At 70.0% G+C, this 56,241-nt stretch carries 55 protein-coding genes and 1 pseudogene (1 of these 56 only partly in view); 33 read left to right on the top strand and 23 right to left on the bottom strand.

The window, feature by feature from the left end; translation table 11 throughout:
- From BG418_RS17590 to helR, 3 genes are all read left to right on the top strand, one after another.
- Positions 1-243, top strand: the end of a protein-coding gene (locus tag BG418_RS17590) for a hypothetical protein (protein ID WP_188274855.1). The gene continues 834 nt to the left of window position 1, outside the view; only the last 243 of its 1,077 coding nucleotides appear in the window; its start codon lies beyond the left edge, outside the window; its stop codon occupies positions 241-243.
- A gap of 104 nt (positions 244-347) precedes the next feature.
- The gene (locus BG418_RS17585) at positions 348-1,493 is read left to right on the top strand and encodes a hypothetical protein (RefSeq protein ID WP_223185005.1); all 1,146 of its coding nucleotides are present in this window, start codon (positions 348-350) and stop codon (positions 1,491-1,493) included.
- A gap of 391 nt (positions 1,494-1,884) precedes the next feature.
- Complete coding sequence (helR, locus tag BG418_RS17580) at positions 1,885-4,041, top strand: RNA polymerase recycling motor ATPase HelR (protein ID WP_188274853.1); 2,157 nt, start codon at positions 1,885-1,887, stop codon at positions 4,039-4,041.
- A 42-nt stretch (positions 4,042-4,083) separates the two neighbouring features.
- Here helR and thpR read toward each other — a convergent pair whose 3' ends face one another.
- Entirely contained in the window at positions 4,084-4,668 is a 585-nt protein-coding gene (gene thpR / locus BG418_RS17575) for an RNA 2',3'-cyclic phosphodiesterase (RefSeq protein WP_188274852.1), read from the bottom strand.
- 155 nt (positions 4,669-4,823) lie between these two features.
- Between thpR and BG418_RS17570 the strand changes: the two genes are divergently transcribed.
- Positions 4,824-5,318: an aminoacyl-tRNA deacylase gene (locus tag BG418_RS17570; protein ID WP_223185003.1), complete on the top strand. Its 495-nt coding sequence runs from the start codon at positions 4,824-4,826 to the stop codon at positions 5,316-5,318.
- 108 nt (positions 5,319-5,426) lie between these two features.
- Here BG418_RS17570 and BG418_RS17565 read toward each other — a convergent pair whose 3' ends face one another.
- Positions 5,427-6,149, bottom strand: a complete 723-nt coding sequence (locus BG418_RS17565; protein ID WP_188274851.1) for a dienelactone hydrolase family protein — start codon at positions 6,147-6,149, stop codon at positions 5,427-5,429.
- A gap of 284 nt (positions 6,150-6,433) precedes the next feature.
- Here BG418_RS17565 and BG418_RS17560 point away from each other — a divergent pair, with 284 nt between their 5' ends.
- Together BG418_RS17560 and BG418_RS17555 are read left to right on the top strand one after the other, a co-directional pair.
- On the top strand, positions 6,434-7,138 hold the full coding sequence (locus BG418_RS17560; protein ID WP_188274850.1) for a Clp protease N-terminal domain-containing protein: 705 nt from the start codon (positions 6,434-6,436) through the stop codon (positions 7,136-7,138).
- Between the two features lie 232 nt (positions 7,139-7,370).
- Positions 7,371-7,871, top strand: coding sequence for a VOC family protein (locus BG418_RS17555; RefSeq protein ID WP_188274849.1), 501 nt, complete (start codon positions 7,371-7,373; stop codon positions 7,869-7,871).
- Positions 7,872-8,084: 213 nt separating this feature from the next.
- Here BG418_RS17555 and BG418_RS17550 read toward each other — a convergent pair whose 3' ends face one another.
- Complete coding sequence (locus BG418_RS17550) at positions 8,085-8,522, bottom strand: VOC family protein (RefSeq protein ID WP_188274848.1); 438 nt, start codon at positions 8,520-8,522, stop codon at positions 8,085-8,087.
- Positions 8,523-8,940: 418 nt separating this feature from the next.
- Here BG418_RS17550 and BG418_RS17545 point away from each other — a divergent pair, with 418 nt between their 5' ends.
- Positions 8,941-9,330 carry an SH3 domain-containing protein gene (locus BG418_RS17545; RefSeq protein ID WP_223185001.1) on the top strand — a complete coding sequence of 130 codons (390 nt, stop codon included), beginning with the start codon at positions 8,941-8,943 and terminating at the stop codon, positions 9,328-9,330.
- Between the two features lie 417 nt (positions 9,331-9,747).
- Here the strand turns inward: BG418_RS17545 and BG418_RS17540 are convergent, their stop codons facing one another.
- Complete coding sequence (locus tag BG418_RS17540; protein ID WP_188274847.1) at positions 9,748-10,137, bottom strand: metalloregulator ArsR/SmtB family transcription factor; 390 nt, start codon at positions 10,135-10,137, stop codon at positions 9,748-9,750.
- A gap of 95 nt (positions 10,138-10,232) precedes the next feature.
- Here BG418_RS17540 and BG418_RS17535 point away from each other — a divergent pair, with 95 nt between their 5' ends.
- The 3 genes from BG418_RS17535 to BG418_RS17525 all read left to right on the top strand — a co-directional run bounded on the left by BG418_RS17535 (position 10,233) and on the right by BG418_RS17525 (position 13,212).
- Positions 10,233-12,215 (top strand): heavy metal translocating P-type ATPase, encoded by a 1,983-nt coding sequence (locus tag BG418_RS17535; protein WP_188274846.1) that lies wholly within the window; start codon positions 10,233-10,235, stop codon positions 12,213-12,215.
- A complete protein-coding gene (locus BG418_RS17530; RefSeq protein ID WP_188274845.1) occupies positions 12,212-12,619 on the top strand; it encodes a (2Fe-2S) ferredoxin domain-containing protein in 408 nt (135 codons plus the stop codon). The genes BG418_RS17535 and BG418_RS17530 overlap by 4 nt, the downstream gene beginning before the upstream one ends.
- Positions 12,620-12,777: 158 nt before the next feature.
- Positions 12,778-13,212: a VOC family protein gene (locus tag BG418_RS17525; RefSeq protein ID WP_188274844.1), complete on the top strand. Its 435-nt coding sequence runs from the start codon at positions 12,778-12,780 to the stop codon at positions 13,210-13,212.
- Between the two features lie 115 nt (positions 13,213-13,327).
- Here the strand turns inward: BG418_RS17525 and BG418_RS17520 are convergent, their stop codons facing one another.
- Together BG418_RS17520 and BG418_RS17515 are read right to left on the bottom strand one after the other, a co-directional pair.
- On the bottom strand, positions 13,328-14,191 hold the full coding sequence (locus BG418_RS17520; protein WP_188274843.1) for an alpha/beta fold hydrolase: 864 nt from the start codon (positions 14,189-14,191) through the stop codon (positions 13,328-13,330).
- Between the two features lie 265 nt (positions 14,192-14,456).
- Positions 14,457-14,879, bottom strand: a complete 423-nt coding sequence (locus BG418_RS17515; RefSeq protein ID WP_188274842.1) for a MarR family winged helix-turn-helix transcriptional regulator — start codon at positions 14,877-14,879, stop codon at positions 14,457-14,459.
- A gap of 169 nt (positions 14,880-15,048) precedes the next feature.
- Here BG418_RS17515 and eno point away from each other — a divergent pair, with 169 nt between their 5' ends.
- Positions 15,049-16,326: a phosphopyruvate hydratase gene (gene eno / locus BG418_RS17510; protein WP_188274841.1), complete on the top strand. Its 1,278-nt coding sequence runs from the start codon at positions 15,049-15,051 to the stop codon at positions 16,324-16,326.
- Positions 16,327-16,844: 518 nt separating this feature from the next.
- Here eno and BG418_RS17505 read toward each other — a convergent pair.
- Together BG418_RS17505 and BG418_RS17500 are read right to left on the bottom strand one after the other, a co-directional pair.
- Positions 16,845-17,162 carry a hypothetical protein gene (locus BG418_RS17505; RefSeq protein ID WP_188274840.1) on the bottom strand — a complete coding sequence of 106 codons (318 nt, stop codon included), beginning with the start codon at positions 17,160-17,162 and terminating at the stop codon, positions 16,845-16,847.
- 613 nt (positions 17,163-17,775) lie between these two features.
- On the bottom strand, positions 17,776-18,243 hold the full coding sequence (locus BG418_RS17500) for a MarR family winged helix-turn-helix transcriptional regulator (protein WP_188274839.1): 468 nt from the start codon (positions 18,241-18,243) through the stop codon (positions 17,776-17,778).
- Positions 18,244-18,299: 56 nt separating this feature from the next.
- On the opposite strand from BG418_RS17500, the gene BG418_RS17495 reads away from it, so the two are divergent.
- Both BG418_RS17495 and BG418_RS17490 read left to right on the top strand, forming a co-directional pair.
- The gene (locus BG418_RS17495; protein WP_188274838.1) at positions 18,300-19,331 is read left to right on the top strand and encodes an NAD-dependent epimerase/dehydratase family protein; all 1,032 of its coding nucleotides are present in this window, start codon (positions 18,300-18,302) and stop codon (positions 19,329-19,331) included.
- On the top strand, positions 19,328-19,615 hold the full coding sequence (locus BG418_RS17490; protein WP_223185000.1) for a hypothetical protein: 288 nt from the start codon (positions 19,328-19,330) through the stop codon (positions 19,613-19,615). Before BG418_RS17495 ends, BG418_RS17490 begins: the two co-directional genes overlap by 4 nt.
- An 85-nt stretch (positions 19,616-19,700) precedes the next feature.
- Here the strand turns inward: BG418_RS17490 and BG418_RS17485 are convergent, their stop codons facing one another.
- Complete coding sequence (locus tag BG418_RS17485; RefSeq protein WP_223184998.1) at positions 19,701-25,946, bottom strand: type I polyketide synthase; 6,246 nt, start codon at positions 25,944-25,946, stop codon at positions 19,701-19,703.
- 77 nt (positions 25,947-26,023) lie between these two features.
- On the bottom strand, positions 26,024-26,308 hold the full coding sequence (locus tag BG418_RS39940) for a hypothetical protein (protein WP_223184997.1): 285 nt from the start codon (positions 26,306-26,308) through the stop codon (positions 26,024-26,026).
- 111 nt (positions 26,309-26,419) lie between these two features.
- Here BG418_RS39940 and BG418_RS41215 point away from each other — a divergent pair, with 111 nt between their 5' ends.
- The 11 genes from BG418_RS41215 to BG418_RS17430 all read left to right on the top strand — a co-directional run bounded on the left by BG418_RS41215 (position 26,420) and on the right by BG418_RS17430 (position 34,302).
- The gene (locus BG418_RS41215) at positions 26,420-26,569 is read left to right on the top strand and encodes a hypothetical protein (RefSeq protein WP_188274835.1); all 150 of its coding nucleotides are present in this window, start codon (positions 26,420-26,422) and stop codon (positions 26,567-26,569) included.
- Between the two features lie 107 nt (positions 26,570-26,676).
- The gene (locus BG418_RS41210; RefSeq protein WP_188274834.1) at positions 26,677-26,895 is read left to right on the top strand and encodes a hypothetical protein; all 219 of its coding nucleotides are present in this window, start codon (positions 26,677-26,679) and stop codon (positions 26,893-26,895) included.
- A gap of 269 nt (positions 26,896-27,164) precedes the next feature.
- Positions 27,165-28,394 (top strand): helix-turn-helix domain-containing protein, encoded by a 1,230-nt coding sequence (locus BG418_RS17470; RefSeq protein WP_188274833.1) that lies wholly within the window; start codon positions 27,165-27,167, stop codon positions 28,392-28,394.
- Positions 28,395-28,450: 56 nt separating this feature from the next.
- Positions 28,451-28,891: a hypothetical protein gene (locus tag BG418_RS39930; protein ID WP_223184996.1), complete on the top strand. Its 441-nt coding sequence runs from the start codon at positions 28,451-28,453 to the stop codon at positions 28,889-28,891.
- Positions 28,891-29,094 carry a hypothetical protein gene (locus tag BG418_RS17460; RefSeq protein ID WP_188274832.1) on the top strand — a complete coding sequence of 68 codons (204 nt, stop codon included), beginning with the start codon at positions 28,891-28,893 and terminating at the stop codon, positions 29,092-29,094. Before BG418_RS39930 ends, BG418_RS17460 begins: the two co-directional genes overlap by 1 nt.
- Before the next feature lie 131 nt (positions 29,095-29,225).
- The gene (locus BG418_RS17455; RefSeq protein WP_188274831.1) at positions 29,226-30,086 is read left to right on the top strand and encodes a glycosyltransferase; all 861 of its coding nucleotides are present in this window, start codon (positions 29,226-29,228) and stop codon (positions 30,084-30,086) included.
- Positions 30,083-30,994, top strand: coding sequence for a phosphotransferase (locus BG418_RS17450; RefSeq protein ID WP_188274830.1), 912 nt, complete (start codon positions 30,083-30,085; stop codon positions 30,992-30,994). Before BG418_RS17455 ends, BG418_RS17450 begins: the two co-directional genes overlap by 4 nt.
- On the top strand, positions 30,991-31,725 hold the full coding sequence (locus BG418_RS17445; protein ID WP_188274829.1) for a glycosyltransferase: 735 nt from the start codon (positions 30,991-30,993) through the stop codon (positions 31,723-31,725). The genes BG418_RS17450 and BG418_RS17445 overlap by 4 nt, the downstream gene beginning before the upstream one ends.
- Before the next feature lie 14 nt (positions 31,726-31,739).
- A complete protein-coding gene (locus BG418_RS17440; protein WP_317453683.1) occupies positions 31,740-32,615 on the top strand; it encodes a PIG-L family deacetylase in 876 nt (291 codons plus the stop codon).
- Positions 32,612-33,223: a hypothetical protein gene (locus BG418_RS17435; protein ID WP_188274827.1), complete on the top strand. Its 612-nt coding sequence runs from the start codon at positions 32,612-32,614 to the stop codon at positions 33,221-33,223. The genes BG418_RS17440 and BG418_RS17435 overlap by 4 nt, the downstream gene beginning before the upstream one ends.
- Entirely contained in the window at positions 33,223-34,302 is a 1,080-nt protein-coding gene (locus tag BG418_RS17430) for a glycosyltransferase (protein WP_188274826.1), read from the top strand. The genes BG418_RS17435 and BG418_RS17430 overlap by 1 nt, the downstream gene beginning before the upstream one ends.
- Here the strand turns inward: BG418_RS17430 and BG418_RS17425 are convergent.
- Entirely contained in the window at positions 34,299-35,321 is a 1,023-nt protein-coding gene (locus BG418_RS17425) for a phosphotransferase (protein WP_317453682.1), read from the bottom strand. The two genes, BG418_RS17430 and BG418_RS17425, sit on opposite strands and share 4 nt — an antisense overlap.
- Before the next feature lie 255 nt (positions 35,322-35,576).
- Between BG418_RS17425 and BG418_RS17420 the strand changes: the two genes are divergently transcribed.
- From BG418_RS17420 to BG418_RS17405, 4 genes and pseudogenes are all read left to right on the top strand, one after another.
- On the top strand, positions 35,577-36,059 hold the full coding sequence (locus tag BG418_RS17420; protein ID WP_188274825.1) for a hypothetical protein: 483 nt from the start codon (positions 35,577-35,579) through the stop codon (positions 36,057-36,059).
- Between the two features lie 96 nt (positions 36,060-36,155).
- Positions 36,156-37,145: a hypothetical protein gene (locus tag BG418_RS17415; protein ID WP_188274824.1), complete on the top strand. Its 990-nt coding sequence runs from the start codon at positions 36,156-36,158 to the stop codon at positions 37,143-37,145.
- A 311-nt stretch (positions 37,146-37,456) separates the two neighbouring features.
- Positions 37,457-37,555 (top strand): annotated as a pseudogene (locus tag BG418_RS39925) (DNA mismatch repair protein MutT); the annotation flags it as partial.
- A gap of 126 nt (positions 37,556-37,681) precedes the next feature.
- Positions 37,682-38,098 carry an HNH endonuclease signature motif containing protein gene (locus BG418_RS17405; RefSeq protein ID WP_188274822.1) on the top strand — a complete coding sequence of 139 codons (417 nt, stop codon included), beginning with the start codon at positions 37,682-37,684 and terminating at the stop codon, positions 38,096-38,098.
- Between the two features lie 35 nt (positions 38,099-38,133).
- Here BG418_RS17405 and BG418_RS17400 read toward each other — a convergent pair whose 3' ends face one another.
- The 3 genes from BG418_RS17400 to BG418_RS17390 form a co-directional block, all read right to left on the bottom strand.
- Complete coding sequence (locus tag BG418_RS17400; RefSeq protein WP_188274887.1) at positions 38,134-39,360, bottom strand: damage-control phosphatase ARMT1 family protein; 1,227 nt, start codon at positions 39,358-39,360, stop codon at positions 38,134-38,136.
- A gap of 206 nt (positions 39,361-39,566) precedes the next feature.
- On the bottom strand, positions 39,567-40,169 hold the full coding sequence (locus BG418_RS17395; RefSeq protein ID WP_188274821.1) for a nucleoside deaminase: 603 nt from the start codon (positions 40,167-40,169) through the stop codon (positions 39,567-39,569).
- Between the two features lie 146 nt (positions 40,170-40,315).
- A complete protein-coding gene (locus BG418_RS17390) occupies positions 40,316-42,640 on the bottom strand; it encodes a beta-galactosidase (RefSeq protein ID WP_188274820.1) in 2,325 nt (774 codons plus the stop codon).
- 331 nt (positions 42,641-42,971) lie between these two features.
- Here BG418_RS17390 and BG418_RS17385 point away from each other — a divergent pair, with 331 nt between their 5' ends.
- On the top strand, positions 42,972-44,678 hold the full coding sequence (locus BG418_RS17385) for a ricin-type beta-trefoil lectin domain protein (protein WP_188274819.1): 1,707 nt from the start codon (positions 42,972-42,974) through the stop codon (positions 44,676-44,678).
- A gap of 74 nt (positions 44,679-44,752) precedes the next feature.
- Here the strand turns inward: BG418_RS17385 and BG418_RS17380 are convergent, their stop codons facing one another.
- The 4 genes from BG418_RS17380 to BG418_RS17365 form a co-directional block, all read right to left on the bottom strand.
- The gene (locus BG418_RS17380) at positions 44,753-45,313 is read right to left on the bottom strand and encodes an ABATE domain-containing protein (RefSeq protein WP_188274818.1); all 561 of its coding nucleotides are present in this window, start codon (positions 45,311-45,313) and stop codon (positions 44,753-44,755) included.
- Between the two features lie 89 nt (positions 45,314-45,402).
- Positions 45,403-45,597 carry a hypothetical protein gene (locus BG418_RS17375; protein WP_188274817.1) on the bottom strand — a complete coding sequence of 65 codons (195 nt, stop codon included), beginning with the start codon at positions 45,595-45,597 and terminating at the stop codon, positions 45,403-45,405.
- A gap of 80 nt (positions 45,598-45,677) precedes the next feature.
- Positions 45,678-46,745, bottom strand: a complete 1,068-nt coding sequence (locus BG418_RS17370; RefSeq protein ID WP_188274816.1) for an alpha/beta fold hydrolase — start codon at positions 46,743-46,745, stop codon at positions 45,678-45,680.
- 223 nt (positions 46,746-46,968) lie between these two features.
- Positions 46,969-47,160 carry a hypothetical protein gene (locus BG418_RS17365; RefSeq protein ID WP_223184994.1) on the bottom strand — a complete coding sequence of 64 codons (192 nt, stop codon included), beginning with the start codon at positions 47,158-47,160 and terminating at the stop codon, positions 46,969-46,971.
- An 83-nt stretch (positions 47,161-47,243) separates the two neighbouring features.
- Between BG418_RS17365 and BG418_RS17360 the strand changes: the two genes are divergently transcribed.
- Positions 47,244-47,396, top strand: a complete 153-nt coding sequence (locus BG418_RS17360) for a hypothetical protein (RefSeq protein ID WP_223184993.1) — start codon at positions 47,244-47,246, stop codon at positions 47,394-47,396.
- A gap of 522 nt (positions 47,397-47,918) precedes the next feature.
- A complete protein-coding gene (locus tag BG418_RS17355; protein ID WP_188274815.1) occupies positions 47,919-48,770 on the top strand; it encodes a class I SAM-dependent methyltransferase in 852 nt (283 codons plus the stop codon).
- A gap of 82 nt (positions 48,771-48,852) precedes the next feature.
- Here BG418_RS17355 and BG418_RS17350 read toward each other — a convergent pair whose 3' ends face one another.
- Positions 48,853-49,632, bottom strand: coding sequence for an SDR family NAD(P)-dependent oxidoreductase (locus BG418_RS17350; protein ID WP_188274814.1), 780 nt, complete (start codon positions 49,630-49,632; stop codon positions 48,853-48,855).
- Positions 49,633-49,897: 265 nt separating this feature from the next.
- On the opposite strand from BG418_RS17350, the gene BG418_RS17345 reads away from it, so the two are divergent.
- Positions 49,898-50,338 carry a pyridoxamine 5'-phosphate oxidase family protein gene (locus tag BG418_RS17345; RefSeq protein ID WP_188274813.1) on the top strand — a complete coding sequence of 147 codons (441 nt, stop codon included), beginning with the start codon at positions 49,898-49,900 and terminating at the stop codon, positions 50,336-50,338.
- 97 nt (positions 50,339-50,435) lie between these two features.
- Here the strand turns inward: BG418_RS17345 and BG418_RS17340 are convergent, their stop codons facing one another.
- Entirely contained in the window at positions 50,436-51,299 is an 864-nt protein-coding gene (locus BG418_RS17340) for a LysR family transcriptional regulator (protein ID WP_188274812.1), read from the bottom strand.
- Between the two features lie 156 nt (positions 51,300-51,455).
- Between BG418_RS17340 and BG418_RS17335 the strand changes: the two genes are divergently transcribed.
- On the top strand, positions 51,456-52,055 hold the full coding sequence (locus BG418_RS17335; protein WP_188274811.1) for a short chain dehydrogenase: 600 nt from the start codon (positions 51,456-51,458) through the stop codon (positions 52,053-52,055).
- A gap of 173 nt (positions 52,056-52,228) precedes the next feature.
- Here BG418_RS17335 and BG418_RS17330 read toward each other — a convergent pair whose 3' ends face one another.
- The 3 genes from BG418_RS17330 to BG418_RS17320 form a co-directional block, all read right to left on the bottom strand.
- The gene (locus tag BG418_RS17330) at positions 52,229-54,772 is read right to left on the bottom strand and encodes a sensor histidine kinase KdpD (RefSeq protein ID WP_188274810.1); all 2,544 of its coding nucleotides are present in this window, start codon (positions 54,770-54,772) and stop codon (positions 52,229-52,231) included.
- Positions 54,773-54,842: 70 nt separating this feature from the next.
- On the bottom strand, positions 54,843-55,529 hold the full coding sequence (locus BG418_RS17325) for a response regulator (protein ID WP_188274809.1): 687 nt from the start codon (positions 55,527-55,529) through the stop codon (positions 54,843-54,845).
- Positions 55,530-55,660: 131 nt separating this feature from the next.
- The coding region (locus BG418_RS17320; protein ID WP_188274808.1) for a potassium-transporting ATPase subunit C at positions 55,661-56,241 on the bottom strand (581 nt) is incomplete at its 5' end.

The following is a 56,241-nucleotide window of genomic DNA, read 5'->3' as shown; positions in this document are numbered from 1 at the left end:
GGGAATCTGATCAGCGGAGGCGCTGCCATCAGCGGCGGCAGCGTGACCACCACCGACTTCACCGGCCCGGGCGCAGGCGGCGACCACCTCAACGGAAGCTTCCCCAGCGACGCCGGCGGCAACCCCGTCGGTGACGGGACCACCACCGCGGCGTCCTGGACGGCCTCCACCCACACCGGTGGGATGGCGTCGACGAACAACCACTCCGACGCCTGGGCGCTGTGCGCCAACGACGGCGTCTGAGCCACCGGCACCACCGATCCGCGGGCGGGCACGACAACCGAGCGCAGCCCGCCCGCAGATCACCGTCCCCTTGTGAACAACGCGGTCACGCCACGTTCGCCGCGTTGACAGCAGAAAGGCACAACTCGATGAAGAAGACGTTTTCACGGCAGTCCGTCCTGGGAGCGGTGCTGGTCCCGGGCGCCCTGTTCGCCGTGGCGGTGCCGGACATCGCGTACGCCGACACCGCGAGCGTCACCGTGACGACCCCCGGCCCCACCATGGGCCCCGCGACTCCCTTCACCGGCGTCTCGTCCCACGCGGACTGCGCCGACGGCCTCGTTTCCGGCGGCGGGATCTCCCAGTCCACCGGGGACGACAGGGCGGGGAACGGCAACCATGTGATGGGCATCGCGCCCAGCGCGGACGGGGTCACCGAATTCACCGGCTCACCCGGGGTCGTCGGCACCGACGCAACGCACTGGCTCGCGTTCGGCGGAAGCGGGAGCAACTCCAGCCTCGCCTTCTCCACCACTCCGTACGCGGTGTGCCTCCACAGCAGCCGGATCAGGCACACCCAAGTCGTCATGAACAAGGCCGCCGGACCCAGCGTCGGACAGACGGCGAAGACCGTGACAGCGACCTGCCCGACCGGCACGCTCCTGATCGGTGGCGGCGCCCGCACCACCCCCGCCAGTGTCGGCAGCCTCAAGCCGATCGCCAGCTTCCCCACCTTCGACGACGCCGCGCACGACTTCGGCCAGAAGGCCGCAGCCGACGGAGAGACCAACCCCGACTCCTGGACGGCCGTCGGGGGAATCGGCGGCGGCCGCGACACCGACAACACGACGTATGCCTACGCGATCTGCAGTGGAGACGACGTCAACGTCAACAACATCGCCACGACGGTCCACTTCCGCGAGCTGAGCGGCCCCGACACGGCAGGCACGAGCCAGACGGCGACGGTCGGCTGCGACGACCCGGCCCAGGCGCGCCATGGCAGGCGGGAGAGCGGCGTACTGGTCAGTGGGGGCGCCGCCGCCAGCGGCGGGAACGTGACGACGACCGACTTCACCAAGGCAGGGTCGGGCGGAACCCACCTCACCGGAAGCTACCCCAGCGACTCCGACGGCAAGCCGGTCAGCGACCAGGCCACCACGGCCGACAACTGGACGGCCGACATCCACGTCGGGGGCTCACCCTCCCCGAACACCTACTCCGACGTCTGGGCCCTGTGCCTGAACCTCAACCATGGGCACGCGATGCGATGACCGCGGCCGTGCAATAGCGCCAAGTGACGGTTGGTCAGCCTTGACGGACGGCATCTCCATGCCGTCCGTCAACGACGAGCTTGGACTGATCAGCAAGGGTCGCGGCAGCCCCCGTCGCGACGAAAAAACGAAAGGCAAGGAGGGATACCCACTCCTTGCCACTCTCAATTTATAGCGCACGGGGGGCCTTGCGGCAAGGCCCCGGTGGTGGGGCAGAATCGCGGGCCGAAGCCAGGACCTGCGGAAACAGGGGGATTTACGCGTGCGTGCGCTGTTGTCGGGTGAGGGATCGAGCGGTGACGTCGAGTTGATGGGGGGACGGTCCGGGGTGCGTGAGTGCGCGTCGGCGGCCGTAACGGCAGCGGCAGCAACTTCAGATCGGAGCGAGGACATGAACCCTGTGACCACCAGCGCGTTCGACCTTCCCGAGCGTCTCGCCGCCAAGGCCGACCCGGCGCTGATCGGCGGCGACGAACGGCATTTCGCTGCCATCGCCGAGAGCCTTGAACAGGCGATCGCCGATGTGTCCGACCGCCTTGAGGCCGAGCGCAGGGCGCCCGGCGGCATCGGCCGGGAGGCGATGGACCGTGACGCGGAGATCCACCGCCTGACCGGTCGCCTGCGCGCCCTGCGCCGCTTCGGCCTGGACCTCTGCCTGGGACACATGGTCCCCGCCGACGGGTCCGAGCCCACGTACATCGGACGTCTGGGCCTCACCGACCGTACGGGCCGTCGGCTGCTCCTCGACTGGCGCTCACCGGCGGCCGAGCCGTTCTTCGCGGCCACCCACGCCAACCCGATGGGTCTGGCGAGCCGCCGCAGGTACCGCTGGACCCGCGGCCGCATCGGCGACTACTGGGACGAGGTGTTCACCGCCGACGGGCTTGAGGGGCGCGCCGCGCTCGACGACCAGTCCGCGTTCATCGCCAGTCTGGGCGGCAACCGCTCGTCCCGGATGCGCGATGTGCTCGCCACCATCCAGGCCGACCAGGACGCCGTCATCCGTGCGGGGTCCCGTGGCGCCCTCGTCGTCGACGGCGGCCCGGGTACGGGCAAGACCGTCGTCGCCCTGCACCGCACCGCCCACCTCCTGTACTCCGAACCCCGCCTCGGCCACCGTCGCGGCGGCGTCCTGTTCGTCGGCCCGCACCAGCCCTACCTCGCGTACGTCGCCGATGTCCTGCCCAGCCTCGGCGAGGAGGGTGTGCAGACCTGCACCCTGCGCGACCTGGTGGCCGAGGGAGCCGGAGCAGCGGTCGAGCCCGACCTGGAGGTGGCGCTGCTGAAGGCGTCGGCGGACATGGTGAAGGCGATCGAACCAGCCGTCGCCATGTACGAGGAGCCGCCGACGAAGGGGATGACGGTCTCGACCCACTGGTCCGACATCTGGCTGAGCGCCGACGACTGGGCGGCGGCGTTCGACGCGGTGGAGCCGGGTACACCGCACAACGAGGCGCGCGAGCAGATCTGGGAGGAGCTGATCGCGATCCTGCTGGACAAACACGACGACGACGAGGTCTCCCCCGAGTTGTTCCGGCGGTCGGTGCTGCAGGACCGGGCCCTGGTCACGACCCTCAACCGGGCGTGGCCGATGCTCGAAGCGACGGACCTGGTCGGGGACTTGTGGTCGGTGCCCGCCTATCTGCGCAAGTGCGCGCCCTGGCTCGGCCCCGACGAGGTGCGCAAGCTGCAGCGCGCCGAGGCCCAGGCCTGGACGGTGTCCGACCTGCCGCTGCTCGATGCGACCCGGCAGCGGCTCGGCGACGCGGAGGCGTCCGTACGCAAGCGGCGCCACGACGCCGCGGTCGCCGCCGAACGTACGCGCAGGGCCGAGGCCATCGACAGCCTGCTGCAGAACGTCGTGATCGACGAGAGCGAGGGCGCGATGGGGATGCTGCGCGGACAGGACCTTCGCGAGAGTCTGATCGACGAGAGCGCGCTGCCCGGCACCGAACCCGACCTGCTCGCCGGGCCGTTCGCCCACATCGTCGTGGACGAGGCCCAGGAACTGACCGACGCCGAGTGGCAGATGCTGCTGCAGCGCTGCCCATCCCGCAGCTTCACCATTGTCGGCGACCGCGCCCAGGCCAGGCACGGGTTCACGGAGTCGTGGCAGGAGCGGCTGGAGCGGGTCGGGCTCGACCGGATCACGGTGGCCTCTCTCGGCGTCAACTACCGCACGCCGGAAGAGGTCATGGCGCAGGCCGAGCCCGCCATCCGTGCCGTGCTCCCGGACGCCAACGTGCCGACGTCCATCCGCAGCAGCGGCATCCCCGTCGTCCACGGATCCGTCGCCGATCTGGGCTCGGTCCTCGACACCTGGCTCGCCGCTCATGACGAGGGGATCGCCTGCGTCATCGGCGATCCCGCGTTCCGGGCGACATCCCGTGTGCAGTCGCTGACGCCGCAGCTGTCGAAGGGGCTTGAGTTCGACCTGGTCGTCCTCGTCGATCCGGAGACGTTCGGCGAAGGCATCGAAGGAGCCGTCGACCGCTATGTCGCGATGACCCGCGCGACCCGGCAACTCGTGATCCTTACGAGCCCCTGACGTCGGCCGGGTATGCGGTGGGACACCCAGCGCATACCCGCGTCAGGTTGCGCCGCCGAACTTCCAGGCGTCGAGGTCGCGGTAGTGGATCGGGCCGGGACCTCGGCCGATGTTGCTGCCGACCAGGTGCAGTCGCTCGGCGGGCCACGAGCGGCCGGTGAACCCGGCGAGCGCGGCGGCCGACTCCGACACGCCGACGAGGTCGTTGCGGCGGGACCGGGCGAGGGTGAGATGCGGGCGCAGCGGGCGGTCGGCGAAGTCGACACCACACTCCTTGACCACGGCACGAACCTCGGCGGCGAGCAGATGCAGCCCGTCGAGGTCCCCGTCGATCCCGCTCCAGAGCACGCGCTCGTCGAAGTGCCCGCCGCCGCGCAGCGCCAGTCGTACGGGCCGGTGCGCGGCGGCGAGAGCCGCGAGCGGCGGCCGCAGCAGGGGAACGGTGGCGCCCGGGAGCTCGCCCAGGAAGGCAAGAGTGATGTGCCAGTCCTCGATACGGTTCCACCGCATACGCGGGTACGCGTCGTAGGCCGGGCGCAGTGCCCGTGCCAGCTCCTCCTTCGCGTCGTCGGGCGGGGCGAGGGCGATGAATATCCGGATGGTCCCGGCCGGCACCTGGTTGTTCACGAGGGACTTCGTACCGTTCTTCGGGTACTTCTGTCACCTTCTGTCGCGTGGGGCCCGGTCCTGGGGACCCAACACGCGCTGCCCCTCCCCCGGGCACCGGCAGACATAGCTGCTACAACTAGGCCCACTTTTAGGTCAGTTGCTATGGGAGAAGCATGGAGAGCACACCGACTTCGCCCTCACCCGCTGCCTTGCTCCTCGCCGCTGCCGGGGTGGCCTTCACCGTGCACCAGCACATGGAGATCCACACGGGCGCGGACATCCGGAACCGCACCGGGTTCACCGAGGAGAACATCCAGAACTCGCTGAAGACGGTGGCTTTCTCCGTCGGCCCCGACCGCCTTGTGCTGGCGGCCGTTCCGGGCCCGGCACGGATCCGTTACGGCCGGCTCGCGGCTGCCCTGGGAGTGTCGCGCTCGGCGCTGAAATCCGCCGACGAGGCGGCGCTGCGAAAGCTGGACATGGAGCGCGGCGGGGTCGGCCCCATCTGCGACGCCCCGGACGTCACCGTGGTGTTCGACGCCGCGGTGCCTCGGATGGGCACCGTGCTGTGTGGGAGTGGCCGGCCGGACTGCACCGTGGAGGCGAGGGCATCGGACATCGTACGGATCCCGCCGAACGCCGTGGTCGCCGACATCACCTCTCCGTGAGAGGCCGCTTGAATGGCCACCGCCATCGAGGAGGGCCGGGGCCCGTCCTCGATGGCGGCATCATGGCCGACGTCTCCTACCGTCTGCTGTCGACCTGACGGCCCGGCCTCACTTCAGGTGCCGACCGAAGAACCGGTCCCCGTCCTCCCTCTCGAACCACGGGGTACCGAGGTGTCCGCCCAGATTGGCGTGCAGGGTCTTCTCCTTGCTGCCGAAGGCGTCGAACAGGTCCAGGGCCCGTTGCCGGGGGTTCCCTTCGTCGTCCCACTGCAGCAGGAGCAGCAGCGGAATGGTGACCTGCCGGGCCTCCTCGCGCTGGGCGAGGGGCACGTAACCCCCGGCGAAGAAACCGGCGGCCGCGATGCGCGGCTCGACCGCCGCGAGGTGGATGCCGAGGGCGGTCCACCCCGAGTACCCGACCGGGCCGCCGATTTCGGGCAGCGCAAGAAGGGCGTCCAGGGTGGTCCGCCACTCCGGGACCGCGTTCTCGACCAGCGGGGCGACGAGGGACTCGAAGATCTCGTCGACCGGCTCGCCTGCCTGCATCGCCCGGCGGAGGTCGGCGCGGGCCTGTTCGGCGGCGGCGGAACGGGGCCGGTCACCGCACCCGGCGGCGTCGATGGTGGCCACCGCGTAGCCGTACGCCGCGGACAGCCGGGCCCGGGCCACCAGCCGGGGTTCCGCCTTGGGCAGGCCGTTGTTGTGGGCCATCAGGATCAGCGGGGCCGGTACGGCGGATTCCGGCGTCCACAGGGTGCCGGGGATCTCGCCGAGGGTGAATTCGCGTTCGAGGACGCCGTCGTCGAGGCGTTGCTCGGAAGTGAAGTGCATGGTCATGCCTTTCGGGAGTGCTCATGAACGGCGCTCCCGGACGACCTATCGCCCGACCGTGACCCCGGAGGGGAGCACCCATGTCGATACTGCGTTCACGGGTACCACCTCCTCGTTCTCTCGCACGGCCTCCGGAAAAGTAGCAGCGGTCACCGTGGTCCGCCAACGGGTTTTCGCGGGAGGCTCCGTGGCCGGATGCCGCGCCGGGCCATCGCACGCAGACCATCCGGAACAAGCGTCAACTACGGGTTGACGACGAGCAATCGTCAACTTACGGTTGACGTATGAGTCCACTCGACATCAGCCTCGCCGACCTGATCGCCCGGCTCGACGAGGAGCTCCCCGAGGCCGACGAACTGGCCCGCATCAGCGAGGCGCGACTTCGCGCCCAGACCCTGTCCGACCTCGGTGACCAGCTCATCGACCACTACGTCAGCAAGGCCAAGCAGACCGGCGCGTCGTGGACCGAGATCGGCGACGCCATCGGAGTGTCCAAGCAGGCCGCCCAGCAACGCCACACGCCCGCCCCGTTCGAGCGGTTCACCAACCTGAACCGGCACAGCATCGTGCTGGCGCAGGAGGCCGCCCGAACGCACAAGCACGACTTCATCGGCACCGAACACATGCTGCTCGGCCTGCTCGGCGAACCGCGGGGCCTGGCGTATGAGGTGCTGGTGGCGAAAACCGGGTCGGAGCAGCGCGTCCGCGACGCGATCGAGGAAGTGCTGCCGCCGGCCGGTGAGAAGGCGCTGCGAGGTCACATCGCGTTCCGGCCGGAGAGCAAGGAGGCCATCGAGCAAACACGCCGCGCGGCGGCCGACCTCGGCCACGACTGGGTCGGCACGGAACACACGCTGCTCGGCCTGATCCGCACCGAGAAAAGCCCAGCCGCGCAGATCCTGCGCAACCTCGGCTTCACGCCAAAAGAGCTGCACAAGACGGTCAAGACCGAGATCACCAAACGGCTCGCCGCGCGCGACAAGCAGTAACGAAACGATCAGTCGCCACGGAGGACCGGACCGGCACGGCTTTCCCACCCGCGGCGGGGCGGTGCGCTCGCGCCGCCCCGCCGCCGTCCGGGCACGATCCAACCGACACGGCATGATCACCCTACGCGTCGGCTCATTTACGGGAAGGAACTATTTACTTGAAGTCTCACATTGTTTTATCGTTGCAAGCCAGGCCACCACCCGTGCGTGGCCGCCCCTCAGGGAGATCCCCATGCCTGTACGCCGCCTCAACCACGCGGTGCTCTACGTACGGAACGTCGCGCGCGCCGTCGAGTTCTACACCGACGTCTTCGGCTTCCGGCTCGACGTCGACATCCCGGGCCGCGCCGCATTCCTCAGCGCCGAGGGCACACTCAACGACCACGACCTCGGCCTGTTCTCCGTCGGACCGGAGGCGCCCGGACCCGAGCAAGGTCGCGTCGGTCTCTACCACCTGGCCTGGGAAGTGGGGACTCTCGGCGAACTGGTCGAGATCGCCGACAAGATCAACGAGCGCGGCGCCATGGTCGGATCCACGAACCACGGCGTGTCGAAGTCCGTCTACGCCAAGGACCCCGACGGCAACGAGTTCGAGATCATGTGGCGCGTACCGCGTGAGGACTGGCCGTCCGCGACCGACGAAAACCGCTCCGGCGCGCTCGACCTCGAAGAGTCCCTCAAGCGCTGGGGGCCCGACCTCAAGACGGGCGCAGCCGCCGGTTCCGCCACCTGACCGGCAGCCGCGGTCCCGCAAACGGCCGTGAGCGACCTCCACACCTGGGTTGGCCACGCTCGGCGTGTGATGCGCGACGCGGACAGGCACTGACAGCACTTCACGAGATCACCCGTGACGCGAGCGCCCCCGCCAGTCATACGGCGGGGGCTCCCGCGGGGTGCACCGCGACGTGAGGCACCAGGCGCGGTCGACGATGGCAATGCGCGCGAGTCACCCGGGGTGCTGGTCGTCCTGCACGTCGTGCAAGGAGGGAGCGTAGGAGATGCCGACGATCACGCCGTCCGCCGTGAGAAGCCTGGCCACCGTCTGGCCCCATGGCTCGGTGCGGGCCTGGTGCACCAGGTCGAAGCCCGCGCGCTGAAGCTCGGCACCGGCGGCCGTGACCGCTTCCGCGTTCGCCACCTCGAACTCGATCGACGCCTGCGGGACCACCCGGTCGGCGGGCCACTGGGCCGTGCCGAAGCACGCCTCGGCTGCCTGCGAGAGCGGCCACAGGCCGAAGTGCTTGCTGCCGGGGACGCTCCCGCTGGAGTAGTAGCCGTCACCTTCCCCCTCCAGCGGGAGGCCAAGAGCTTCGATGAACAGCTTGCGGCTCAACGGCGGGTCGGCGACGACCACCGCCACGCTCGTGATGAAGAGAACGTCCATGCCGGTGGTTCACTCCCTGCTGCGCTGCGACGGGACCGCGAGGGCCGGTGACTCGGCCTCGTCGGCACCGCATTTCCACGGCCGGATCCTGCTCAACGTATCCGCCCGTCCCCCACGGGCCGAGACACCCGCGCCAACACCGCCTTGAGTCACCCGATCGGCCTGGCTCACCTTCGTACCGCCGATCACGACCGTGCCCACCACGGCGCGTCGCCGACCATCACGCCGAGTCCAGACACTTCATCGCACCACTCCCCCGCCGCACCAGGACCCGGCCGATGCCTGACACGGTCAGAAGGTCAACCTTCGCTTCAACTGCCGTGCAAATTACGCCAGTTTACGATCAGAGGCGCAACGGACCGGCATGCTCGGCCGTCATACAGGGCGTACACCTCACGGGGAATGAAAGGGGAACAACATGTACGTACCTGGCATGCAGCGGATCGTCGTCGCGGGCACGGTGGCGGTGCTCGCGGGAGCAGGGAGTCTGCTGAGCATGGGGACGGCTTCGGCGGCGACGCCGACGGCGGCCACCGTCACGGCCCAGCAGGTCCACCGGGCCGCCCCGGCGGCCGAGCCCAACGGCAAGGTCGTCGCCAACGGCGGCCTGTGGACGCACCAGGGATCGACCACCGCTTCCAAGCGGCTCGGCCTGCTGCCTCAGGGCACGGTCGTCGCGCTGCAGTGCAAGAAGGCCGGCGAGAACGTGGACGGCAACAAGCTCTGGTACAAGCTCGGAGCGGGCAAGCCGGGCTGGGTGGCCGCACGCTATGTGGTCAACCTCGCCCCCGTGCCGTACTGCAAGTGACCTGACGCGATGTCCGGCAACCGCCCGACCAACGGCCGCCGGACACCGAGCCTCCGAGGTACGACGCCGGAAGGCGATCTGCCACTGGTGCGGCCCGGCGCCCGGCAAGCGCCGGGCCGCCCACCTACAACCTCCCGATAAGCCCATGCAGCATATTTGCGACATATCCACATGACACACCGGGCATGCGGCCGTGCTCCCCTTGCGCGCGGCCTGTTCGCCTGGCCGTGCCCTCACCAGCCGCTGCCACCGCCGGGGCCCTGGCGGTCGCCCCCTCCACTTGGTCTGGACGAATGAAGCTCTTTGCGTCACCGGGTTGATCCGGGGCCGAGCTGACCTGAAACGAGCTCGCCGCCCCTGCCGCGTGCTACCCACCAAGCGCTGCAGGCTGAGCGCTCATACGCGAAACGAGACCGCCTACCGCCGGACCGCGGCCGGGGCCGTTTCGGCGGTGGGTGCGTCGCGCAGGCCGAGCCGCAGGTGCTCGACGTGGAAGAGGGCCTGTTCCAGCAGTTCGGCGACGTGGTTGTCGTAGAGGGCGTAGACGATGGAGCGGCCCCGGCGTTCTCCGGTGACGAGCCCGAGATTGCGCAGCAGGCGGAGTTGGTGGGAGCAGGCGGAGGCTTCCATGCCCACGGCCTCGGCGAGGTCGCCGACCGCGCAGGGGCCTTCCTGGAGGCGGGCCAGGATGTACAGCCGCGAAGGGGTGGCCAGGGCCTGGAGGGTGGCGGCGACATCGGTGGCCCCCGCCGCGTCCAGGCGCTCGCGGGGGGTGGCGTGGTTCTTGCCGTCGGCTCCATGACCCATGGCGCCCATCCTACCGGGCACATGTGAAGACCTGTTCAGATATTCCTGTACGGTGGATGTGTCGCCGCCTTCCGCCCTGAAAGGGTTGTTTTGTCATGCCTTCCGACCTGATCCAGCGGCCCGAACGGGCAGCTGCGGCCGCCGCGCGTACGGTGCCGAGGCGGCGTACGCGGGTGTTCGCCCTGACGGAGGCGCGCTGGGCCGCCGCGGCGCTGGTGCTGTTCCTGATCGCGCTGCCGCTCCAGCTGACCGGTGCACCCGCCTGGTCGTGGGGCCCTCTCTACGCCGCCGCCTACGTCACCGGCGGGTGGGAGCCGGCCTGGGCGGGGCTCGCGGCGCTGCGGGAGAAGACCCTGGATGTGGATCTGCTGATGATCGTGGCCGCGATCGGCGCGGCCTCGATCGGGCAGGTGATGGACGGCGCACTGCTGATCGTCATCTTCGCCACCTCCGGCGCTCTGGAGGCCCTGGCCACCGCCCGTACCCAGGACGCGGTGCGCGGTCTGCTCGACCTGGCGCCGACCGTTGCCACCCGCCTGGCCGACGACGAAAGCGAGGCGACGGTTCCGACGCAGGACCTGGTGGTCGGGGACACCATCCTGGTCCGCCCGGGCGAGCGGGTCGGCGCGGACGGACGCGTCCTGGACGGGGTCAGCGAGGTGGACCAGGCGACCATCACCGGTGAGCCGCTGCCGGTCGCGAAGGAGGCCGGGGACGAGGTCTTCGCCGGCACCCTCAACGGCACCGGTGCCCTGCGGGTCAAGGTCGAGCGGGACGCCTCGGACTCGGTGATCGCCCGGATCGTGGCGATGGTCGAGCAGGCTTCCGAAACCAAGGCGCCCACCCAGCTGTTCATCGAGAAGGTCGAGCAGCGGTACAGCCTGGGCATGGTCTTCGCGACGCTGGCGGTCTTCGTGGTCCCCCTCGCGTTCGGCGCGGACCTGACAGCCTCACTGCTGCGGGCGATGACCTTCATGATCGTGGCCTCACCGGGCGCGGTGGTCCTGGCGACGATGCCGCCGCTGCTGTCGGCGATCGCCAACGCCGGACGCCACGGCGTCCTGGTGAAGTCCGCCGTGGTGATGGAGCGTCTCGGGCAAGTCGACGCGGTCGCCCTGGACAAGACCGGCACCCTGACCGAGGGCACCCCTCGCGTCACCGACATCCGCCCGTTGCTCGGCTCCGGGCTGGCCGAGGACGCCCTGCTGGCGCTGGCGGCCGCCGCCGAGCATCCCAGCGAACACCCCCTGGCCCGCGCCGTCGTCGACGCCGCCCGCACCCGCGGCCTGACCATCGCCGATATACGGGACTTCACCTCCGCTCCCGGCATCGGTGTCACCGCCACCGTCGGCGGCCGCACGGTTGCGGTCGGCGCACCCGCCCGCCTCCTCGACAGCAACGACGACATCGGCGCGGCCGAGGTCGCGGCCGACCTGGAGGACGGCGGCCGCACGGCCGTCCTGGTCCTGCGCGACGGCGTCCCCGTCGGGGTGTTGGGCATCGCCGACCGGCTGCGTCCTGACGCCGCCGCGACCGTCGCCGCCCTGACCGCCCTGACCGGCAGCACCCCGATGCTGGTGACGGGCGACAACCCCCGCGCCGCAGCTCGCCTGGCCGCCGAGGTCGGCATCATCGGTGACGAGGTCCACGCCGGCCTCCTGCCCCAGGACAAGGTCGAGGCCGTACGGCGCCTGGAGGCCCGCGGCCGCAAGGTGCTGGTTCTCGGCGACGGTGTGAACGACGCTCCCGCCCTGGCCGCCGCGCACACCGGCATCGCCATGGGCCGCGCCGGCTCCGACCTCGCTCTGGAGACCGCCGACGCCGTCATCGTCCGCGACGAACTCGCCACCGTCCCCAAGGTCATCGCCCTCTCGCGGGCGGCCCGCCGCCTGGTGGTGCAGAACCTGGTCATCGCCGGCGTGTTCATCTCCGGGCTGGTCATCTGGGACCTGGTGGGCACCCTGCCGCTGCCGCTCGGTGTGCTCGGCCACGAGGGCTCGACCGTCATCGTCGGCCTCAACGGGCTGCGTCTGCTGCGTGACGCCGCCTGGAACCGCGCCGCGCGGGACATACGGTGAGCCGCCGCGCCAAGAAGGCCGCCCCCGGTGTGGGGGCGGCCCGCCCGACCGTCACCGTCTGCCGCGGCTGCTGCTGCGGCACCCCGGCCAAGGTGCCGCGGCTGGACCACGAAGCCCAACTCACCGACCTGCGCACCCAGCTGGCCGGAGTCGCGATGGTCCGCCGAACCGACTGCCTCGACGCGTGCGAGCGCGCCAACGTCATCGTCATCCAGCCCTCCGCCGAAGGCCGCAAGGCCGGCGGACGCCCTGTCTGGCTCGGGCACGTCAACGACCCCGGCGCCGCGGCCGACATCACCGCCTGGGTCCGAAACGGCGGCCCCGGCCTCGCCGAGCCGCCCGACATCCTCGACCTCTACACCTTCAGCCCGTCCCGACGCGTCCGCCACGAACTCGAAGACTGACCGGACCCGGCGGGGGGTGCCGGGCGATGTACTCGTCCGCTCCGTCTGCCCACACGCCTCCAACGCGGACCAAATCGCCGCACAGCGCCGTCAGATGGACATCTGAACTCCCCGCCCCCGGGATCCCGGTGACCAGCACGCGCCACTATGGTGGGCCGATGTCATCGATCAAGCAGTTCCAAGTCACCTTCGACTGCGCGGCGCCCGAGCGCGTCGCTCGTTTCTGGTGCGAGGTGTTGGGGTACGTCGTACCGCCGCCGCCGGAGGGCTTTGCCACTTGGGACGACTTCACTCGCTCACTGCCGCCCGAGCACCAGGATTCATCATTCGTCTGCAGTGATCCCACAGGTGTGGGCCCGCGCCTGTACTTCCAGCGCGTTCCCGAGGGCAAGGTCGTCAAGAACCGGGTTCATCTCTGCGTGCGGGTCGGCACCGGACTCGTGGGTAACGAGCGCCTCGCCACGCTTGAGGCCGAGTGCGCACGGCTGATCGCGCTCGGCGCGGCACACGAGCGAACGTTGTACGCCGATGAGGAAAACGAGTCGTGCATCGTGATGCAGGACATCGAGGGCAACGAGTTCTGTCTCGACTGAGGCGCCGCGAACGTGTCCTCGTTCCGTCCCGGATAACAGGGACCACAAGGCCGCCCGCCTGCGCCGCAGTTCGCGCGGGCGGGCGGCCTCCGGGTCTCTCCTCAGCCGGCCTCGATCATGATGCGGCAGGCAGGAGCTCGGCGATTTCACCCAGCACTCGGGCCGCCGGTGCCGGGTCGACCAGCCACTTCAGGTGGCTGCTGGTGAGCGTACGGACGTCGTAGGGGTTCTCCGGCGTCAGCGCGTCGCCCTCGCGGATCATCCGGTCCTGCATGGCGAGCGGCACGCTGGTGTCCTCAGTCAGCCGGACGTACGTCTTGGGAATCCGCCCCCAGCTGTCGGCCTGCGCCCGGTCGTCGGGTGTGCCGGCGTCGAGGTTCTCGTCGGGCTGGAAGGTGTTGAGGAAGACCATGAACTCCTCGTCCGTCCCGTCGGCGAGGAACGCCGCCTTGAACGCCGCGAGGACGCCGGGGTCGGCGGTACGGAAGTTGGAGCGCAGCAGCCCGAGTTCGGCGGGGTTCGCGACGATCGCCGATGCCAGCCCCGCGGCATCGACCGTGGCCATCTCGGGCTCTGCGTAGTACGCGCTGATGTCAAGGTCGACGGGGCACCAGGCGGAGACGTAGACGATGCGGTCGATCAGGTCGGGCCGCTGGTTGGCCGCGACGGTGGCCGTCATACCGCCGCGGCTGTGCGAGACGAGGATGACGGGCCCGTTCCGCTTGGCCCGCTCCAGTATCCCGATCAGGTGCGCGGCGTTGTCGGCGAGCGTGACGCCCTTGATGGCCCCGGGCGTGGTGGCGAGCCCCGCGAGATCCTGCGGCGCCTGATAGGCCCGCGGAAACGTCGCGGCGAACCCGTGCCCCGGAAGGTCGACGGCGACGGAACGGTGTCCGAGGAGGCCGAGTTCGGCCTGGAGCGGTGCGAAGGAGAAGGAGTTCGCGAAAGCTCCATGAACCAGTACGAACGTCGGTTGCATCTGTCTACACTCACTTTCTGGTCCTCCGCGGCGTCGGCGGCACGCGCGTCGCTCTTCCCGACGCCGCGAACAACCTCGCGGCCGAGGAACGAGACGTCGTCCTGCGGCGCACCATCCAGCCGCGGAGACGTCTTCGTGCATGGCAAGCGTCAGCGGTCAAGCGCGGAGTCACGAGGGCGGCGTGCGAACGGCTGCCCACGGTCCGGTGACGCACCTTACTCAGTGGAAGATCATCCGCACTACCCGGCAGATCGAAGAGATGCCCCTAGTGCGCCGCGAGCCTCTCCACCAGCCCGGTCGCCCGCGCCAGCAACTCCCGCTCTTCTTCTGTCAGTTCCGCCTCGATCGCCCGCGCGAGCCAGTCCGCCCGGCGCCCCCGCTCCTCCTCCAGCAGCGCCTGCCCCGCGGAGGAGAGCTCGACCAGGCTCTTGCGGCCGTCGGTCGGATGTGCCCGGCGTGTGATCAGCCCCTGCTCCATGAGCAGCCCAACGGCTCGGGCCATGGACTGCGGGCGCACGCGCTGATCGGCCGCCAGTTCGCTGGTCGTCATCGCACCGCTGCGGTCCAGCGCGCCGAGGACGGCCACCTGACCGAACGGCATCTGGTCCTCAAGCTTCACGCGCCGCGTGAGCTTTCCCATCACGGTGCGCAGTTCGGCCGCGACGGCGGTGGATTGCGGAAGGGGCATACCGAATTTTAACGCAGCACAGCTGCACAGGAGGACTGCACAGCAAGTCTGAACAGCAGAACTGAACAGCAATACTGCACAGCACTGCTGTAGAGTTTCCGGTGCCGGGTCAGCGTCACCGTCGCCGCAGCCGAGCCCCGGCACGTATGCGACAACGGGAAGGGCTCCCATGACCGCCATCACCTCCGTCACCGGCCGCCGCGTCCTCGACAGCAGGGGCAACCCCACCGTCGAAGTGGATGTGGAGCTGGCGGACGGATCCATCGGCCGGGCCGCAGTCCCCTCCGGCGCTTCGACCGGCGCCCGCGAGGCCGTCGAACTCCGCGACGGCGACCCGGCCCGCTGGCACGGCAAGGGCGTCGACCATGCGGTACGCCACGTCAACACGGAGCTCGCGGCCGCCGTCACCGGTCGCGAGGCCGAGGACCAGGCCGGCCTCGACGCCGTCCTCGTCGCCACGGACGGCACCCCCACCAAGTCCAGACTCGGCGCCAACGCGATCCTCGGGGTCTCCCTGGCCACCGCCAAGGCCGCGGCCGCCGCCCACCGCCTGCCGCTCTACCGCTACCTCGGCGGCTCCGACGCCCGGCTGCTGCCCATACCGATGATGAACATCGTCAACGGGGGCGCACACGCCGACAATCCCCTGGACTTCCAGGAGTTCATGATCGCCCCCATCGGCGCGGAGAGCTTCGCCGAGGCCGTACGGATGGGGTCCGAGATCTTCCACACCCTGCGCCGCGATCTCCTCGCCGCCGGGCACTCCACGGGGGTCGGCGACGAGGGCGGCTTCGCACCCGCGCTGCGTACCGCCGAAGAAGCCCTCGACTTCGTCGTCGCCGCCGTCGAGCGCACGGGGTACCGGCCGGGCACGGACATCGGCCTGGTCATGGACCCGGCGTCGTCCGAGTTCTTCCGCGACGGCGTCTACGACTACACCGGCGAGGGCGTACGGCGCGCACCCGCCGAACACGCCGACTACCTGGTCAAGTTGATCGACGCCTACCCCATCGTGTCGATCGAGGACCCGATGGCCGAGGACGACCTGGCGGGATGGCGGGATCTGACCGCGCGGGTGGGTGCGCGCTGCCAGCTCACCGGTGACGACGTGTTCTGCACCAACGAGACTCTCCTGCGCGAGGGCATCGACTCCGGCGTCGCCAACTCGGTCCTGGTGAAGGTCAATCAGATCGGCACCCTGACGGAGTCCCTGGCCACCGTCAACGCCGCCCACCGGGCGGGCTACACCGTCGTCATGTCGCACCGCTCGGGAGAGACGGAGGACACGACGATCGCGGACCTGGCGGTCGCCACGGGCTGCGGCCAGATAAAGACCGGATCGCTGTCCCGCTCCGACCGCACCGCCAAGTACAACCAACTCATCCGTATCGAGGAGCAGTTGGGCGACAGCGCCCAGTACGCCGGCGCGGAGGCGCTGCGCCGTTAGGGCCTGTCGGCAGCACGCGCAGGGAGTGCCGCCACTCGTAAGGTCAGCCCAGGGCGCGGTTCTGGCCTCGCGACCAGCCCGTTTCCCTGAGCCGCCTCCTACCGAACCCGCCAGTCGTCGGCTGCCGGTGCTGGCTTCCCGGGTGGAAGCCGTGGCTTCTCAGGCCCGGCTGAGTAGGATCTTGCTCGTGCGCTTCGACGACAACGAACCTGTCTTCAGGCGAAGCAAGTGGGGGACGAACCACTACGAGTACAACCCGCGCAACCCCGTGGGCCTCGCCTTGACCGTGCTGACCATCACCGTCGTTGGGCTGATGCTCCTCCTCATGCACAACCACGCAGGGCCGTTCGCGGACCCGCCAGAGCCCAGCCCCTCACCGTGGAGCCCGCCACCCGACATGTCCAAGTGGGTCCCACCGCAATACAGTTCGCCATGGCCTGGCTCACCGGAGCCGGAGTACCCACCCACACCGTAACCACCAGCGGGAGCGCGCACTCGCCCCCGGCCGGGGAAGAACCCTAGGGCGAGTGTCGGACTGCGCCGCGTCCCCCGCGCTCAGTGCCCCCGATTTTGGTGCGCGGGCTCTGCACGTCGCCGTAGTACGTGCCGTTGACCCAGACCCCGGTGGAGACCACATACGTACCAGCCGGCCCGTCCCAGGACCCGCTGAAGCCGGGCCCGCCCTGGACGCCGGTGCCGGATTCACCGCTCTGATCAGAGGTCCAGTCGCCGCAGCCGAAGTCGTGGGCCCATCCTCCGTTGGCGACGTTGACCGCGTGCGCGCAGTACAGCACGCTCTGGCCGGTCGTGTTCAGGTACGGGACCGTGGCGTACACGGTGTAACCGTTGTCCCCGACCCAGTAGCAGGAGTCGAGCGCGATGCCGCTGGTGACGGTCGCGTAGTTGCCGTTGCGGGTTGGGACGGGCGGGGGCGTCGGCTCGGCTGAGCGCTACTGCCGGTCACCGCGTCGGCCGCGCTCAGGGCCTTCGCCATGCACTGGCACCGCACCCGCCAACACGCCCAGCAGGAAGCGCGGCCGAGTAGACCCTCATACGCCTGCAGATCGCGTACGGGCAGGTCGCCGAGCCGGTCTCGGTTCCCCAGGCCACCCGTCGGTGGCCGTCCCGCCCCACCAGCAGTCACCAACGCACCGGCATTGATCCCATCCGTACGGCACCGGGGGGGCAGGGCTTCTCGTCCGCCCCGTCGCCCCGGCGCGAGCGGTAGCGTCCCTCGTGAAGCTCGGGCGTCGATATGGCTGGCGCCGCGTATACCGACCGCGTCGTCACCCAGGTGCGGGCGCCGGCTCGGCGTGCCCGCCGGCACCGAAGACGGCAACCTCGCCATCCGGGCCCAAGACCCGCATGCCGCCGGAGTGACACGCGGGAGGAAGCCCTCGGCCGGGCGTGAGGCCGGATGGGTGCGGCCCCGGCCAACGACCGGGTCGGTTACGGGCGTTGCGGGTTCCGCATTCTCGTCAGCAGCGCGAGCAGGGTCTCCTGTTCGCGCTCGTCGAGACCCGCGAACAGCCTGGAGGCGTGCAGCCGCGTCCTGAGCGCCTTCCACAGTTCGTGCCCTTGCTCAGTGAGGACCAGGGTGCGCTTGCGACCGTCGACGGGATGGGGCTGACGGGCGACAAGGCCCATGCTCTGCAGCTTGTCGGCGGCGAGACTCACCGTGGAGGGGTCGCAGCGCAGGCGGACCGCCACCTCCCGAAGCGTCGGCGGCTCAGTTCCCGGGGCGAGCGCCCACAGCGTGCCGGCGACGGAAGCGGGGACCCCGAACTCGCCGAGCACCTCGGCCACGACCGCGTCCACGGTACTCCCCACCTCCATGAGGACGCGGACGATCTCGGCTTTCCGCTCGACGTCCGCAGGGCCAGGCATCGGTGCGTTCGCGTCACTGGTTGCGGTCATCAGCCCATGCTACTCTCGAAATATCAATGAGAAACTCAATGATATTGGGGGCATAGATGGTCGACGACCACGGCGATGAGACGGTGCTGGTCACGGGTGGAACCGGCTACCTGGCGGGCTGGGTGATCGCGGGCCTGCTCCAGCGCGGTTACCGGGTGCGCACCACCGTGCGCAGCCTCGACAAGGCCCAGCAGGTGCGCGACGCCGTGAGTGCGCAAGCGGGCCGACAGGCAGCCGGGACCATCGAGTTCACGGCCGCCGACCTCCTGGGCGACGACGGCTGGGATCAGGCGGCCGCAGGCGCCGACTACGTGCTGCACACCGCCTCGCCGATGCCCTTCGGCCCGGGCGCGGACCTCATCACCACCGCCCGCGAGGGCACCCGCCGCGTCCTGGGCGCCGCCGCCCGAGCCGGGGTCAGGCGTGCCGTGCTCACCTCGTCCGGCGTCACGGCCGACACCGGCGACCCGGACACGCCCGCGACCGAGACGACCTGGACCGCACCGTCCGGCACCCCGCTGCGCGCGTACCCCGACTCCAAGATCCTCGCAGAGCGCGACGCGTGGGAGCTCGCCGCCGCGACCGGGCTCGAACTGACCACCGTGCTCCCGACGTTCATGCAGGGCCCGATGCTGGGCACCTCGAACAGGCCGGGAACCGTCGAGGTCATCCGGCGCCTGCTCGCCCGCGAGATCCCCGCCCTGCCGAACATCGGCTGGAACGTCGTCGACGTGCGCGACATCGCCGAACTCCACATCCTCGCCATGACCAGCCCGGCCGCCGCAGGCCAGCGCTACCTCGGCTCAGGCACCTTCCTGTGGTACCGCCAGATCGCCCGCATCCTGCGCGAGAAGCTCCCGCACGAAGCCGCGAAGGTGCCCGTGCCCACCATGCCCGACCTCGTCGTCAAGCTGCTCGCACGGCGCAACCCGCAACTGGCGATGCTGCGCCCCGAACTCGGCCGCACCAGGCTCGTCGACAGCAGCAAGGCACGTACTCAACTCGGCTGGCAGCCCCGCCGCCCTGAACAGACGATCACCGACACCGCCACCGCGCTCCTCACCGCGTCACGACAGGGAGCAGCATGATGTTCCCAGCGGTGCAAGGCGCTTCCGTTCCCGTCTGCTCGCTGGCCGAGCGGGACAGGCGCTGGAACCTGGCCCGCCGCTTCATGGAGGCAGAGGTCCTCGACGGTCTGGTCGTGTTCGGCGAAGGCGACGCCGGACCCGCTCCCTTCTCCTTCGACAGCTGGTTCACCAATGACCGGCCGGGCGTCCTCCTCGTCTTCCCCCGCGACCGGACACCCCGAAGGGCGGATCCCGCACCCGTTCTGGGACGCCCGCCCGGCGACCGGGTGTTCGGCGTCCAGTAGGGGGAGCGACGGCCGCGCCGAGTCGCCGAAGTTCGTCATGTACCGGCCCCTGCCCGTCTGACGTGCATTTCCCTGTTTGATTCGGTCAACTCGTCTTGGGCGGAACCGTCCAGGAGAGCCACGCCCGGATCGCCTCCGCCGTTGTGGCCACGTGCTCGTCGAGGATGGAGTGGTGGTCACCGGGCACCTCGCCGGCACGCAGGTGCAGGGTCGGGACGGTCGGCTCCTCCTGCCGGTCCAGGAAGATACGTGCGTACGCACCCATCGCCGCGAGACCGGGTTCGTCGAGCCGGAGCGCGCTGCGGACCGCCAGTCCAGTCAGCCGTTCCTCGTCCTGGACCGGGTGGGTGTCCACCAGCACCACGGCCTCGGCACCCACGCGTTCCGCGACGGCCTGGGCAACCAGGCCGCCGGTGGAGCGGCCCAGCAGCACCACCGGTCGGCCGAGTCGCCCGATCGAGGCCGCGTGGGTCCTCACGAGGGCTTCCACGTCCTCCGGCACGGGGCCGCCGTCGTACCCCGGGTGCGGGAGCAGCCACATCTGCGGCAGATGCCGGGCGAGCAGACGGTACTCTCCCGGGGGTGAGGCGAAGGCGGGGAAGCAGACGATCGCCGGGCCTTCGCCGTCACTGAGCCTCTGTGGGGCGACCGACGGGAGCGTCGCCGCGGACGGGAGCGCGTACGAGGCGGAGACGAGCAGGTGCATGGCCTCCTGATGCCGGCCCAGCTCACACAGCCTGTGGTACAGGAACCCGAGCGATCCGGGTGCCGGCGGCGGACGCAACTGCTCGGCGAGTGCCCTGGGCGTGGGGGACTCGAAGACCATGGTCGCGGGGAGCCGCAGGCCGGTCCGTCCCTCCAGCCGGTTGCGCAGCTCGATCGAGGTCAGCGAGTCGAAGCCGAGGTCGAGGATCGGGGTGTCCGGATCCACCTCCGGGTAGCTCAGCACCGCGGCGACCTCGGCGCACACCATCTCCAACAGGCCGGTCGGCACGCTCGGTTCCCCCATGCGCTGTGGTTCCGGCACGCGCCGGGCTTTCGGCCGGGGCGGGGCGTCGAACGCGATCGGCACCAGGACCGGCTCCGCGACGCCCAGTGCCGCCTCCAGAAGTGCCACGCCCTCCGCGGGGGTGAGAGGCACCAGGCCAGGAGCGGTGGTCCGGTCGGCCATCATCCCGACCGTCCACGGGCCCCAGGCCAGGGAGAGCCCGGGGAGTCCCAGCCGTCGCCGGTGGCGGGCGAGCTCGTCCAGGTAGCAGTTGGCCGCCGCGTAGTTGGCCTGCCCGGCGTGACCGAGCACACCGGATGCCGAGGAGAACAGCACGAACGCGTCCAGGTCCCGATGCGCGGTCAGCTCGTGTAGATGCCAGGCCGCTTCCGCTTTCGGCCGCCAGACCGTCTCCAGACGCTCGGGGGTCATCGACGTCAGGACCCCGTCGTCGAGCACCCCGGCGGTGTGCACGACGGCCCGCAGGTCCTCGATCGAGTCGACCAGTGCGGCCAGCGCCTCCCGGTCGGTGACGTCCAGGCGGGTCTCACCGCTGCGACTGGCGACGACGACGCGCACGCCCTTGCCCCGCAGGTGGTCGGCGAGCGCCTGGCCGAGTGCGCCGCCGCCGGTGACCAGAACGGTGCCGCGCCAGGTGAAGGCGCCACCGCCCGCCACGGGGGCCAGGTCGGCGCGCTCGGCGACGGTCTCCGGTCCCCCGTCGCCGAGTTCGGCCAGGGTGTACCTGCCAGGGTGCTCCGTCTGCGCGACCCGGACCAGGCCGGCGACCGCCGCTCCGGCCAGATCTCCCGGCCGCACCAGGACGGTCAGGTGCTCGTGGTCGGCCTGCAACTCCCGCAGGGCGAGCGCCAAGGCATCGAGCGGGTCGCCCGGCAGCACCTCGTGGACAACACCGTGCGACGGCCCCGGAGCCCGGTGCCACTGCGGGCGGAACAGCGTGCCCCGGCCGGTCCCGGTCGCCCGCACGGTGAGTGATTCCACGTGCGCCACCAGTCGGCCCGCGTGGTCGGTGGCGGTGACCTGCCCTTCACGGATGCGGACGCGCAGCCCGCTGGCGCCCCGCGCCAGCAGGTGGACGCCACGGAGGACGAAAGGGACTCCGTCGGCAAGCGTCCGGGCCGGGTGCAGCGCGGCGTCGAACAGGGCGGGGTGCAGGGCGTACCGCCCCGCGTCCGGGAACTCCCCGCGTACCTCGCCGAAGAGTTCGTCGCCGCGGCGCCACATCCGGCACAGCCCGCGGAACGCGGGCCCGTACTCGGCGTGGTCGACCTCGACCTCCTCGGCGTCCGGCGGGGGCCACGCGCCGAGGTCCGGCTGCGGCACCGCGGCCCGGACGAGTCGGCCACTCGCGCAGACCGAGCCGTTCGCGTGCACCTCGAACGGGCGCGCACCGTCGGCCTCGGGGCGGACGACGACCTCGGCGCGCCGCGTCTGCGGCAGAGGCATCACGGTGTGCAGGACCAGCTCGTCGACGGTGCCGTATCCGGCCCGCTCCCCCGCGTACAGGACCAGCTCCAGGATCGCCGTGGCGGGCACGATGGCCGTTCCTTCGACGACGTGGTCGAGCAGCCAGACGGGGCTGAGATCGGCGGTGCACACCACCTCGCCGGAACCGGGCACGACGAGGGTCGACTCGATCAGCGGGTGCTCGGAGGCACGGTCGAGCCAGTAGCGACGGCGCTGGAAGGCCCGGGTGCCGCGCAGGCGGGTCGCCGCCTGCTCGGGGTCGGTGGTGGAGATGACGCCGTCGGCGAGCGCGGCCAGCGTGGTGCCCGGGCCGAGTTCGACCAGGGTGGCGCCGTCGACCATGGCCACGTGGTCGGCGAAGCGGACCGTCTCACGCACGTGCCGCACCCAGTAGTCCGGATCGTCCGGGCGCGCGCCGATGACCGGGATGTGCGGCGGACAGTAGGTAAGACTCCTTGCCACCTGGGCGAACTCGTCCAGCATGGGGTCCATCAGCGGGGAGTGGAAGGCGTGGCTGACGGTGAGCCGGGTGGCCTGCTCGAAACCGGCGGCGATGGCCAGGACCTCCTGCTCCGCGCCGGACACCACCACCGAACGCGGGCCGTTGACTGCCGCGACGGCGGTGCGCGGAGTGAGGCGGATCTCGCTCTCGGCGGCCCGGAGGGCCACCATGGCGCCGCCGGGCGGCAGTTCGCGCATCAGCCGTCCGCGGGCGGTGACCAGCCGCGCCGCGTCCGGCAGGGAGAGGACTCCCGCCACGTGGGCGGCCGCGATCTGCCCGGCGGAGTGCCCGATCAGCGCGTCCGGGCGGTATCCCCAGGACTCCAACAGGCGGAACAGTGCAACCTCGTAGGCGAACAGGGCCGCCTGGGCGATGTCGGTGCGGTGCACCAGTTCGGTGTCGATCGCCTCCCGCAGCGCCGGATCCAGATGGGCGCACGCCTCTTCGAACGCCGCGGCGAACACCGGATGCCTGGCGGCCAGGTCCCGTCCCATCCCGGGCCGCTGCGCCCCCTGCCCCGGGAACAGGTACGCCACCCGCAGCTGCTCGTACTCCTCGACGATCACATGCGCGTTGGTCCCTGAGATCCCGAACGCGGAAATTCCCGCACGGCGCGGGTGGTTCCGCGCCGGCCAGGGCGTGGGCTCGGTGACCACGCGGACCGCACCGGCGGACCCGTCGACCTCGGGGATGGGCTCGTCGACGTGCAGGGTGGCCGGTACCGTGCGGTGGCGCATCGCCATCACGCTCTTGATCACGCCCGCGACCCCGGCCGCCGCCTGGGTGTGCCCGAGGTTGGACTTGACCGTGCCGACCAGCAGCGGAGCCGGACGGTCCTGGCCGTAGGTGGCGAGCAGTGCGGCCGCCTCGACGGGGTCGCCGAGCGCGGTGCCGGTTCCGTGAGCCTCGACCACGTCCACGTCGGCGGCGGTGAGCCCGGCATCGGCCAGCGCCTGCTGGATCACCGCGGCCTGGGCGGGGCCGCTGGGCGCCGTGAGGCCGTTGGACGCCCCGTCCTGGTTGACCGCCGAGCCGCGCAGCAGGGCCAGGATCGGGTGACCGTTGCGTACCGCGTCGTCGACCCGCTCAAGGAGCAGCAGCCCTACGCCCTCCGACCAGACGGTGCCGTCGGCGGCCGCGGAGAACGGCTTCACCCGTCCGTCGGGGGCGAGACCGCGTTGCCGGCTGAACACGACGAAGCTGTCCGGCGTGGCCATCACCGCGGCGCCTCCCGCCAGCGCCAGGTCGCACTGGCCGCTCCGCAGCGAGTCCGCCGCGACGTGCAGGGTGACCAGGGACGAGGAACACGCGGTGTCCAGGGTGATTGCCGGCCCGTGCAGGCCCAGACTGTAGGCGATCCGCCCGGAGGCCACGCTTCCCGCCGCGCCCAGGGCGATCTGCGGCAGGAGCTCGTGCTCGGTACCCCGGAAGCGACTGGCGTAGTCGTCGTACATCAGGCCGACGAACACGCCGGTGTTGCTGCCCCGCAGTGACTCGGGCGCGATGCCCGCCCGCTCGACGGCCTCCCAGGCCGTTTCCAGCAGCAGGCGTTGCTGCGGGTCGGTGGCCAGCGCCTCGCGTGGTGACATACGGAAGAACGCCGCGTCGAAGTCGGCCGCGTCGGCGAGGAAGCCCCCGCGGGTCACGTAGCTGGTGCCGACATGGTCGGGGTCGGGATGGAACAGCTCGTCCAAGGGCCAGCCCCGATCCGTGGGGAAACCCGTGATGGTGTCCTGGCCGGCGGCGACCACACGCCAGAGGTCCTCGGGGCCGGTGATCCCGCCTGGGTAGCGGCAGGCCATGCCGACGATCGCGATCGGTTCGGTGGCCTTGCGGGCGGGCGGCGGCGGACCGGCGACGCCGCCGGTCAGGTAGTCGGCCATCGCCTCGGGCGTGGGGTGGTCGAACACCACGGACGTCGGGAGGGCGAGACCCAGCTCCGCGCCCAGCCGGTCGCGCAGGCGCACGGTGGCGATGGAGTCGAGCCCGGCTTCGGCGAACGGCTGGTCCGCGTTCGGCTCCCCGCCGGTGATCCCCGCCGTCTCACGGCGGACCAGATCGAGCAGATACTGGAACCGAAGCCGACGCCGGGCGGGCTTGCCCGAGGAGGTCTGCGGAATCCGGCTGACCGGGCGGACCGCCTCCGGCACCCGGTGGGGCGGCAGGTGCCGACGGCAGAAGGCCAGGACCGCCGCCGGATCCGCGTCGCCGACGACGTAGGCGACCGGCACCTCACCGAGCAACTCGTCGGGCTCCCCCGCCACGGCCACGTCCCGGACGTCCGGGCAGGGGGCCAGCACCTGCTCGATCTCGGCCGGGTGGATGTTCTCGCCGCCCCGGATGACGATCTCGCTGGCCCGCCCCGTCACCACCAAGCGGCCGTTCTCCTCCCGGCCGAGGTCCCCGGTGGCGTGCCACTCGTCGGCGCCGGGCAGCCTCAGCTGGATCTCGCCGTCCACGAAGCGAGTCTCGATCCCCGGCAGGACGACGCCGTCGACGGCGATCTTCCCCGAGGTCTCCGTGCTGCCGTAGCCGTCGTGCAGGTCGCGGTCGAAGGTGCGGCGAAACCGGTCGCGCAGCTCCTGCGGCAGCGGGGCCCCGGCCGACAGGCAGCGCGCCGGCAACGGAACGCCGGCGTCCAGGAGTTGGGCAAAGACCGTCGGCACGCCGCCCAGTGCCGTGAACGGCTGACGGCGCAACAGCTCCGCAGCCCTCTCCGGTGTGAAGCGGTCCATCACATAGGCGCTCGAACCCAGCGCCAACACGCCGACCACGCACATCGAGTGGCCGAACGCATGGAACAGCGGCAGCGGCCACAGCAGGTGGTCGTCGCCGGACATGCCCAGCAGCCCCCGATAGGCGTGGTCGGCCGACCGCATCCAGGAGGACTGCGCCGACAGCACGCCCTTCGGGTCCCCGCTGGTCCCGGACGTGTAGTGGAGCCACGCGGGAGCGTCCGGGTCGAGGTCGTCACGGGGCGGCACCGAGGTGGGCGTGAACAGCTCGTCGACGGTCACCACCCGGACCCCGGCCACCCGCCGGACCTGCGTGTGGTGTTCGCGGTCGGTGACCACCAAGTCCGCGCCGCTGTCCGCCAGGCGGAACCGGAGGTCGTCGTCCCCGAGGCGCGTGTCGAGCGGAACGCCGACGGCGGCGGCACGGCTGACGCCGAGGGTGGCGCTGATCGCGGGCACCCCGCTGGACAGGTACAGCGCCACCCTGCTGTCCCGCTCGACGCGGAGGTTGCCGGCCACCCACGCGGTGCGGCGAGCGAGATCGCCGTAGCTCACCGCCGCGTCGGCATCGGCAAAGGCGATCTTCTCGGTGAGATCCGTCGCGTGACGAAGGATCAACTCATGCACCTTGCACTCCTGCGGTCCGCGACAGCGTGAACGGGTTCTCGCAACCTCACTCGGCCCGCTCGGGTTCGTCAAGTCCGGTCGGCCTCCGCGCAGAACGTGGTCGCACGGGCCATCAGGTCGTTCACCACAGTGCGCGCGACCTCGACAAAGAGCCCCGGGGGCGCGGGCTCGGCCCACTGCGCGACGGTGGTGACGAAGGCGAGGACGCCGATCTCGGCGGCCAGTCGGGCCGCGGTCTCCTCGATTCCGCTCGCCACCAGCGCGTCGGTGACGACGGAGCCGAATTCGGCGCGCTTCAGCAGTCCGCGTTCCTGCAGTTCGCTGTGGGCGGCCACGATCGCGAGCCGCTGCACCACGAGATCGTGACGGTCCGCGATATCGCCCACGGCGACGCGTGCCGCGCATGACGGACCTCGGTCGCGGGCCGGACCTCGGGTACGCACCCCGTCCACCGCACAGACATCATGTCCGCCACCAGCCCCGAGAAGTTCTTCAGCGTCCTCGCGGCCACCGACGGCGTCCTCGTCGAGGTCCAGCGCTTCCCCTCCGGCGACACCCGCGGATCCAAGGTCGCCCTCGAAGGCGACACCAACGCCGCAGGCGAGCCTGTCTGATACTCCGGCTCCAAGCTCGTCTCCGACCTGCCCCTCCCCCAGATCCGCGACCGCCTCAACGCCAGCGACCAGCCCGCCCAGACAGGGCGGCAAGACCGGCTCGATCCGTGGCATCAGCCGAGCGCAGCCGCCGAACGCATCCCGACCGCCTCGACCAGGGCGACGACGCAGCCGCCCAGGCCCACTTGGCCGCCTTCGGCGAAGCCCTCGACGTCCTGCCTCTCCTCGCGCCCAAGGAGATCCGGCCCCAGCTTCGCCAAGCCGCAGTCGCCTTCGAACGCCTCACCCAGCAGTCCACTCCGGCCGACCGAGCACGAGCCGCCTGATACCGGACGGCCCCGGGCACCCGAACGGACCTCGCGGCCCAGCGTCAGCCGCTTCCTGCGCAGCGGCCAGGCTCGGCACGGGGACACGCCAGTCGCTGACCGCCGAGCACTGCGCGTCGCCCAGGGCAAGCGGTCGGCTTTGCCGGAGCCGCCTCGCCCTTGGGCTGGCATGGGTACCGTTCTGGGGGAGACGCCTGAACGGACGGAGGCACTATGCCCTGCCGAACGCTTAAGCAGATACGGTCCATCAACAGGTCGGGGGCGAGCTGATGCTGGAAGAAGCCGAGGAGATCGGCCGCCGGGCTCGTCGCGCCCGCCTGCGCCTGGGCATGCCGCAGGCCGACCTTGCCGCCGCCCTGGGCAAATCGCAGGGCTGGGTCTCCAAGATGGAACGCGGCCTCATCGAACTGGACCGGGTCGGCGTACTGAACCTGCTGGCGGCCGAACTCCACGTACACCCCAACGACCTGATCGGTCGCCCCTACACCAGCTCTCCCGACGAGAACCAGTGGCAGGTCGCCGCGTCCTCGATCCTGCGGGAGCTCCGCCGCTACGACCTGACGCCTGTCTTCGACGGCACCCCGCGCCCGGCGGCGAGGCTGTGGCGGGAGATGACTCGCCTGCACCGGCTGCGGGATGCCGCCGCGAACGTGGCCATCATGTGCGTCCTGCCGGACCTGCTCCGTGAATCGCGCGCCCTTGCCGAGGTGGCTACCGGTCATGAGCGGGAGGAGGCGTACGCCATTTACGCGGTGTGCTGCAAGTTCGCACACACCGCCGCCCACTCTCTGGGCCATCCCGAGCTGGTCGCCATGGCCTGCGAGCGGGCAGCCTGGTCCGCACGGCTGTCCGGCGACCCCGTCCTGCCGGCGGTCGCCGACTGGATGCGGGTCTGGGACATGTGGGCGAGCGCGGACTGGGAGGACGCCATCACCTTGTCCGACAAGGCCATCAGCACCGTTCAGCAGGGCTACGAGCGGGGCGAACCCTTGGCGGTACGGGCGTGGGGCGCGCTCCAGCTCCGAGCCGCCGTCTCTGCCGCGCGAGGCGGCCGGTCGTCGGAGACCGAGGACCGCATCGGTCTCGCCAAGACGGCGGCCGACCGCATGGGCGAGTACACCGGCGCCCCGGTGTACGACCGGCACTCGCTGACGTTCTCCCCCGGCAACGTCCAGATCCATGCCATCAGCGTGGCTCTGGAGATGGGCCAGGAGCGCAAGGCGCTGTCGATAAACCACCGCACCAGCCCGGAGCTGGTCGCCTCACTGCCCAACTCCCGCCAAGGGCATCACCACATGGATCTCGCGCGCGCATGGCTGTGGGACGGGAACCGCGACAAGGCGCTGGGCGAGCTGGAGAAGGCGGAACGGATCGCACCCCAGCTCATCCGCAACCACCCCATCGCCCGCTCCACCCTGCGCGGCATCGTCTATGCCGAACGGACGTCTACGCGAGAGAAGTTGCGGCGCATGTCCGACCGCTTCCACCTGGACGGATAAGGGTCGTATTCCTCTGATTCATATTCGCCCCCTGGCCCCTCCCTAACTTCAGGGGCATGAGCGGACGACCAACTCCCCATCTGCCTTCGCAGGGGGCCGAGTTAGGCACGGCGGCCCCCTTCTGCCCCCAGCTCGGCGACCTCGTCGCCGACACCGCCAAGGACGGCCGCGTCGGCGTCGTCGTCACCCTCCCCGGTGAAGGCGCCGCGACCTACCACCTGCGCCCGCCGGGCGGCGGTGCGGAATGGTCCGCGCCGGCCGACGCCAGCACGTTGAAGCCGGTCCCTGCCAAGGTGACCCACGCGACCTTGCTCGTCACCGACGCGGTCTACGACCGGCGCGCCAAGCAAGTTTCGCTGGCCGTCCTCGTGCATTACGAGGACGGCGGCAGCAGCGAGGCCGCGCTGATCCTCACGCCGTCCGACATGGAGCAGCTGCACGCCCGCACCGGGCGCATCCTCGCCGACCACGAGTGGTTGCCGGGAAGGGCGCCGTGATGCCGCACGGGCGGCACCGCGTCCCCGGCCTCGGGCGGGTCGCCCCGGCCCGTTGCGACTCCGGCGGCATCGCCCTGACCGTCCTGGCCGTGCTCGGCCTCGCCGGACCCGCTTGGACCCTGCGCGACCAGGCCACCAATCTTCTCTCCGTCGACCGGCCCACAGCCATATCCGTGCCGGACACCGCCGAGCCGGAAACGTAGACGGCTCGCCAGGACCACAGACGTCCTGCCGGTTGCCCGAACTGCTTCCGGTACCGGCCGCCTGGAGGCGCCGGTACCGGAAGCTCTCCGCCTGCCCGCCCGGCGTCGAACCTCGCCCTGGAGGCACTCTCGTGTACGCGATCGGCATGTGCGTCGATGCCCACTACCTGTTGCCCGCCCTGGTCACGCTCGGATCGCTCGCGGACCACCTGCCGGTGGCCGACCGTCGTGAGGGCGCTGTGCGGGTGCTGACCAACGGCCTGTCTCCGGGACAGGCCGTCGTGATGGAGTCCTTCGCCCGCCGCTGCGGATTCGGCTCCTTCGACCTGCGCTGGCAGGCCCCGCCGCCCGAGAGCGTCATGGCGGACACCGCCTACATCTCGGTCGCCACCTACCTCCGGTTCGGGTTCACCTCGGGTTTCCTCGACCGGCCGTTCCTGATCTACATGGATGCCGACGTGCACGTACGCGGCAATGTCTTGGCACCCCTGAACGCACTGCCGACGGACCGGATCGGCGTGGTGCAGGACGAGTTCAATCCGGCCGTCGGGCAGTGCCCGGCCCTGCCGGGGGTCGCCGAGCGCTGGCCACACCTGGTCGGGCGCCCGTACTTCAACGCCGGGATGCTGTGGGTCCCCGCGCCAATGCTCCTCCCCATGCGGGCGGGGGTACAGCGGGCGCTGATCGGCGGGCGGCGACACATCAAGCACAACGACCAGTGCGCCCTGAACCTGTGGCTGCTGTCCTCCGGCGCCGCCCACCCCGTCGGGCCGGCCTTCAACCGGTTCGAGGTGGACCGGTTCCTCGAACGCGGGGACTGGGTCCGACGGGTCCTGCGCCGCCCGGCCACCCACCACTACGGGCACGTCGTGCACTTCGTCGGAGACCAGAAACCGTGGATCCGCTCATGTCCCGGCACGGAGGACGTGCGGGTCTACCGGCGGCAGATGCGCCGCACGCTCGCACACCTGGGCCGGGCGGGGATCCGGTGACCGGTGACACGGTCCTGGCGGTGGAGCGGGCCTGCACGCAACTGGCCGGGGCGCCTCCGGCCGAGACGGCCCACATCCGCAGCGCGCCGAAGACGACTGTCTTCCGAGTCCTGCTCACCGACAACCGCCGGGTGGTAGTGAAGCTGTTCGCGGCCGGCGCCTCCCACGGAGCGGCCGACGAGGCCCGCCTCTTGGCGGCCGTCGCCGAGTCCCGGCGGGTGCGGGTGCCCGCCGTGATCGGGCACGGCCCCGTCCCCGGACTTACCGTCTCCGCCCTGATCACCGCCGACGCCGGGACGAAGACACTGGGCGACGCCCTTCGGGTCGGGCAGATACCGCGTCCGGCAGCCCTTCTGCGGCTCGCCTTATTGATGGCCGCCTTCCACTCCATCCCGACCCCAGCCGGGACCTCGCAAACTGCCGGGATCGATCGACAAGTCACTGATCTATCCGCCCACTGCCCCAAGCAAGTCTTCACCCGGCTCGCGCCCGCTCTGGAGGTCATCGCGGCCGGGGCCCGCCGGGAACGCCTGGTGTGGTGCCACGGAGACCTCCACCTGGAGAACGTGATCTGCGGAGGGGACCGACAGCCCATCACCACCTCCGATGGCGAGCCCCACCTGCCGGAGTACGTCGTGGACTTCGAGGCCACGACCGTGGAGGTCCCCGAATACGACCTCGCCCAGACCCTCGTGACCTGCGACGCCCTGGAACCGTCCGACCGCGTGTTCATGGCCGCCGCCTACGGAAGGCCCGTCGACACCCGTCTCCTGGACGCCTACGTGGCCTTTCAGGCCGCACGCGGCTGGACCTACGCCGCCCAACGAGAGGGCCGCGACCGTGACATGTGGTCAGCCCGCCTCCACCAAGCCGTACCCCCTCCAACTGGAGAAAGGACCCCGCTGTGACCGACCTCGATCCCGACCTGTCGGTGATCATCCCCGCCTACAACGAAGCCGACTACCTTCCCCGCTGCCTGCCCACCGTCTTCACGTCCCTGCGCTTCTGGGAAGCAGCCTCCGGCCAGCGCGGAGAAGTAATCGTCGTGGACAACGCCTCCACCGACGACACCGCCGCCGTCGCGAAGGTCCTGGGCGCCCGCGTGGTGACGGAGCCGGTCCGGAGCATCGGTCTGGTCCGCAACACCGGAGCCCGGGCTGCCGAAGGCCGGATGTTGTTCTTCGCGGACGCCGACGTGGCCCTGCCGCTGGAGGCAATCACGGCCGCTGTCGCCTCGATGGAAGACGGGGCCGTCGGCGGAGCGATCCCGCCGCTCTACACCCCCGCCCGGCTCGGTGCCCGTCTGCTATGTGCCTACTGGGACCACCACCGCTCCCGGAACGGAGGCGCACAAGGGGTCACCCAGTTCTGCACCCTCGACGCCTTCAAGGCTGTACACGGGTACCGACCGGACTACTTCATGGGCGAGGACATGGAGTTCTTCGCCCGCCTGACGGCCCACGGCCGCACGGCCGGCCCGGTCGCGGTCCTGGAGGACTTACGGGTGCGTCCCTCCACGCGCCGCTACGACACCTGGTCCACAGCCCGGATGGTGTGGTGGCAGAACCCGCTGATCGTCCGGCTCGGCCTTACCTCTCGGCGCCTGTGGCGCAACTGGTACACCACCACCGTCCGATGATCGGAGACCCTGAGGTGACTCGCCTTCCCCTGCCGGACGCCGACGGCATCTACACCTTCCCCACCGACCTCATCGCCGCCCACCGGGAGTGGATGGACTCCCTGAGCGAGGTGAAGGAGATCAAGACGCTGACCGCGCCGCTGACCCTCTCGCCGTACCGGGTCGAGCAGCGCAAGCCGTCCGGACGGCCGGTCGTGGTCATCGAACCCCATCACGACGACTTCATCCTGTCCGCCTCCGGGTACTTCCTCGCCCACCCCCGCCCGCTGACCGTCGTCACCGCCTTCACCCGCTCCCGCAGCGTCCACCCCTCCCACGAAAGCACCTACAGCAGCGTCGAGGCGGTCTCCGACCTCCGTGACCGCGAGGCCGCCCAATCCTTATTACCCCTCGGAGCCGCCCGAGTAGGGCTCGGGTTCAAGGACGCCGAGAAGCCCTACCGGTCTCCCCGGCCCACACAGGTGGACCAGATCACCACCAAGCTCGCCGAAGTGCTGGATGGGATGGATGAGGCCGAGCTGATCGCCCCGGCCGCCGTCACCCGCCACCCCGACCACCTCGCCGTCCACGAAGCTGCCCGCCGCCTGGGCTGTCGCTGGTTCTGGGAGGACGTCGCGTTCTGGTCGACCTACGCGCTGTCCGGCTGCGACCGACAACTGTTCCGGGAGCGAGCCGGGGACGATCTCATGCCGGAGGTGAAGGACATCACCGGCACCGTCCTGGACAAGGTGACCCTGCTGCACATGCACGGCTCCCAAATGCACCCGGCGCGGATGTACCGGCCGATCCGGCACGCGCACACCGTGGCCGCCGACATGCTGCCGGACGCCGACAGCCGGACGCCGAGTCAGTACGCGGAGCGGTTCTACCGGCTCGGGGGGACACGATGATCCTCGGTCTGGAAGGGCCCTCCTATGGGGGCAAGACCTCAGCGCTGGGGCAACTGCGCTGGGTGCCAGCGATGCAGGGCGCGATGATCTTCCCCTGCTACGTGAAGTCGTTCACTCGCCGCGAGGACATCCCCACCCCCTCCACTCAGTCGGCAGATGAGCAGGTGGAGGCGTTCATGAGGTTCATGGAGATCGAGGCGAACCGCGTTCACGGAGCCCGCCAGCGCGGCGGACTGATCGTCCTGGATCGCACCGTCGACACCCTTCTGGCCCATGCCCACGCTATGGACGAGCTGTACGGCTTCGGGGTCCTGCCCGAGCTCCGGCGCCGAGTACAGGAGCTGCCTCACCTGCGTCCGGACCACACCCTGTACCTGGACGTGGCGCCCGAGTTGCTGCACCTGCGGCGCAAAGCGGCCGGGCACCACGAGCTGGAGCCGGAGTACTTCCTCCACGACCCCGCCTTCCTCAGCCACTTCCGGGACTACTTCTGCCACGCCGCCCACAGGCCCGTAGCCAGGGAGATGGCCGTGGCCGACGGCGACGGCGACCGCCAGGAGACCGCCGCCGTCGTCCAGGCTCTCTTCACCTACTGGGCGGGCCGGTGATGGGGCCGACGGTGGTGTTCGCCTGGCGACGGACCCCGCCGCCACTGCTGATCGGCGGTGCCGAGGTCTCCCAGCAGTTGCTCGCGGAGGAATTCGCCCGCGCCGAATGGCAGGTGATCTACCTCGGCAGTCACGAGGCCCCATGGGACGGGTCGCCGCAGATCGGGCACCTCCGTACCCATCTCCAAGCCCACGGCACCGAGTGGGAGGAAGCCAACGGGGAGATCCGCTACACGTGGAATGGGGTCCGTTGCCGGGCCGTGCTCCAGGACCGGGTGGAGAAAGCCCTGCGTGAAGTCCTGGGCGCAGTGCGAGCAGAGCTGGTGGTGACCTCACAGGAGGGGGCGGCCGACATCGCCGCACTTGCCCGCCGGTCCTCGCGGGCTGCCGGATGGCTGCACTCGGTCTCGGCCAACAGCCTGGACGTCCTCCACGGCGAGCCGCACGTCGCCCTCGCCACGTCGAAGTTCGTCGCCGAACGTGCGGAGCCCCAGGCACATACGAAGCCGGTCGTCTTCTACCCGCCCTTCACGCCGGCCGGCGGCGACGAGGACCTCCTCACCGCGGGCCACAGCAGGTCCGGTCATCTGCCCGGTGGCGTGTTGATGGTCAACCCCATCCCTGCCAAGGGGGCGGCCCTCCTGCACCAGCTGATCTACCGGCTCCCCGGTCGGCAGTTCACCCTCGTGGAGGGATGGTGGGACACCGCCCGCGAGTTCACCGGGTACCCCAACGTCCAGTGGGTGCCCCGTACCTACGCCATGGGGCCGATCTACGCCGCGAACGACCTGCTGCTCGTACCCTCCCAGGTCGAGGACGCCTTTCCCCGAGTGATCGTGGAGGCCGGGCTCCACCGCGTTCCCACGGTCGGCTCGTCCCGGGGCGGCATCCCCGAGGCGATCGGGGACGGCGGGGTGACCCTGCACCCGGAAGACGTAGATGCCTGGGTGCAGGCAATCGAGTCTGTCGACCGGACCGACCTCGGTGCAAAGGCCCGCACGCGGGCCATGCCGCTGATCCGGCCATGCCTACCCGAGCTGGCTGCCACTGGGCTGATCCCCACGGCAGCCACCGGCTAGCGGGCCGCGAAGGCGGCCTGGACCTCGTCGGCTCGGTCGGTCCACCAGTGCAGCAGTGCCTCGTCCGCCAAGAACATCTCACCGAACGCGGGGTCCTGGCGGTCGAGGTAGAACTCCAGCTGCCAGAAGTCGGTCAGCCGCTTCCACCACAGCCGCTTCACGGCATCGGCAAGGTCTTCCTTCGACAAGTCGATCACAGACCGGTAGCCGGAGCAGAAGGCGGCGACACGGTCGAGGTCGAAGACGCCACCGACCCCGAACTGCACCTGCGCGGTCCGCGCCACCTCCTCCCCGTATGGACGGATTCCGAGCCGGTCCCAGTCCAGGACGGCAACGACCCGGCCGTCCTGGCGCAGCAGGTTGCGGTACTGGAAGTCACCGTGCGTCCAGCCGTAGGGCCCAGCCGACACCTCGCCCTCCGGCCGGGCAACGGTGTACCGGGCGAGGAGGGCACGCCGGTCGTGCAGGGCTTCGATGGCTGCCTTGTCGAAGTCGGTCACCGGCTCAGCGGGCAGTCGGACCAGGAGCACGGCGGCTGCTTGGTCGGCCTCGGCCACGTCGCGGACCTTCGCTGCCGGTGCCGACTCCGGGAGTGGGCCGGGGCCGTGCCGCCGCAGGCCCTCGTGTAGGCGGGCCAGGAGAGCGCCGAGATCGCGGGCCTGGTCGAGCGAGAGGTCCGTTCCTTGAACGTGCTCACCGTCCACCCAGGGCAGAACGCAGTAGCCGTGGCCGCCTACCTCCACCACAAGGTCCCCGCCATCAGCGGGCAGCGGCGCCGGGACCGGAATCCCGTCACGAGCCAAGTCCGCCAAGAGCGCAAGGTTCCTGCGGACCTTCGGCAGAGGGACGTCGGCGATCTCCTTCACCGCGTACGTCCCGGCAGCCGTCTCCAGCCGCCAGTTCCGATTCATCAGGCCATGTGCGAGGAACTGCCGGTCGCGGACCTCGCCTAGCCCGAACGAGCGGGACAGGGCCGAGAGGGCCGCCAGCAGATCGTCTTCTCGGGTCGTATCCGTCACCCCCAGCACGGTACGCCGACACCACATCCCCCACTGGAATTCGTCACCCAAGAAAAGGTGATCGCGTCGTCGGCTTCCTGCTGCTGCACCTTGGGCAAGGGATCCCCCTGCCCAGTCAGCTCCCCCAGGTCCGACAGTCCATGCGGGGAACGCAGATGCCTTGACTTCACCCTTGGGGCTCCTTCGTCTTTTGACGGAACCTTGAGATCGCCAGGGGTAGGCTCGTCTGATCAACGATCTGACGGAGGCGGAAGCATGTCGTTTGATCAGGATTGGGCGGCGTTGAAAGCGAAGGCCCAGATGCGGCTGGACAGCGTGCCCAGCCCGGATCCCCGGGGGTCGTCGCCCGATGGCGCGGATTTGATCCTCAAGTACGACGACATGGGGAAGATCGGACACGCCGCGTTCCTACTGCACCAGCACCTGTCGAGTGCCGGGAAACACGCGCAGCCAGGCACGGAAGCCGCCGCGAAGAGCCTGGGGAGCGACGGGTTCGCCACGGGCACCGCACTGGCCAAGGCTGGTGAGGGCTGGCAAGGGCAACTTCAGGTGCTGCTCGATGCCTGCGCCCAGATCTCCAACCATCTCGACTACTCGGTGAAGTCGTCAGACCAGGATGACCACGCCATCGCCGCGCAGATACGGGTCGCAACGATCTCCGAGTACCTGCACGTACCGGCAACCGCCGCAGGTCCAGACACGCCCCACGTTCCGAAGGCGGACGGTCCCATCATGTGACGGCCGGTCAGTGTATGCGGAGCAGAGGGATTCCGAAGCGAGCCGGAACCCCTAAGAAATGGTGCGGCGGGAACGCCGGGAACGACAGGGGTGCCGGTGCCGACCTTCGAAGAACTTCTCCACGTCAAACTTTCACCGATCCAGTCGGCGGCTGACGACTGGGCCACCATGGCGGTCCTGCTGAAGAAAGTCGCGACAGAGGCCGGGAGCATGCGCAGCCTGGCCCAGGGCACCGACTGGAAGGGCGAGAACGCCGCCGTCACCAAGCCGTTCGTTGTCCGGGTGTCTGACGAGTTCACCGACGCCGTCACCGAAGCGGAGAGCATCGGACACCTGTTGAGTTCCGCACACGACCAGATCAAAGCAGCCAGGGATGACCTGAAAGGTCTCTGCGAGAATCCGCCCGCCGGCATCACGATCCTCGCCGATGGCACCTTGACCCGTAGTGTCCAGCCCCACCGGATGTCCCACGGAGATCCCGTGGATGTGGTGGCCCAGGACGATTTCGACGCCCTGCAGCGGCGCATCGACGCGATCACCGGCCGGGCGGCGGAAGCAGACTCGACCTGTTCCTGGGGTCTGTGGCAACTCACCAAGAACAAGCACGAGTTCGGCAGCACGTACTACGGCTCCCTTCAGGACGCGAGGACCGATGCCCGGCAGACGCAGCTGTCCAAGACGGACTTGCAGGACTACACACCGCCCAAGAAGTGGGGCAGCGGCACGATCAAGCCCATTGCCGAATTCCTCAGTTACCGCTCCTGGATGAACGGCGGCGAGGCGCTCGTACAAGGGGACCTCAACGGCGCGGCGCAGGGCGCGATCGGCGGTTCCCCTTCGGCAGCCGGCGGAGAGGCCAGCAAGCGCCTCGCCAAGGGATCGCTTCTGGGCAACGTGCGCGGGAAGCACCATCGCCCCACGCTCATCAACACGATCGGTAAGTTCGGGGAGAAGATATTCGGCGTTCCCGTCGCCCTGGCGGCGACGGGGGTCGACTTTTACTACACGCCGCCGGGCGCGACCAAGGCGCCGGGCGACACCCATGTGGAAGCCCCGGCGGAACCGGGGAAGGTGAGGTACAAGTGACGCACCGCACCGGCCCGCCCCCACGCGGTCGACGCCGTCCGAACCTGTGGCACTGGCTGAGGCCCCAGAGTTCACGAACGGTCGTCCTCGGCATGTGTATGGCCGTCGGCGGGCTCGCCGGCGGGGTCCGTTGCATGGCGGACGGGAAAGGGATCTGGACGGCCCTCGGCACGCTCGGAGTGGGGATCCTCGGCGTACTGATCGTGGTGAGTTATTTCGTCAACCATGAGAACCGCTGAGCGCCGCTGGCCCCGGCCTCTCGATTCTGAGCATTCCGGTTCGGGGTGAGTCATTGCCGGTTCGACAGCTGAGCCGTATGCGTCCCCGAGGAGTTCGTGGACACCACCGCCAGCGCCCTTCACCGCTTCCTCGGCGATGGACCGCAGGTCTCCCTGAACGGGTGGGGATGACCGTCCCCGCGGTAGCCACAGACACCGCAGACCACCCCTCAATACGCAAAGTGCACAGGTCAGCACCCACTGTCAGTGGGGCAGGTTAGCCTCCCCACCTCGAAGCACTGGTAGTGGGAGAGCTTCATGACAGTGGTGGACGAAGGCGTCCAGCGGGGCAAGCGGACCAAGCAGCCAACGTGGGTATGGCTCATGGCACTGACCGCGAACAAGGGGTTGTGCACATATTGCGCTGTCACCCCGTCGACAACGCTCGATCACGAGGCGCCGATCGCGGACAACGGCGCCGACGTGTGGTGGAACTTCCTACCTGCATGCAAGCCCTGCAACCTTTGGAAGCGCGATCGCACGGCCCTGGAGTGGCTGATCGACCAGAAACTCCATCGTGAACAGCCGGCCGTGGGGTTCGACACCCGCCGCATGCCAATGAGGATGTTCCACGGCTTCGAGGAGCGCATCGCTCGCACCAGGCGCGAGATCGGCGAGGGAGCCACGCCAACCGCTAGCGTTCGGGCAGACCATGCCTGGACGCTGGCAGCGTGAGCCGCGATGAGCAAGGACTCGTATCGCCGCCGGATCTACCGCCGAACCTGGATCAGAGCATGAGTGCCGCTGGTACGCCAGGCCGAGCCGGACCGTTCGAGAGTTGCCAGCGTCTCCTGTCCCAGCCCCGCGATCACGTCGGACTTCAGGGTGCGCAGCGCCGCGACGGCCCCCGGGAAGTACGCGGTGAGGTCCCCGAACGGCGCCGTGGCATCCCACATCCGGTCGCCCACAAGACGGCGATAGTTCAGGTCGCCCTTGAAGAGGGTGAGCGTGGCGGCCTCGAACTCCTGCCGCAGGTCCTCGGGCATCTCCTCGTACGGCAGCGGAGCGCAGAAGAACGAGTGCGTACGGATCTCCAGGCGTCCGGTAGCCATCGCCTGCCACAAGCGCCCGCCGATCGCGCCCGCTTCGCCAGGTGCCTGAGTGAGGCGGCGCAGGCAGTCGACGACGTCCGAAGTCATCGCGTCGGAGACGAAGTACGGGTAGGGCTTGACGTGGAGCACGACCCGTTCGGCATGGCGGTGTTCGAGGAAGTGGTCGATGAGGATCAGGTCCGGGATCAACTCTCGCCCCGCGTTGTCGGCGACGACGGCGACGGTGGAGAGAGCTCCGGCGGGCAGGAGCTGCCACAGCACGGCGCTGTCGTCGGCGACCAAACCACCGGCAGCGTCGCTGGAGGCCGACTCTCCCTCCGTAACACGGAAGCCGAGGTCCGCGCGGTTGCCCCAGAGGGAGGCGCGGAGGAGGGCCGTGGCACGCTCGTCGGCCGGCGCGTCGGCGAGTGCGTCCAGGGCGCGGAGTTCCTCGTCCACTGCCGCGCCGCGCAGTTCGGCCTGCTTGAAGGGCGCGAAGGGGTCGACTCCCTGCCATGGGCCCGTACCGAAGTAATCGATCGCGGCGAGGAGTCGGCGGTAGAAGTAGCTTTCCGCCCAAAGGAACGGAGCGTCGAACCACGGTCGCCCGAAGTACTCCTGCCCCCAAGCCGACCACTGGCTGTGATCGCGCTCCGAGGGGGCGAGCGGTTCGACGACACCGTTGATGATCTCGTCCAGCAGGGCATCAAGGGCCTCGTGCGGCCGGCGGCCGTACGGGAAGGCGTCTCGCACCTGCTGGATGAGAGCCGGATGGCGTTTGGCCAGGACTCCCCAGGCGAACGAGCCGGGCTCGTTGCCCAGGATGACCCGCGCGCCGGGAGCAGCGACCGGGCCGGAACCGTGACCGGCCTCTTCGCCCGAGATACCGGACGTCTTCTCTGTCATGGTGTCCAAGCCCTTCGCTTCTCGCTCATGAGTCCTTGATCTCCGGGGCTACGACCCCCGCCGGGCCGCCGACCAGCGCCTCGCCCGCGCCCGGTGCGAAGGCCGCGCAGTGCAGCGAACCCAGTCGTTCCGACTTCCGTGCCATCGAACCCCGTCGTATGAGGTGAGCGCACGCCGGGTGTACGGAGCGACGGCCTCGACAGGCTTCACGCTGCATCACCCGTCGGCCCCATGAGCCGACTGTAGAGGGGGTCGGTGAGGTCCGGCCGTACGTCGCACGCCACCGCGGGCTGCCCCGTCAGTCGCGAGCGCTCGGCGATGGCGGTGAAGGACAGATCGATCTGCGGGATCCCGTAGGAGATGAGCTTGGCGACCGAGGTGCCGTAGGCGACGCCCCGCACCTTGCCCCACAGGAGCGCGCCCGCACACATCGCACACGGCTCGGCGGTGGTGACCACCACGTGTGAGGGGAGGGCCAGGCCCGCCTCGGCGGCCTTGCGCAGCAGGTTGACCTCGGCGTGTGCCGTGGGGTCGTGGGAGATGTCCGTGGTGTTGCGGGCCCCGGCCACGATGGCCCCGCTGTCGGCGTCGACCAGGACGGCCCCGTAGGGCCAGCGGGCCTGGCGGGCCCAGTCCACGGCGACAGGCATCGCGCGTTCCACCGCCTCCGTGAGATCCGCGGGCCAGTCCCCGCTCCAGTGCCGCGGACTGGCGCTCGCGGAGGGAGCGAGCGCGCCGAGCACGGAGAGCGGGGCTGCTGCGGCCGCCGTGCGCAGGAAGCGACGGCGGGAAGAGTTCGAGGGGATCATTCCGCCTGTATAGCGGTCCCATCGACGGGTGATCGGGCTTCTTGCGGGAATGGCTGAAGAGCACGCTCGCCAGGAGGCCGTGCGTCTGCCTCAAGCGACCCGCGCCGGGCTGCCTCCGATTGCCTGCTCTGCCGTGCGACCCGCGTTCACACCGTCGACAGCAGCCACTGCTGGCTGGGATCCCCCGTGTCCGTCTGCTCGACGAGCTTCGCCCCGTCGGCGGTGGAAGCGCCGCTCACTCCGAGCACCTTGCCGGTGCTCGCGCTGACGAGCTTCAGATAGCCGCCGTCCGTCGGCACCCGGCGCCACTGCTGGTTGGTGCCGCCGTTGGCGGGCCACTGGATGACCGGTGTGCCGTCGGTGGCGACGTTGCCCTGTACGTCGAGGAGCTGGCCGGAGTTCACATTGGTCAGCGTGCAGATGCCGTCGGTGACCGGGGCCGGGCGCCACTGTTGGTTGGTGCCGCCGTTGCGGGTCCATTGGATCAACTGCGTGCCCGCCGTGGTGGACCGGTCCGGCACGTCGAGCACCTTGCCGCTGCGGCGGTTGACCAGGACGCACGGTGCCTCGGTGAGTGTCGCTTCGAACGGGATCGGCTGCGGCCGCAGTTGGTGCAGGTCGAGTACGAGGATCTCGTTGCGGCCGACGGTGAGCCAGGGGGCGGGGCAGTAGAGCCGTTGCTGGGGGCCGATCGACCAGTACCTGCCGAGGTTGTGTCCGTTGACCCAGACCACGCCCTTGGTCCAGCCGGACATGTCCAGATAGGTGTCGCCGATGTCGGTGAGGGGCACGGTCGCCCGGAAGAAGATCCCGGCCCGCCCGGGGTCGCTGATCACCGGGCGCAGCGCGGCGACGAACGCCTCGTCGACGGGCAGGGCGTACGTCTGCCAATCGGTGAGCACCCCGTCGAGCGGGCCCGCGTCGGTGAGCGACACCTGCCCGGTGATGCCCTTGCGGTCGACAAGCCCGTGGCCGTAGTTGATCCGGCCCATGCCCTCGACCAGGATGTCCAGCGTGGGTCGGCTGCCCGCCGCACCCAGCGCCAGCCGCGATCCCGTGGTGACCTTGAGCGATGCCGCGTAGGCCGAGGGCACCGCCGGGCGGGACAGGCCGCCCTGGTAGGCACCGTCGAGGAAGACGGTGGCGTAGTCGTGGACCGAGGAGACGTCGAGTGTCGCCCCCGCGTATCCGGCGAGGACCTTGCGGTAGAGCAGGAACCCCGAGTTCTGCCCGTAGTTCTCCATCGGCTGCGGTGTGACGGTCTGCGCTGGCGGGAGCGCGGCGGGCAGGTTGTCCCAGAGCGAGGCGTACGGGACCGGCGCCGGGGCGTCGTCTCCGGTGCGGGTGATGGTGGGGACCGGCGCCGGGACCGGCGGCAGTGTCACGCCCGGGTAGCTGCCGATGAGCGCGCGGTAGGCGAGGTAGCGCGGGGCGGGCCGTCCCTGCTCGGTGATGGGCGCGCCGTAGTCGTACGAGGTGACATGGGCGGTGTAGCCAGTGCCGTCGTCGTTGGCGTTGGCACCGGCCCAGTAGCCGAAGTTGGTGCCGCCGTGCACCACGTAGAGGTTGAACGACTGCCGGGCGTCCATCAGGTCCCGCAGCGCGGGGGTGAGGTCGGTGCCCAGACCGGCGAAGGCGCCCTCGCCCCAGTGCGTGAGCCAACCGGGGTACAGCTCGCCCGACATGGCCGGGACGCGCGGGAACGAGGTGCGGCAACGTCTGATGTCCGCGGATGTGCCACCGCTGAGCCCGATGGCTCCGCCGGTGACGTTCGTGTGGTTGGCCACGACCTGGCCGAGCCCGTCCTGGGTGTAGAACGGCCCCTCGATGCCCGCCTTGAGCCACAGTTGCCGCAGCGCCTCCAGATAGCCGCCGTCGCTTCCGTACGACCCGTACTCGTTCTCGATCTGCACCATGAGGACCGGTCCGCCGTTCGCGGCCATCAGGGGTCGCAGGACGGGCGCGATGGTGGTGATGTACCGCGCCACGGCCGCCATGTAGTCCGGGTCCTCGGTGGAGTTGACCCTCAGTCGGGCGGAGGGTTTGCGCAGCAGATAGGGCGGCAGTCCGCCGAGGTCCCACTCGGCGCATACGTACGGGCCCGGGCGCAGCAGTACGTACATGCCCTCCTGCTGACAGAGCCGGATGAACGCGGCGAAGTCGCGCCGGTCGGTGGTCAGGTCGAAGACACCCGGACGTTCTTCCAGGTAGTTCCACATCAGATACAGCGCGATGGTGTTCAGGCCCAGTGCCTTGGCCATCCGGATACGGTGATGCCAGTACTGCACCGGGATGCGGGCAGGGTGCAGCTCGCCGCTGCGGATCTGGAAGGTCGTGCCGTCGAGGACGAAGTCCGCGCCGTCCGGGCTGAAGCCGAAGGTTTGACCGGAGGCGAACGTACGCCCGCCGGAGGCGGCCAGCGCGGCCACCGGGCTCAGCACGGCGGCCGCCAGCAGTGTGCGTCGATGCATGCGTACTCCCTGATGACGGCAGACGGAGTGTGCGGTCATGCGGCGCTCGGCGACACATGAGGCGAACAGAACGTCACGCGTCGCTGCTGCGCAAGGTATTGATGACGCCAGTAAGCGTCAAGAGTCCACGTAATCCAACACAACACACCAATGAACCTCCGGCGATCACCTTCCCGGCCGGGGCCTGATTCCTCAACTCCCTTTTACCGTACGGTGATTGAAGCTGCTCGAAACGTGGCGCTACAGTGCAGCACCAATCACCAACTGCTCTCGTCCGCCCCATCCGAGCGCCACCCCGCACGTTCCCCTTCTCACCTCAGAGGAGATCACCGTGCCCCACTCCCCACGTACACCGCGCCGGCGCACCGCACTCACCGCGCTCACGGCCGCGCTGCTCTGTCTGCCGCTCACCACCGCCACCGCCGCGCAAGCCTCCCCCTCCCCCGCCGCGCCTGCCGTGGCGCAGCTCGCCCCGACCCCGCCCATGGGCTGGAACGACTGGGCCCACTACCAGTGCGGGGTCACCGAGCAGACCATCACCGCCAACGCCGACGCCCTCGTCTCCACCGGCCTGGCCGCCAAGGGATACACCACGGTGACCGTGGACGACTGCTGGATGACCAAGTCCCGTGACACGCAAGGGAACCTCGTCGCCGACCCCGTGAAGTTCCCGCACGGCATGGCCTGGCTCGGCTCGTACCTCCACGACCGCGGACTGCGCTTCGGGATCTACGAGGACGCCGGGTCCGCGACCTGCGGCGGCTACCCCGGCAGCGGGCGACCCCAGGGCGGCGGCGCCGACCACTTCACCCAGGACGCCACCTCGTTCGCCGCATGGGGCGTGGACTACCTCAAGCTGGACGGCTGCAACCTCTACACGGCGCCCGGGCAAACCCAGGAGCAGGCCTACCGGCAGGCGTACGACGCCCAGGCCGCGGCCCTGCGCGCGACCGGCCGCGGCATCGTCTTCTCCGAGTCGGCGCCCGCGTACTTCCAGAGCGGCGAGTGGGGCAGTCCCACCTGGTTCGACGTACTGTCCTGGGTCGGCTCGGACGGCCAACTCTGGCGCGAGGGCTGGGACATCGCCACCTACGACCCCGCCCATCCCACCGCGAGCCGCTGGTCCAGTGTCCTGTCCAACTACGGCTACAACCGCTGGATCGGCCGCTACGCCAAGCCCGGCAACTGGAACGACCCGGACTTCCTCATCGCGGGCGCGGGCGGGCTCACCGACGACGAGTCCCGCAGCCAGATGGCCCTGTGGTCGATGATGGCCGCACCCCTCATCCTCTCCTCCGACGTCTCCCGGCTCACCCCTGCGGCGCGGTCCGCGCTCGGCAACACCGACCTGATCGCCCTCGACCAGGACAGCCTCGGCCGACAGGCGAGCGTGGCGTCCACCAACGGCACCACCGATGTCCTCGTCCGACCGCTGGCCGGCTCGGACCGGGCGGTCGCGGTCCTCAACCGCGCCTCCACAGCCCGTACTCTGACCACCTCGCTGGCCGGTGTCGGCCTGCCCGGCTGCACGGTGACCGCCAAGGACCTCTGGACCGGGGCCAGTTCGACCGTCACCAGCGGTCTCACGGCGACCGTTCCCGCGCACGGCACGGCAATCTGGCGGCTCACACCCGGCGCCGGGTGCGCCCCCGCCATTCCCGCCGGCCAGATCACGGGCAACGGCGCCAAGTGCGTGGACGTCACCGGCAGCGGCACCGCCGACGGCACCCAGACGATCCTCTACACCTGCACCGGCAACCCCAACCAGCGCTGGACCATGGGCAGCGACGCCGGCGTGCGGTCACTGGGCAAATGCCTGACGGCGTCCGGCACGACCGCCGGAAGCCCCGTCACCCTCTCCACCTGTACGGGCTCACCCGCCCAGCACTGGACCGCGAAGCCCGACGGCACCCTGGTCAACAGCGCGTCAGCCCTGTGCCTGGACGTCTACGGCGGCGGCACGGCCGACCTCACCAAGCTCGACACCTGGACCTGCGGCCACCTCCAGTCCAACCAGGTGTGGTCCTTGCCCAGCTGATCCACCGGGTCGTGCCGAGACCGGCGTGGCGGCTCCGCCTCAGGGGCAGATGCGGCGGGCGGGGTGCAGTCAGGTCAGTGGGCCGGTGCGGGGTCGGTCCTTTTGCGGGCGCGGTACGCGGCCGCCTTGATCTTGTTGCCGCAGGACTCCATGCCGCACCACTGCCGACGCATGCCCCGTGAACGGTCGATGTAGGTGCGGGTGCACTCCGGGTTGCCGCACTCCTTGAGCAGGGGCACGTCCGGTCCGCTCAGGAGCTCGACGGCATGGCGGGCCACCATGGAGAGGGCCTCTTCCGGCGTTGCCTGCGTCCATCGCCCTGATGGGGTGAGCTGCGGCACCGCCGACGGCTTGCGTGCCGCGTTGTTGAGTACGGTCAGCGCCGCCCCGTCGTAGTCTTCCGCGAGCCGACGGGCGGTGACCAGCTGGTACATGGCTTCCCGTACGGTCGTCGCCTCCTCGACGTCGGCCTCCCGGCTCGGGGAGACCGCGTCGACGAGGCCGGACTCCACGTACCACGCGTTCAGCCTGTCCGGCGTCGCGAACATCTCGAAGCGCAGCGAACGGCGCGCTCGGAGCGTGGCGACGAAGTCGAGTGCCGGGTTTCCACAGACGAAGACATGATCGAGGTTCACATCACCATTCTGGCAGGTGACGAAATCCGTAGCAAGTTTCCGTCACCTGCTGAAGCAGTGAATCCCGTCAGGCTCTGGAACGGCACCGCTCATAGACCCAGGTCGACAGCGAGACAGGAGAAGGACCTCCATGAGCCCTCGGGGTCGAAGGCGTACCGCGTCGGATCGCTCGGCGTAGCCGCCTTCTCCTCGACCATGTCCTCCTGCCGGATACGCTCGGGCAGGCTGCCGAACCGTGCTCGACGTGCCGCCGCGGTGCTGTCCGTGGTGTGCGTGCTCTCCATGGCTGGACTCCGTTCGGTCGCTGGTGGCACTGGCGGAACAAGCTCGCGTACATCACCCGACTGGCAGGTGATGAGACGCGTCAGATGCGGTCCACGTCGATGACGGCCTGGGCGAAGGCGGCGGGTGCCTCCTGGGGCAGGTTGTGGCCGATCCCCGTCAGGGTCCGGTGCTCGTACGGGCCGGTGAACCTGTCCCGGTAGGTGGTGCCGTTGCCCGGAGCGGTGAAGGGATCCTTCTCGGGGTCGAGGGTGATGGTGGGAACCTCGATGACCGGCCGCGTGGCGAGCCGCTTCTCCAGTGCGTCGTAGCGGCGTTCCCCGTCGGCGAGGCTCAGCCGCCACCGGTAGTTGTGGATGACGACGGCCGCGTAGTCGGGGTTGTCGAAGGCCGCGGCAGTGCGCTCGAAGGTGGCGTCGTCGAAGTCCCAGGTCGGGGAGACGGTCTCCCATACAAGCCTGGTCAGATCGTGGCGCAGGGTCTTGTCCTGCATGGCGAGCCGACCTCGCTCGGTGGCGAAGTAGTACTGGTACCACCAGGTGTGTTCGGCCGTCGGGGACAGCGGCTTCAGGTTGGTCTCAAGGTTGGTGATGAGGTATCCGCTCACCGATACGAGGGCTCTGCAGCGGTCGGGCCAGAGCGCGGCGATGATGTCGGCGGTGCGCGAGCCCCAGTCGAAGCCGGCCAGAACAGCCTTCTCGATCTTCAGGGCGTCCATCAGGGCGATGATGTCGAGCGCGATGGCGGACTGCTGGCCGTTGCGGAACGTCCGGTCGGAGAGGAAGCGCGTCGTGCCGTGGCCGCGCAGATACGGGACGATCACTCGGTAGCCCGCCTCGGCCAGCATCGGCGCGACGTCGACGTAGCTGTGGATGTCGTACGGCCAGCCGTGCAGACAGATGACGACGGGGCCGTGGGCGGGGCCCAGTTCGGCGTAGCCCACGTTCAGCAGACCACCCCTGATCTGCTTCAGCCGAGCAAAGGCGGTGTGTGCGCCGGAGCCGGGGGCGGCCACCGCACCGGCCGATGTCGCGGACGCGCGCCGCGGGGCGGCGGACGCGCTCTGCGGCCCGTGCAGACCGGTCAGCGAAACGGCAGCCGCACCCGTACCCAGCCCCATGGCCTTGCTGAACCCACGCCTGTTGATCATGTGAAGCCCCTCGGTCGTTCACGTGTACCGGTGATGCGCGATGACTGACTGTCGCACAGGATTCATCACCGGTCAAACCAGTGACGCAAGGGTGGCCATGATTGGCGCCAAGCCGCAGGTTCTTTCCCTAGCGCTGGGCATAGGCGTATCTGCCATCATCTCCGCAACGGCCAATGCGTAGGCGATCTAGGACCGTCACTGGTTGAGAGAGTGATCCTCCCTCTCAGCTTGAAGACGAGAGGGAGGCCGACAGGGCGCGGGTCTCGTGTTCGGTCATCCGGGAAGTGTCGTACGGCACGGCGTTGACCCAACGCTGGGTCAGCCGGGCGATCCGCTCGCCGTACCGCTCCGCGGTGACCAGGTCGCCGCGCGATCCGGCCTGCTCCGCTCCCAGGTCGGCGTGGCTCTGGCTCATCACACCCAGCCACGAGCCCAGCCGGTTCACGTCGTCGCGGGTGCCACCGCTCCAGGCCGCCCTACGAACGCAGACGATCGGGCTTGGTATCGTGCTGGGCGACCGGCGACGTAACCGGCCCGTCGACCACCGCCGACCAGGTCGTCCTCACCCCCACCGAGCCGTCGGACACCGCCACGGCACTGCGCGACCTGTTGCTGCACGCCTCGGCGGAGTCACCCTCTGCCGATCACTGAGCGGTGTGCGTCGTGATGTTGCCGGCGCGGGCGACGGCCAGTGGGGCGCCCGTCACGGTGGCCCTCGCGGAAGGCGAGGCTCGGTTCGAACTGGCCACCACCCGCAGGGTAGTTGACAGCCTCGTCGGGCCGGATCCCGCACCCGAGCCGACCGCGCCCCCCACACCTACCAACACTTTCTGCAAACCTTCAACGACCACCCCACGCAGCCACTCCGCGCCTGCGGACGGCACCGACTCCTCGGCTCACCCACCGACGAGGCCACCGTCAACGTGAGCCCGCGCCCGCCTCACACGCCTCCTGCGCCACGGGCTCCTCACCCATCCTGGACGAGGCCCCCACCAGAACAGGCTCATTTTCCCCTCATGCGTTTAACAGCCATCTCCCTAGCGTGGGGGCCTGCCACGGCCCGTGACTCCGCGCCACTGTCCTCACTGGAGCAGTTGCCTCCGTCACGGCCCTGACCAGGTACGGAACATCGCAACCGGACTTTGCTACAGCCCTGGATTGGGAGTAGTCGTGATGGCGTCTTCAAAGACGGCACGGGCGAATCGTGGTAGCGGAGGTGCGGCACGCGACGCCGCCGTGGCCGCGCAGTATCTGACTCTTGACGACGCGACCCGCTATGCCGCGTCATACGAGGGCTGGCGGCCGGCGGCACGGTATTTCTGTTCCCGGCTGCATGTGGTCGACGAGGCGCTTCGTGCCGCCCCGCATGGTCGACTGCTGGACGTGGGGTGCGGGCCCGGCATGCTGGTGCGACGCGTTCTCGACATCCACCCCGGGGAGTTCCAGGTCACCGGGTGTGACCGATCCCCGGCGATGATCGAGGCGGCCACCGCTCTGACGAAGGGCTCCGACGACGTCGAGTTGCGCGTGGCGCGTGTCGAGGAGATGCCCTTTCCCGACAAGCACTTCGATGTCGTCGTCGCGATGGGCGTCCTGGAGTACACCGACGCCGACAGCGGGCTGCGCGAGATCGCACGCGTGGTGCGGCCGGGCGGCCTGGTCGTGGTGACGATGCTCAACCCGCTCAGCCCGTACCGCCTGGTCGAATGGTTCGTCTACTGGCCGTTGGTGCGTGTGCTCGGCCGCGTCGAGGGACTCTTCGGCGAGCCGCGGCACGCCGCGGACGTGTCCGGCATCCGAGCGATCCGACTGGCCCGATTACGCCGGATGATGCGCGATACCGGACTCAGACCGGAGGACGCCGTCCACTACGACGTGACGCCCCTGGTCCCGCCGCTGGACCGGCCGATCCGCCGCTGGAGCCGGAAGTGGCGCGACCATCCCGAAAAAACCGTGAGCAGAGGAGCCCGCCGCTGGTTGGGCACCGCCTACCTGGTGACGGCACGGCGCGAAGAGCACGCGTAGCGGGACAGGGAGCATCGCCTCGACCAGCAGATCCGAAGTTCCGCTCCCCCCGTCCCACGTCAACTCCTCAGTACGCGGCGGATCAACTGCCCGTGATCGGGCCGAGGTAGGTGCCACCGGAGACGTCGATGGTCTGGCCGGTCACCCAGCGGCCCTGCGGACCCGCCAGGAAGCCCACCACATCCGCGACATCCCCCGGCTCGCCGATCCGTCCGAGCGCGGTGATCGACTCAAGTCCGGCCATCGCCTCGGGAACGCCGGTCCACCCGGCGGTCATGTCGGTCAGTACCACCCCGGGTTCGACCGTGTTCACGGTGATCCCGCGCCGCCCGAGCTCATTGGCGAGCGACGGGCTGAGGGCGGCCAGCGCCGCCTTGCTGACGGTGTAGCCGATCTGGAGGGGGTTGGCGATCCGAGTGGCCGCCGAGCCCATGTTCACGATCCGTCCGCCGTCCCGCAGCAGCGGCAGCGCCCGCTGGACCACGAAGATCGGCGTGCTCACGTTGACCGCCAGCAGCCGCTCCAGCTCCTTCTCGGTGAGCTGCCCGATCGAACTGACCGAGTGGATGCCCGCGTTGTTGACCAGGACGTCCAAGCCGTCCTCGCCGTGGTCCGCCAGCCCGGCGGCAAGCCCCTCGAACAGCCGGTCCACCGCGCCGCTCTCGCCGAACGTGGCCTGCACCGCGAACGCCCTGCCGCCGACCTTTTCGATCTGCGCCACGGTCTCAGCGGCGGCCTCGTCGCTGGCGCCGTAGTGGATCGCGACCAGTGCCCCCTCGGCGGCGAGCCGCAGGGCGACCGCGCGCCCGATCCCGCGCGAGCCGCCCGTCACCAGTGCGGTCCTGCCGTCCAGTTCCCCCATGATCGCCTCTCCCCTCGTGTTGCCCCGGCCGAATCCGGGGCCGATCTCGGGTACGTCCGAAGTTCCGTGCTGCTAGAGGACGTACGCGTCCAAGACCAAGTTCTCTTGACCGCACCGTACACAAGCGCGAGAAGCCGCGATCGCCCGGGATATCCGTCGGCGCGACAAGTAGGCCCAGCCAAACGGCACTTCGCCATCGAATCCAAGATCCGCCAACCCGATCGTCTCCCCCCTAACAGCCCGTCAGGGAGCTAGTCTGGAGGTTATGCGTCCGATGACCCACGAGGAACGAGAGACCTTCCTGGCAGAACCGCATGTCGCAGTCCTGAGCGTCACGGCCGAAGCGGAACGTGCTCCGCTGACCACCCCGATCTGGTACGAGTACCAGCCAGGCGGGCTCGTCAAGGTGATCACGACCTCCGGCCTGCGCAAGGTCCGGCTCATCGAGGAGGCCGGCCGGTTCGCGTTGTGCGCGCAGGTGGCCGTTGTCGACGACTACCGGTACGTGTCGGTGGAGGGCCCGGTGACCGAGATGAGACCGACGTCGAAGGAGGAGCGCTTCGACATGGCCGCGCGATACATGAGCCCGGACCGCGCCACCGACTACGTCAACGCGGCGGAGGAGGCCTCGGCCGACGACATCGCGATCCACATGCGGCCGGAACGGTGGAACACCTTCGACTTCAGAGTGCTGCCCCACGGCTAGCAGGCCACGGTGAACCGGGTCCTGTCTGGAACGCCGAGGAGGAGAAGGAGCCCTTCCGGCACGGGAGTTGGCTCACGAAGGGCCGTCCGGGCGTCGGCTATGCGCTGACCACCTCCCGTACTGCCGCGAGGAACTCCTCCGTACGCGGGTGTGTCGGGTGGGCCGGGCGGGCGAGGTAGACCGTGGTGACGAGCGCGTCCTCGACCGGGATGAAGCGGACCCCTGGGTGGCCGTGGCTCTCCGCCGTGCCCGCGGCGCCCACGCCGAACGCGCCGCCGGTGGCGATGAGGTTCAGCCACTCGTCGACGTTGCGCACCTCGATCGTGCGGTGCGGGCGCTGCGCCGGGGACCAGAGGTCCACCGAGGCGGTGCCGGTGTCGGGCCACAGGGCCAGAGGAAGGGCCGGGCTGGAGGTGAGTTCCGCCAGTTGCACCCGGTCACGGCCCGCCAACGGGTGGTCGTCGGGCAGGGCGGCGACCCGGTCCTCGGTGTAGAGGGCCTCGGTGCGGATGCGCGGGTCGGTGGGGACGGTCCGGAGCACCGCCACGTCGGTGTCGCCAGTGGCCAGACCCGCGGTGCTGTTGTCCTGGCGGACCACTTCGAGTGGCGCGTGCGGATGCGCCTGGCGCCACGTACGCAGCAGCGGGACGGTCTGCTGCCCGAGGACAGCGCACGTATAGCCGAGACGCAGCGGCCGCTCGACGGCTCGGGTGTCGGCGAGTGCCGCGTCGAGATGGGCGAGGATGGCGCGCCCGTGCCCCAGGAGGGTCTCACCAGCCGGGGTGAGATCCAGATGCCGGGACGAACGGTCGACCAGGCCGACTCCCACCCGCGCCTCCAGTTGGGCGAGGGTGCGGGACAGGGCGGGCTGCGTCATATGCAGCCGCGCGGCCGCGGCGGTGACCGTACCCGCCTCAGCAATGGCGGCCAGTGCCTTGAGGTGACGCAGTTCCACATCCATGCCTGTGAAGCATAGTCCCTGTCCAGATGGCATTTCCGGGCACCACGCACGACCCGTAGCGTCGGAGGCGCCGGGTGGTCGCCCGGCTCCCGGGCACTCCCCCGGGATCGCCCGGTACATCCCGGGCGTTCGTTTCCAGGCATTGGACGGTGAGTTGTGAGGATTCTTCTGGTCGGCGCGGCCGGCACGCTGGGCTCCGCGGTACGCAAGGCGCTCGCGGAGCGCGGCCACGAGGTGATCGGCGTGGGCCGCACGGGCGGGGACCTGGTCGCCGACGTCACCGACCCGCAGGCCGTGGCCCGGCTGTACGCACAGGCCGGTCCGCTCGACGCCGTGGCCGTCGCGGCGGGCGACGCCGTGTTCAAGCCGCTGGCCGAGCTCACTGCCGACGACTTCGCGGCGACGTTGCGCGGCAAGACGCTCGGCCAGCTGGAGCTGGTGCGTCAAGGCGCCCGGCACGTGGCCGCGACCGGCTCGTTCTCGCTGATCAGCGGGATCCTCACGGACGAGCCGATCGTGGCCGGGGCCGCCGCGTCGGCGGCGAACGGCGCGGTCGAGGCCTTCGTACGAGCCGCCGCGATCGAGCTCGCGCCGCAGCGGATCAACGCGGTGAGCCCGACGGTGGTCGAGGAGTCCCTGCCCGCCTACGGACCGTTCTTCTCGGGCATGGAGCCCGTACCCGCGACGCGCGTCGCGACCGCGTACATCCGCTCGATCGAAGGGGCGCAGACGGGACAGATATACCGCGTGCACTAGAGGCCGCGCGGCACCCTCGCGGCGCTGCACCGTGCGGCCCGCGAGGCACGGCGCTGTCGGGGCGCCGGTTCGCACAACCGGCTCCGTCGTGCGCTGCGGCCCTCGGTCGCCCGGTGCCGCCCGGCACACGCGTCCTGCCGTGAAAAGGAGCTGGAACAGGCCCCGATCGTGCCCTACGTGATCGTCGTAGCCGACAGGTCGGGGCTGACCGGTGGGTGGTCGGGCGCCAGCTTGAGTGTGATGACCATGGTCATGCCGCCTCCGGGGGTGTCCTCGGCGGCCAGGGTGCCTCCGATGGCCTCGGTGAAGCCGCGGGCGACAGCGAGGCCGAGGCCGACACCGGCGCCGCGCGGTGCGTCGCCGTACCGCTGGAACGGGGCGAAGATGCGGTCCTTCGCGTCGTCGGGCACGCCCGGGCCCTGGTCGGCGACCCGGACCTCGACCCGGTCGGCGATGGCGCTGGCGGAGATCAGCACACGCTCGCCAGGCGGGCTGTACTTCACCGCGTTCTCCACGACGTTGGCGACCGCCCGCTCAAGGAGACCGGCGTCGACCGCGACCATCGGCAGCTCCTCGGGGATGTCCAGGACGACGCTGTCCTCGGGGACGCCGCCGAGCGCCATCGGGATGACCTCGTCCAGGTCGATCTCGCGGATGATCGGGGTGACCGTGCCGGTCTGCAGGCGGGACATGTCGAGGAGGTTGCCCACCAGGTGGTCGAGGCGGTCGGCGCCTGCCTCGATGCCTTCCAGCAGTTCCGCCTCGTCGGCCTCGGACCACTCGACGTCGTCGGAGCGCAGGGACGTCACGGATGCCTTGATGGAGGCCAGCGGGGTCCGCAGGTCGTGACTGACCGCCGCCAGCAAGGCGGTTCGGATGCGGTCGCCCTCCGCGTACAGCCGTGCCTGGTCGGCCTCTTCCTGGAGTTGTCGGCGGTCGATCACGACAGCGGCCTGCGCGGCGAAGGCGCCGAGCACGCGCCGGTCCTCGGCGGGCAGTACGCGGCCGGACAGGGCGAGTGCCATGTGGTCGCCGACCGGCATGTCCACATCGGCGTCCTCGGGCCGCGCCACCGTGCCCGGGCCCACGTTCGCGGTGACGGTCCACGGCTCGACGTCGCTCGTACGCTGCAGAAGGGTCACGGACTCCATCGCGAACGTCTCGCGGACGCGTTCGAGCAGCGCGTCCAGGCTGGTCTCGCCGCGCAGCACGCTGCCCGCGAGGAAGGAGAGGATCTCCGACTCGGCGCGCAGGCGGGCCGCCTGGTGGGTGCGGCGGGCGGCCAGGTCCACCACCGAGGCGACCGACACCGCAACCAGGAAGAAGACCGCTATGGCGACGATGTTCTTCGGGTCGGCGATGGTGAGTTCATGGACCGGCGGGGTGAAGTACCAGTTGATCAGCACCGATCCGAACGCGGCCGAGGCGAGCGCCGGCAGCAGCCCGCCGAGCAGCGCCGCCGCGACCGTCAGCGTCAGATAGAGCAGCATCTCGTTGGCGAGGCCGAGGTCCACGTCGAGGTGGGTCAGCAGGAGCGTGAGCAGCACCGGGGCGAGCAGGCCGGTCAGCCATCCCCACAGGAGGCGGGTGCGGCCGAGCCGCGCCCCGCGCGCCACCGGGAGTCCCCGCCCCCGCGCGGCCTCCTCGTGCGTGACGATGTGGACGTCGAGGTCGGGCCCCGAGTCGCGGGCGACCGTCGCGCCGACGCCGGGGCCGAAGACGTACTGCCAGCTCCTGCGGCGGCTGGTGCCGAGCACGATCTGGGTGGCGTTGACCCCGCGCGCGAATTCGAGCAACGACGTCGGCACGTCGTCGCCGACGACATGGTGGAAGGTGCCGCCCAGGTCCTCCACCAGTGTGCGCTGGACGGCGAGTTCCTTCGGCGAGGCGACGGTGAGGCCGTCGCTGCGGGCGATGTACACCGCCAGCACCTCGCCGCCCGCGCCCTTCTCGGCGAGCCGGGCGGCCCGGCGGATCAAGGTGCGCCCCTCGGGGCCGCCGGTCAGGCCGACGACGATCCGCTCGCGCGAGCCCCAGATCGTGTTGACCCGGTGCTCACTGCGGTACTCGGTCAGGTACTCGTCGACCCGGTCGGCGACCCACAGCAGGGCCAACTCCCGCAGCGCCGTGAGGTTTCCGGGGCGGAAGTAGTTGGAGAGGGCCGCGTCGACCTTCTCCGGCTTGTAGATGTTGCCGTGTGCCATACGGCGGCGCAGCGCCTGCGGCGACATGTCGACCAGCTCGATCTGGTCGGCGCGCCGGACCACCTCGTCGGGCACGGTCTCCTGCTGGCGGATGCCCGTTATCGACTCCACCACGTCCCCGAGGGACTCCAGGTGCTGGATGTTGACGGTCGACACGACGTCGATCCCCGCCGCGAGGAGCTCCTCGACGTCCTGCCACCGCTTGGTGTTGCGGGAGCCCGGGATGTTGGTGTGCGGCAGTTCGTCCACCAGGGCGACGGCGGGCCGTCGCTCCAGCACCGCGTCCAGATCCATCTCGGTGAAGACGCTGCCCCGGTATTCGAGTTCGCGGCGCTGCACCTGCTCAAGGCCGTGCAGCATCACCTCGGTGCGCGGCCGGCCGTGGTGCTCGACGAAGGCGACCACGCAGTCCGTGCCGCGCTCCACCCGCCGGTGTCCCTCGGACAGCATCGAATACGTCTTGCCGACACCCGGCGCCGCGCCGAGATAAATGCGGAGCTTGCCGCGTGCCATGGTTTCGCTCTCTGGGGTGTTGGTGAATCCGTCGGTCCGCCGGGTGTGGAGGAGCTTATGCGGGTCTTGCTCAGACCTCGAAGCGGTAGCCCATTCCCGAGACGGTGATCAGGTACTGGGGGTGTGAAGGGTCGGCTTCGAGTTTGCGCCTCAACTGGGCCATGTACACCCGGAGGTAGTTGCTGTGCGTACGGTAGCCGGGACCCCACACCTCCTGCAGCAGCTGCCGCTGGCTCACCAGCCTGCCCCGGTTTCGGATCAGCAGTTCCAGCAGGTGCCACTCGGTCGGGGTGAGCCGGATGTCCTTGCCGTCGCGCCTGGCCTTCTTGGCGAGCAGGTCGAGGGTGAACCCCTCGGTGGTCACGATCCCCTGCTCCGCACTGGGCTGCTCTTCGGGACCGGTACGGCGGGTCGCCGCCCGCAGCCGGGCGAGCAGTTCGTCCATGCTGAACGGTTTGGTGATGTAGTCGTCGGCTCCGGCGTCGAGGGCCGCGACCTTCTCATCGGAGGTGTTGCGCGCCGAGACCACCAGCACGGGCACCCGCGACCAGCGGCGCAGCGCCCTCATCACATCGAGCCCGTCCATGTCCGGCAGCCCCAGGTCGAGCAGGACCGCGTCCGGCGGGCTCTCGGCGGCGAGTTTGAGCGCGGTCTGCCCGTCGGACGCGGCGTCGACGTCGTACTTGCGCGCCCTGAGGTTGATCTCAAGAGCCCGTACGAGCTGTGGTTCGTCCTCCACCACCAGCACCCGGGTCATCGGTGTGCCGCCTTTCTTTCATGCTGCGTGTCGTACGGAAGCCGGAGTGCGGGTGGGGTCGTACGGAGGGGGCGGGAGCCGGCGGCGGAGGTCATCCGGCCCGGCGGCTCCCGCCCCTCGCGATAACCCGGTCACTTCTGGAGCAGTTCCTTGAGCGCGATGTTGAGCTTCAGGACGTTCACGCGGGGCTCGCCGATGAAGCCGAGGATGCGGCCGTCGGTGTGGTCGGCCACCAGCTTCTCGACCTTGGCGACGTCCAGGCCGTTCTTCTCCGCGACGCGGTGGATCTGGAGCTTCGCGTACTCCGGGGAGATCTGCGGGTCCAGGCCGGAGCCGGAGGAGGTGACCGCGTCGGCGGGCACGTCGCCCGGCTTCACCTTGTAGTCGGCCGTGGAGTTGTCCTTGACGACGGCCTCCTTGGCGGCAACGACCTGGGCACAGAGGGTGCCGTCCTCGGCCTTCTCCGGGCAGTACAGGTGGCCGTGCTTGTCGGGCACCGCACCCGAGTCACCGGCCTTGTTGGTGGCGCCGGAGACGATCAGCTGGTACTGGGTGTTGAGGGTGTTGGCGCCGAGGCCGTTGGAGGGGCGCGGCTGGAACCAGTGCAGGTCCGGGCGGGCGGCCTCTTCGGCGTCGTTGGGGTTCTTCTTCGGGAGGTTGTAGGTCTGCCCGATGAGCTCGGAACCGACCACCTTGCCCTGGGACTTGACCT

Origin of the sequence: Streptomyces sp. CBMA152 (assembly GCF_014596475.1) — a bacterium.
Lineage (GTDB): Bacteria > Actinomycetota > Actinomycetes > Streptomycetales > Streptomycetaceae > Streptomyces.
This window is presented reverse-complemented; position numbering and strand designations above follow the sequence as displayed.

What these genes read in the sequence shown, in the direction of transcription:
- BG418_RS17545 (WP_223185001.1), top strand. Translation starts at nt 8,941, where the DNA reads ATGTACGTACCTGGCATGCAGCGGATCGTCGTCGCGGGCACGGTGGCG.
- BG418_RS17550 (WP_188274848.1), bottom strand. Translation starts at nt 8,522, where the DNA reads ATGGACGTTCTCTTCATCACGAGCGTGGCGGTGGTCGTCGCCGACCCG.
- BG418_RS17520 (WP_188274843.1), bottom strand. Translation starts at nt 14,191, where the DNA reads ATGCAACCGACGTTCGTACTGGTTCATGGAGCTTTCGCGAACTCCTTC.
- BG418_RS17395 (WP_188274821.1), bottom strand. Translation starts at nt 40,169, where the DNA reads ATGATCCCCTCGAACTCTTCCCGCCGTCGCTTCCTGCGCACGGCGGCC.
- BG418_RS41215 (WP_188274835.1), top strand. Translation starts at nt 26,420, where the DNA reads ATGTCCGCCACCAGCCCCGAGAAGTTCTTCAGCGTCCTCGCGGCCACC.
- BG418_RS17515 (WP_188274842.1), bottom strand. Translation starts at nt 14,879, where the DNA reads ATGCCCCTTCCGCAATCCACCGCCGTCGCGGCCGAACTGCGCACCGTG.
- eno (WP_188274841.1), top strand. Translation starts at nt 15,049, where the DNA reads ATGACCGCCATCACCTCCGTCACCGGCCGCCGCGTCCTCGACAGCAGG.
- BG418_RS17345 (WP_188274813.1), top strand. Translation starts at nt 49,898, where the DNA reads ATGCGTCCGATGACCCACGAGGAACGAGAGACCTTCCTGGCAGAACCG.
- BG418_RS17565 (WP_188274851.1), bottom strand. Translation starts at nt 6,149, where the DNA reads ATGCACTTCACTTCCGAGCAACGCCTCGACGACGGCGTCCTCGAACGC.
- BG418_RS17535 (WP_188274846.1), top strand. Translation starts at nt 10,233, where the DNA reads ATGCCTTCCGACCTGATCCAGCGGCCCGAACGGGCAGCTGCGGCCGCC.
- BG418_RS17405 (WP_188274822.1), top strand. Translation starts at nt 37,682, where the DNA reads ATGACAGTGGTGGACGAAGGCGTCCAGCGGGGCAAGCGGACCAAGCAG.
- BG418_RS17330 (WP_188274810.1), bottom strand. Translation starts at nt 54,772, where the DNA reads ATGGCACGCGGCAAGCTCCGCATTTATCTCGGCGCGGCGCCGGGTGTC.
- BG418_RS17390 (WP_188274820.1), bottom strand. Translation starts at nt 42,640, where the DNA reads ATGCATCGACGCACACTGCTGGCGGCCGCCGTGCTGAGCCCGGTGGCC.
- helR (WP_188274853.1), top strand. Translation starts at nt 1,885, where the DNA reads ATGAACCCTGTGACCACCAGCGCGTTCGACCTTCCCGAGCGTCTCGCC.
- BG418_RS17460 (WP_188274832.1), top strand. Translation starts at nt 28,891, where the DNA reads ATGCCGCACGGGCGGCACCGCGTCCCCGGCCTCGGGCGGGTCGCCCCG.
- BG418_RS17560 (WP_188274850.1), top strand. Translation starts at nt 6,434, where the DNA reads ATGAGTCCACTCGACATCAGCCTCGCCGACCTGATCGCCCGGCTCGAC.
- BG418_RS17375 (WP_188274817.1), bottom strand. Translation starts at nt 45,597, where the DNA reads ATGGAGAGCACGCACACCACGGACAGCACCGCGGCGGCACGTCGAGCA.
- BG418_RS17555 (WP_188274849.1), top strand. Translation starts at nt 7,371, where the DNA reads ATGCCTGTACGCCGCCTCAACCACGCGGTGCTCTACGTACGGAACGTC.
- BG418_RS17570 (WP_223185003.1), top strand. Translation starts at nt 4,824, where the DNA reads ATGGAGAGCACACCGACTTCGCCCTCACCCGCTGCCTTGCTCCTCGCC.
- BG418_RS17400 (WP_188274887.1), bottom strand. Translation starts at nt 39,360, where the DNA reads ATGACAGAGAAGACGTCCGGTATCTCGGGCGAAGAGGCCGGTCACGGT.
- BG418_RS17540 (WP_188274847.1), bottom strand. Translation starts at nt 10,137, where the DNA reads ATGGGTCATGGAGCCGACGGCAAGAACCACGCCACCCCCCGCGAGCGC.
- BG418_RS17430 (WP_188274826.1), top strand. Translation starts at nt 33,223, where the DNA reads ATGGGGCCGACGGTGGTGTTCGCCTGGCGACGGACCCCGCCGCCACTG.
- BG418_RS17350 (WP_188274814.1), bottom strand. Translation starts at nt 49,632, where the DNA reads ATGGGGGAACTGGACGGCAGGACCGCACTGGTGACGGGCGGCTCGCGC.
- BG418_RS17500 (WP_188274839.1), bottom strand. Translation starts at nt 18,243, where the DNA reads ATGACCGCAACCAGTGACGCGAACGCACCGATGCCTGGCCCTGCGGAC.
- BG418_RS17525 (WP_188274844.1), top strand. Translation starts at nt 12,778, where the DNA reads ATGTCATCGATCAAGCAGTTCCAAGTCACCTTCGACTGCGCGGCGCCC.
- BG418_RS17325 (WP_188274809.1), bottom strand. Translation starts at nt 55,529, where the DNA reads ATGACCCGGGTGCTGGTGGTGGAGGACGAACCACAGCTCGTACGGGCT.
- BG418_RS17435 (WP_188274827.1), top strand. Translation starts at nt 32,612, where the DNA reads ATGATCCTCGGTCTGGAAGGGCCCTCCTATGGGGGCAAGACCTCAGCG.
- BG418_RS17340 (WP_188274812.1), bottom strand. Translation starts at nt 51,299, where the DNA reads ATGGATGTGGAACTGCGTCACCTCAAGGCACTGGCCGCCATTGCTGAG.
- BG418_RS17365 (WP_223184994.1), bottom strand. Translation starts at nt 47,160, where the DNA reads ATGAGCCAGAGCCACGCCGACCTGGGAGCGGAGCAGGCCGGATCGCGC.
- BG418_RS17470 (WP_188274833.1), top strand. Translation starts at nt 27,165, where the DNA reads ATGCTGGAAGAAGCCGAGGAGATCGGCCGCCGGGCTCGTCGCGCCCGC.
- BG418_RS17370 (WP_188274816.1), bottom strand. Translation starts at nt 46,745, where the DNA reads ATGATCAACAGGCGTGGGTTCAGCAAGGCCATGGGGCTGGGTACGGGT.
- BG418_RS17495 (WP_188274838.1), top strand. Translation starts at nt 18,300, where the DNA reads ATGGTCGACGACCACGGCGATGAGACGGTGCTGGTCACGGGTGGAACC.
- BG418_RS17355 (WP_188274815.1), top strand. Translation starts at nt 47,919, where the DNA reads ATGGCGTCTTCAAAGACGGCACGGGCGAATCGTGGTAGCGGAGGTGCG.
- BG418_RS39930 (WP_223184996.1), top strand. Translation starts at nt 28,451, where the DNA reads ATGAGCGGACGACCAACTCCCCATCTGCCTTCGCAGGGGGCCGAGTTA.
- BG418_RS17420 (WP_188274825.1), top strand. Translation starts at nt 35,577, where the DNA reads ATGTCGTTTGATCAGGATTGGGCGGCGTTGAAAGCGAAGGCCCAGATG.
- BG418_RS17490 (WP_223185000.1), top strand. Translation starts at nt 19,328, where the DNA reads ATGATGTTCCCAGCGGTGCAAGGCGCTTCCGTTCCCGTCTGCTCGCTG.